Below are 57,671 nucleotides of genomic sequence, written 5' to 3' on the forward strand. Positions count from 1 at the left end.
CAACAGCAACAGCAACAGCAACAGCAACAGCAACAGCAACAGCAACAGCAACAGCAACAGCAACAGCAACAGCAACAGCAACAAAAGTCTCAAAACGAAGGGAAAGAAGCGCAAGGACAACAGTCACAAAATCAGCAAGATTCTGAAAATAAAGAAGAAAAACAAGAAACGGAACAACATCAACCGCAACGAGATGACAAGCAAGTGAAGGATCAAGGTGAACCAATACAGGCTAAAGCGCATCCCGAAAAAATGCATCAGGATGATCCTGAGTTCCGTCGACTAGAAGCAGTAGAAAGTGCTCGCGACCCAAGCTTTTTGATCCGTGCGCAAATGCAACTTCAAGCGCAACAAAAACAACCTCCACAACAATCTCAAAAGGAGTGGTAAGCCTGTGATGAACAAAGGCGTAAAACTGGTCTTTATTTTTGTGGCCAGCCTAATATCCAGTTTCTCGGTGATGGCACAGACACTTCAAGCTAGTGTGAATAAAACACAAGTAGCCAAGAATGAAGTGATTAACCTCAGAATCATTTCAGATACTGAGCTCAGCTCAGACTCAATCGACTTCAATGTTCTAGAGAAAGACTTCTTCTTGGGTCAACCTCGTTATGGCCGCTCTAGCAATAACATTAACGGAAGAAAATCAGTGCGTACCGAGTGGAGTATCTCAATTGCACCAATGAAAGAAGGTGTTCTGACTATTCCAAGTTTTTCCGCTGATGGCATGAAAACGGAGCCGATCAAACTACGTGTCAACGCGAGCCAAACAGACCCCAATCTTGATGATCTATTTAGCTTCAATATTACGGTCGACAACAGTACGCTCTACCCTCAGCAATCTGCAACATTACGTATACAACTTCTAATTAAAGCGGACACTCGACGCCTAGATAACCCACAAATAGTACCTCCGCAAATTGAAGGCATGAAGCTTGAGGCACTGGGTGGCTTACAGCAAAGACAGAAGATCTTAAATGGGTTAGAAGTAGCGGTCATAGAGCAGTCGTTTCGCCTAACGGCCAATCAACCAGGCACTTATACCTTGATAGGTCCTAAACTGACCGGTTCTTATATTTATGGCGACAGCTTGACGGGCTCAACCAAAATAATGCCTATCAACACCAAAGCGGAACGCATGCCAATCACGGTCAAACCGATTCCGAGCGAATTTAAAGGTGAATGGCTTCCTGCTTCAGCGTTAGAAATGACACAGAGCTGGCAAGACGATCAAGGTAATCTACTGTCGATTAACGCGATCAACACAGTAAAGCAAGGTTCTTCACTCACTCGAACCATTCAAGTTAAGGCTCGCGGTACACAAGCCGAATATCTGCCACGAGTCAATATTAGTTACCCGAGTTCACTGCGCGTGTATCCCGAACAACCTAAGTTCGATAGCGGAAGAGATGGCACCGTTACCATGACGGTGAAGCAAGTCATTATTCCTACAGAGGCCGGGAAATATACCTTACCAGGATACGACGTGAACTGGTGGGACAGTCAAAATGATGAAGCGAAGAAAACAACGTTACCAGAGCTAACATTAGACGTAGAGAAAAATGACACTGGGCTAATCACGTTGCCGGAATCGCCTCTTTCAGCGCCTTTAGTGCCAGCCCCTAGTCCTGAATCAAGCGGCGGTGTAAACAGTCTCTGGCGAACGTTAACCTTTGTTTTCTTAGGGCTTTGGATAATGACATTGGGAATCGCAATTTGGGCATGGAAAAAGCGGTCAATAACAGCGAGTGGAACGGTTTCAAATACTGAACAACCACTTTGCATCGACGCGCTAAAAAAAGTCATCGAAGAGGGCGATGCTGCGAAAATTGAACGCTCTGTAAATGAGTATTTAACCACTCATCAAGACAGGTTAAACCCTGGTGACGTACAAGTAATTAAGCAAGAGCTTAATGCCATGAATCAAGCGCGTTTTAGTGCTAACCAACAACCTTGGAGCCCTGATTCGCTGTTAGCGAAAATTCAAAACCTTGGCAAAGCAAACGTAACGAAAACCGACCACCAACTCGAAAAGCTATAAATAACTAGATAACAATGGCAGCTCTCATGAGCTGCCAATTCTCTTATCCGGCCAAATTTTGCTTTAGCGGTTTTATCTAGAGCACCAACCGCCGCTTCTTCCCTATCAAGTTGCTCTTATGAACATCACTTACTCAACAAAACTTGGGGCTCGTATTCGTATCGCCTTACACAATTTCGCCCATGATTCTTCGCTTGATAGAGTGCCTTATCCGACAACTGATATAAATGGTCGAAATTAAAGTCTTTGCCTTTCGCTTTATAACAGGAGTAACCGACTGAAACGGTAAGTAACTCCCCTTCTGGGTTATGTCGATGCTTTATCCCCTCGCCCTCGATGCACTGACGAATGCACTCTGCTCTCAGTCGAACCTCCTCTTGCTCAGAACCAATCATGAGCAATGCAAACTCCTCACCTCCGATACGGCAAAAAACTTCATCTTCACCTTTGGTATGATGATCCAAGATATAGCCAATTCGCATCAATGCGATATCGCCTTCGAGATGACCATAGTGATTATTGAATAAGCCAAAATGGTCAATATCAATCAGGATCAGGCCAAACGACATGTCGTCTTCACACTCTAGGGCACAATATTTTTGCATCACATGTTCTAACATGCGGCGATTACCAAGACGCGTCAAAGGATCGAGCTTAGAAAGTACCTCAAGCTGTCGATTGGCTTCCTCCAACTCTTTTGTTCGGTTCTGAACCTCCAGCTCTAAGTTTTCGTTTAATTCGCGAATCGCCTCTTGAGCTTGAGTACGTTGCAATACTTCAGCTAAGCTGGACGCGAACATACGAATCACTTCACGTAACTGAGAAGTTAACGGCGCACGTGTCAGCAAATTATCAACAGCGATAAAGGCGATAGGACCACTGCTATTTGAAGTCAATACCGTCATCGCAGCCCAACCAAAGCCAACAATATTACAGTCATGATAAATAGGCATTGATTCTTCAAATGCGACTTCGTTTGGCATTGAGCGAGCCAGATTTATAAGAGAGAAATCTTGGGTTTCGCCAAAGAAGTAAGATTCATCCACCACGTTACCTTGAATATCGGTACCCCACGTTCCTTGCATGTAAGAGCAATTTTCATCAGTTAAAAACACCGCCATTCGATCAATACCAAGATTTTTAATGGCGAAAGTGACGGCCGATTTGCATACTCCACTGACAGTAGTGCAACGTGATAACTCAACCATGCTTGAATGCAACATGCGTACGTTTTGTTCTTGGCGCTTACGAATGTAAATTTGAGAGAAGAGTGAACCAAACGAGTCCAACATCTGTTTTTGATATGCCGTTATCGGCTTACGATGAATAAAGTTATCTAGCGCGAACCACCCAAACGGTTCATTGCCATCGCGTAAAATCAACATCGCATTCCAGCCCTGCCCGATGACCTTGCCTGCTGTGTATATTGGCGCGTCTTCTACAATCACTAAGTTGCTCTCAAGGCTAGATAACGCGGTGATATACTCCTCGCTAAGTTGATGTAAATCGTATTGTGTGTGAAATTCATCAATCGTAATTCCTGACTCATCCGTGCCGTATGTACCACTGAAGCTGCGCTTTTTCATATCGAGAAGCATCAGTGTAGAGCGATCAAACCCAAGTCGTTCACGTAACGCTTCGACGGCTTTGTAGTACAAGTCCTTTAAAGAATCAGGATTAGAGATTTCGAGTGCAACTTGCTGAACTAACTTCATATTTTCGATAAAGCGCTCGCGTTGGCTAATCTCATCAACATATTGCGCTTCACGAATATCTCTGTGCCTGATCTCTTTCGAGGCATTTTTTTCGGCACGAATACATTGCCAACGCGCCGCTGCAAGCTGCATTGCGTCGTAACTTTCTTCATAGATATTATGTGCCGTGCGAGCATGAACAGATTGAATCAGTAGGTAGGTACGTTTGATAGGCGTGTTGTCGAGCATCATGATGTAACTATCACCACCTAAATCTCGGGTGTGATTCCAGTTACAAGTGTTGATCGCCAGAGGTATGATGCTTTCAGAGGTGTCAAACTGACTTGCCCACTCCCAGAATGTCTCAGGATAGTTTTGGGTTGGGTAAAGCTCTCCGCGAGAGAAGCTCATCGAATGACGAGGGTTAATTGAAGGATCTTCAAAAATAGCGAGGGCTTGAGGGGAGAACAGACTCTCTAAATGATCAAAGATTGCCTCCGCTAGCAACCGATGGTCCCTCGTTGAAGACACTTTTCTTGTAAAACTTCTTAAACTCACCCTACCAACCTAATCTACTTTTTTATCCTCGATAAAAAACTACTTAGGCCATGATATGCAATCAATACGTTCAAATTTGAGCTGTTAAGTCATTCGCAAAATTATCAGACTTAGTGTTACATTCGAGAGCTCTTCAGCACTTTTAAAGCCATGTTTCACATAAGTTACATACTTTATAAACTGGGGAGGAAAGTTGTACTTATTTACAAGATTTTTTGTGTTGGTAGGCGTTATAAGCCCACGACTTAAAAAGAAAAAGGCCCCTCATTAAGAGGGGCAAAGTTACCATCGCTTATAGTTATTTAGTTATGCTTGTAAATACGGTGGATTAACCGAAATCACCATTTACGTAGCCTTGAGTACGGTCGTCTTGAGGGTTGCTAAAGATCACTTGCGTATCGTTGTGCTCGACCAGTTCTCCCATTAGGAAAAACGCAGTGCGGTCAGAGATACGACGCGCCTGTTGCATTGAGTGAGTCACGATAACGATGGTGTAGTTCTTCTTTAGCTCTTCCATCAACTCTTCGATTTTGTGTGTCGCAATTGGGTCAAGTGCCGACGTTGGTTCATCCATCAGAATCACATCAGGCTCCATCGCGATTGTACGTGCAATACATAAACGTTGCTGCTGACCACCAGAAAGACCGAATGCGTGTGATTTAAGGCGATCTTTCACCTCATCCCAAAGTGCAGCACCGCGCAGCGAACGCTCTACCACTTCATCAATTGTCTTTTTGTCTTTGATACCTTGAGCACGTAAGCCGTAAGCCACGTTCTCGTAAATGCTCATCGGGAATGGGTTTGGCTTTTGGAATACCATGCCGACTTTGATGCGAAGGTCAGCAACATCAATGTTGCCGTAAATATCTTCGCCGTCCATCGCCAATTTACCTGTAATTTTCACGCCTTCGATTAGATCATTCATTCGGTTCAAACAGCGTAGAAGCGTTGATTTTCCGCAACCTGACGGGCCGATAAGTGCAGTTACTTGGCGAACTGGAATTGGTAAGTTGATCGATTTCAGTGCTTGGTTGTCACCGTAGAATAGGTCTAGGTTTTCAATATCAAATTTGTTCATTGTCTTAATCTCTTAATTCTCGAATTCGTGTCTTTTAACGTGCGTTCTTAATTAGTGTTGTTAGTAAGTTGCGGTGTTAAAACGTCTAGCAATCAGTTTCGTTACCATGTTGATCAAGAGAACAACTACGATAAGCACTGTTGCCGTACCGTAAGCCTGATTCCATTCTTCAACGGTAAACAGTTCGGTAGTCAGTTTGTATAGGTGAACGGTTAGCGTACGACCTGAATCCAATAAAGAATCCGGAATACGTGCAACCATACCTGCTGTCAGGAATACTGGAGCAGACTCACCAATGACACGACCAATACTTAGAATGACCGAGGTTAAGATACCTGGCATTGCGCTCGGAAGAATCAAACGCCAGATAGTGTAAATCTTAGAAGCACCGAGGCCATAAGAGCCTTCACGGTACGTTTGTGGTACTGCCATCAGCGCTTCTTCCGTCGTACGGATGATAACTGGCAGGATTAGGATACTTAGCGTCAATGCACCCGATAGAATCGAGAAGCCAAGGCCAAGAATCGCCACGAAGAAAGTCATACCAAACAGGCCGAAAATGATCGACGGGATACCCGCCAATGACTCGGTACAGAATCGGATGATTTTCACCAAACGACTGCCCACTTTCGCGTATTCGGTCAAGTAGATTGCCGTCATGATACCGAGTGGCGCTGCCACTGCGATAGAAGCGATAACCATGTAAATGGTCGCCACAATCATTGGGAAGATACCGTGCTCTTCACCTGTGCGCGTATAGTTATCAGTAATGAAGTTCCAATCTACGTGTTGTAGACCGTTTGATAGGATGTACCAGATAATCCAGAACAAAAAACCTACCGTTAGTGCTGCCGAGATCCAGACAAATGCGTTAAAGACATTATCTTTGAACTGGCGTGCTTTTTTCAGTTTTGCGCGATCCATAATAGTCACCTTTAACGAGCGATTACTTCGCTTTTTCTCGGTTTAGGTACAGTAGTACAGCGTTCAACGACATGATGAAGACCAGAAGTACTACACCTGTAGCGTAAAGTGCGTTCGCGTGAACACCACTTGCGTAAGACATTTCAATAGCGATGTTTGCAGTTAGTGTACGAGCCGAATCAAGGATGCCTTCTGGCATTGCCGGCGCGTTACCCATAACCATGATAATCGCCATGGTCTCACCCAACGCACGACCGATACCCAGTATCACACCTGTCATGATGCCTGAGCGAGCCGCTGGAACGAGCAACTTAAAGATGGTGTAGATTTTCGATGCGCCCAGTGCCAAAGAACCTTCTTTATAAGTACGAGGGACAGCGCGGATAGACGTTTCAGATACCGTAATTACCGTTGGTAGAATCATCACACCAAGAACAATGATACCGGCAAGGATAGTATTACCTGCAGGTACATCAAATACCTTCTGAATCAATGGAACGATAATAACCAGACCGAAGAAACCGTAGACCACTGAAGGAATACCGGCTAGCAGCTCAACCGCTGGACGGATGATGTCTGCTAATCGCTTTGGTGCGATTTCAGCGATAAAAATGGCGGTCAGAACACCAATTGGAACCCCAACAATGACAGCACCAGCCGTCGATACGATAGATGCCACAATCATGGTGGCGACACCGTAAAGCGCAGGTGGTAACCAGTTTTGTCCTAATACAATGCCCGATACGCCTGCTTCTTGGAATGCCGGAATACTCTCTCGAACGATGAAGTATGCAATAACGGCCAATGAAACAATGCCGATTACGGCACTCGTTAGGAACAAGCCGTGGAAGATGCGCTCTTTCCAGTCTACACGACGCTTCTCGCGTAGGCCTGACTTGCTGATAGCTCTAGCGTCAGTATTCATAAGCTTTTCACTATTTGTTGCGATGGTCATTTAAAAATCTCACGGTTCTGGGCAATGCCGTTGAACACAATGGATAGAAAAGGCTCAGCCCTAAACGTTGGGCTGAGCAAACTTTAGAGTCCCGATGGGATTAGTTAACTGAGATGTAACCTTTTTGGTCAACTAGCGCTTGCGCTTCGTCAGTTAGCATCCAGTCTAGGAATTTTTGCGTTTCTGTTGATGGCTTGCCTTCTTTGTAAAGAACAAGGAATGGACGCGCTACTTTGTAAGAACCGTTTTTAACGTTAGCTACCGTTGCATCAACGCCGTCGATTGCTAGCGCATTAACAGTGTTGTCTACAGTACCAAGAGAAATGTAGCCGATTGCGTATGGGTTAGATGCAACCATTGTTTTCAGTGCGCCGTTACCGTTTGCAACTTGAGCACGTTGAGAGATAGCTGATACCTTCTTACCAGAAATCTTCATTTTTAGAGACATGATGTCTTCAAATGCGCCACGAGTACCAGAAGCTGTGTCACGAGTAATGGCTACGATTGGCTTGTCTGCACCACCGACTTCTTTCCAGTTTGATACTTCACCTTTGTAGATTGCAGTCACTTGCTCGGCTGTTAGACCTGGCAGTTTGTTTTGTGGGTTAACAACCACTGCAATACCATCACGAGCAACCACTTCTTCGATTAGTGTTGATTCTTTTTCAGAATCTTTTAGATTACGAGAAGACATACCAAGGTCTGCTGAACCATTTTTCGCTGCTTTTACACCAGCTGAAGAACCAGGACCTTGAACTTCGATAAATACGTTAGGGTTCTTCTTCATGTACGTTTCAGAGAAAACTTCCATCAGTGGAGTTACGCTGCTAGAACCCACTGCAGAGATAGTTTCTTTAGCAGAAACAGGAGTCACTGCCATTGCGCCTAGAAGTGCGATTGCACCGATTACTGTCTTTTTCATCACAATTTCCTTAAGTGGCTTTATTGCCGTTGTGTTTCACTTGAACGGTGCTCACTTTAGAATTTGAATATGACAGTTGTGTTTCACTTAGTTGAACCCTCTATGACACGTTGTCATTTCTAACTATTAATTCCGCGACTTATCCCTCTCTCAATTTGAACGTAACGTTTTTATAACGTTGCCTCATGTTCAAGATGATAACCCCATCGATTTTGGTACATTTCATAACAATTAGATATGAGTAACTCATTGATTTGGCGAATGTAACAATTAAAATCGAAATGCTTATTTATAAAAAAGATAATAATCAAACCGATAGAGGGTCAATCTCATGCGTCAATTTCTTAGTACGCTTTCTATTAAACTTCAGGTTTTTCTGCCTGTTCTATTCACAGTTATATTACTCATCATTGGACTAAGTGTCGGAATCGGTAAACTCGATCAAGCATTCAATAAGGTTTCGGCTTCCACCCATAAGCTAATCATTCACAAAGAGGAACTTAGCGGCATCGTAGACAACACTTACGCCATGCGCATCAAAGCCATTTATAGTCTATTTAGAGCCGAAGATGTTCAGTCTCTCAACCAAGAGCTTTCTGAGCGACAAAACAAAAACCGCGATTTTCTTAACTCCATCGACAATCTCCCTGGCGTTCAAATGAAGTCAATGCTATGCGTAAGGCCATGAATCACTATGTTGATTTCACTCGCGTTACCATGACACCTCTGCTCACCACTAAACACTCTTCTGATTACACCACCTCTGATTTCAATCAAAAGTACGAATCTGCAATGGCTGAGTATCGATTAGCTGGCGAAGCGATGATCAACGCCATCGACAAACTATCTAAACAATTGAATCAAATCGTCACCGATGAAGTCGAAACGAATGGCGAACAACATTCAACCACGCTCACTTACAGCACCGTCTCGCTTGCGGTGATCTTGAGTGCTGCTTCACTTATTAGTTGGGTACTCGCCAGCTACATCGTTGCGCCGATTCGTAACCTTCAAGTAACGATGCAGGAAGTCGCGAAGGGAAACCTACTAGTTAAGGCCGAAGCCATCGGGAAAAACGAAGTGTCTCAGCTGGCTCGAGATGTAAACCAGACCATAGAAAAACTGCGTGAAACTGTAAGCGCATTGGTTCGCATTAGTGAAGATGTGGCATCAGCATCAACCGAGTTAGCAACTGTTATGACTCAAAGCAGCGTCAACTCGGATCAAGAAAAGCAAGAAGTTGAGCAAGTAGCCTCGGCGATCAATCAGCTAGAGTCGACCGCAGCTGAAGTATCGACCAATGCACAAGAAGCCGATAGTGCATCAAATCAAGCACGTACGTTAACCTCACAAAGTATAAGCATGTTTGGGGAAAGCACTCGCGCAAGTGAAAAGATGGCGGAACAACTTAACGAAGCCGCTGCCGTCGTGACTTCACTAAAAGATCAATCAGAACACATTGGTCGCGTGATCGAAGTGATTGAAGGTATTTCTGAGCAAACGAATCTACTTGCACTGAATGCAGCGATTGAAGCTGCACGGGCGGGCGAAAGTGGCAGAGGCTTTGCGGTAGTGGCCGATGAAGTACGTATGCTGGCAGCGCGAACTCAGGAGTCCACCAAAGAGATCCAAACCATTATAGAAGAGCTACAGCAACAATCTGGTCACGCAAATGAAAGTATGCATTCCAGCTTAGCCATGTTGTCAGACAACCAAGCTCTTACACAAGAAGTTAGCCAATCACTTGCTAATATCAGTAATGCTATCGCCGATCTGAACTCAATCAACACTCAAGTTGCGACCGCATCAGAAGAGCAGAAACAGGTTACGGCTGATATCAACAACAACTTAACGAACATCTATGAACTAGTGAGCCAGAACGTCACTGGTATCACTCAATCCGCCGCGGCAGCGCAAGAGTTGTCTGGTTTAGCAGAAAATCAAAAACATCAACTTAAGCAGTTCCAAGTTTAAATACTCTGCTCAACACGATAAGTTCCAAAGGTTAGAAAAGAAAAAGCTCCGCACTGGCGGAGCCTATCATAAAGGCAAAGCTATCAACCCTTATTAACGTAATAATTATTATTCATCTGTCACTAACAAGAGAGAGCTTTTGAAACTTGAGTTTAACGGATCTCTATTGAAAACCTCACCATTAGTCGTATCAAAAGTTGCAACATGCTTACCGTCGCCATTAGGTGTGTTGCTCCAGACATAACGCCCTAGAACATCATCTCCATCTTTCAGACTATAGCCGCTAGCAAACCCTGTACTATTTATGGCTGGGCTGTGGCAAGCTCGCTCAGTTAGAGATACTAGCTCTTTGATATTTGCTAGTCGCCAATTTTTTTTGTCAGCAAAATTGTGAAGAGGATGGTTGCCGTCCTTATTACGAATTTGTTTGGCTGTGGAGAGAGCGAGTTGCCATGACATTGTAGATCGCGTCCCCTGGCATTCTTGGTTTCCTACATTCCATGTCATACCAACTGGACAGCGCATCCATGTTAGACCTGTTTTCAGGTCAGTTACGGTACCGCTCTCAGAATATGTATAACGCGTGTTAGGTGCCGTTTTAGCAAAGTCAGTAGAACACTCTTGTGCAGCTATTGCAGTTTGAGAAGCCAAAGTAAGAGATAGTACAGTTATTAATTTCTTCATCTTATTGCCCCTTAACTGCGACTAGACGGATTGGGAATTGGTAAGAATCATCGGCACCCGCACTTGTGTTGCTTGATCGAATCTCGACGTATGAAATAGTGCCTCTATCTTTGCCCCGGGAGACAATCGCAGGGAAATAAATCTCGCCATCAATAAGTTGTGATGATGCATTCGTAAACTTAAAATCGCTATGCCAAAATGCACCATATCCTAAATAAGGGCTACCTATGGTTTGCTGTGGAAAGTATTTAACATTAAAACCATAGACGTTGTATTTTGCATATTCATCGTTCGGAGCAAACAGTGTTTGTTCACCAAAGTCTAGTAAGTCATAAGTCTCACGGTAAGTAGGCAAGCGCCAACCAGTGATTCCACATAACGATTGTTTGTTTATGTACTGAACATATTGGCTAGTGGTACAAACTTCATCACCAGCGTCTTTACAACCTGCAAGCTCTACATCTTTGCTAAATGGCTTAAATGTTTCAGACTCAAACGCAAATAGGCGATCTTTAAATTGAACTGAGCTCGCATCCGCACTTTTGTTTTCCCAAACAAGACCAGTACGCTCGTCCATAGTACAAGCCCACTCAGTCGCATCTGCAGCTAAAGCTGCACCTTGTGAATCTAGCTTAACGAACTTAAAGCCAGCGCCTGTCGACGTTTGCTTGTCCTCTTTGTCGAAGCCGTATTCTGCATCTTGACCAGGGTAAGACGCTTGAACCTCAGCAACGTCTGCTGCTCCTTCAGCAAAATAAAGAACGGCGCCCGTATCGTTACTACCAACCGTTTGTTCAGCAACCGCTACAATTTCTTCAGCAAATGCACTTACTTCCGCTTCAGACAGAAGATCAGAGGCCAACGATTTACCTTGAAAGCTAAGATTTTGAGCAAGCAGCGCTACGCCTTTGATCATTTGCTTTGGTTGCATCGCAGCTAATAGCACAACCGTGTTTTGCTCTAGCTTGTCTAGCTCGCTAGCTTCTGCGTTAGACATCACCGTACCAGAAAGAGAAACGCCGGCATCGGCGAGTTGCGCTTTCACAATCTCTTCAGCTTGAGCAACGGTTTTACCGTCAATTACAAGACCCGCGAGCAACGTTGTTACACCATTGACCGTGTTACCCGTTGCTAAATTTTGACCCGGAGCCGCAAGACGCAACGTTTGGTTTGAACCTTGATCAACTTGAGCAAGAATGGTGCTGGTTAGTACGTTTTTGTCGCTTGAAGTCAGGCTAAATTTACCGGCATTATCCGTTTTAGCACTCGGTTCAGTGGAATCACAAACGTAGTTTTGGTTTAAATCGATACATACTGGCGTATCAAGAAGTGTACCTGCAGAAACGATGGTGCCAGCTACATCATAGGTCGGTGCCGACGTGTCACCACCAGAACCTCCGCCACAGCCAGCAAGGGCTAGTGACATAGCAACGAAAGAATATTGAAACTTCATAGATTTTATCTTCTTTTGATTTTAATTAACGAGAGCGAATCACTCTCACCATTGAAAGCAGGACAAGTCCTAACAAGGTCCAAGGCGAACCACTGCCACCTGAATCACCGCCACTGCTTTCTTTAGTGGTATCAGCACTACACTGATACTGAGCAAAGTGACTCACACCCCACTCTTTCAACACCCCAGAATTCCCTGACACGCGGTCAGACACTTCGAGACGCCAAGTACCCCAACTCGGTTGACCGACAAGTGCTCGTAACTCCTCGTCATACTGAGCGGTGAAGTAACCTTTAAATCCTTTGGTATTGCTTGATTGATGACTAAGTAGCACGACCGATTTGCCTTGTGGAGACACAAGCGTCACTTGCAGATCCTGCAGTGAGTCATGTTCGATGTTCAGGTAAACCGCAAACGAATCATCAATCGTGAGTGACTTGTCCGATAGCGTCTGAGAGAACAGCCTGTCGCCCTGCTCTGGCAAAGCGGAATTCACTGATTGAGGCTGGATATCAAGCTCTGGCGTACCATTAACCAGCATCACCTGTTCACTCCACTGGTGAGTCTTTAAACCTTCTGCAAATTGGTAATCCAATGAAATAGAGGAATCGAATTGCGTGCCACACGTCAGACCGCTTGGTAACCCCACCTTCATAGAGGTCGAATCAGAAAGCGTTTCATCAAAGTCGAAAACGGATGCGTTGTTTAGCTGCCATTGCCCTTTGATGCTCGCTTCGCGGCCAGTTTGGCTCAGACTCACACCAACGTCTTCACCTTGTCCGATGTATCGAGCGTCATAGCGAACACGAAGAGGGGCTTTAAGTAAGTTGTGTTTGTTGAAGCTGTCCGTCAGGAATTGGGCGTAATCTTTATTTGGGAACAAGGTGTTTGCGGCAAACACGGTCGATTCCGCCAGATCATGCATTTTCACGCCACGACCAATGCCGTACATGCCTTCAAGTACAATGGCGTCAAACTCACGGAACACGTTATCGGTATCATCACCGTATCGTTCAACCGATGCTTTAAGCGCTTGAAACAGTGGCGTTGACCATAGCTCGTCGCCTAGTTCACCACCTACGCTAACGTGCGCTGGATACTCTGAGCCCTCGAAGTAACGCGCTCTTTGGTTCCATAAGCTACGAGTTGTTTTGCGTGTTCCGAACACACCGTCCCAGTTGAACACCGTATCTAACTCGAATTCTTGACCACGACGCGAAGCATCCAAATATTGAGTGCGGTAGCTCGCGCTGCCTGCCCAGTAATCAGCAAAACCTTCTGCGATAGCACCAGTGTGACCGTACGCCCAATCCGGTACGATTTGGTAATGAATGCCATGCCCAAGTTCGTGTATCACTACATCAGCATCGACTGCATCCGGAGAAACACCACCGACACCCAGCATGAGTGCTTTCGGACCGTAATAGTAAGTAGAGTTATCTTTTGATAAACCGCGAGCATCAAAACGAAGCGGTTCGTCAAACAAGTCGTAAATCAGGCTTGTCAGATATTGGATCGAGCTATCAAGATGATAAAAAGCCATCAACTGTGGGAACGCATTGTCACCAAACTCGGTGCTTTGCATCTCATCAACACTGTCAAATGCTTGAACCCCTTCTGCGCTGAGGAAGTCCAACGTATCGAGTACAGGCGCTTCACCAGGTGCAGGGGCTGCAAATAAACCCGTCGCATCCACTTGCTTTAATCTTGGGTTAGAGAGGTAGAACTTACCGCCGGACTTTAAAACCTCGATCGACTTGGTGACGTACTCGATCGGCTGAGGGTAATCGGACAGTGCTGACCACGTCGATTCTGGTGCCGCTTGCTGTTGCATGGTGCGAAGATCTGGGTTGAATAAAGAAACCTCAACATTAACCAGACTTCCAGAGCTCAAAGCAGGTGGCTCTTGTGCTTGCAGTTGGCGAGGTGATTCCAATTCCATTGCAACCGTTGGTTTACCGTTGCGAATGATCGTATCTTCAAGGCTCTTAAACACTCGCACAACGTGATGATTTTTATCGGTTGTTACTACGAGGGTGCGCTGTGCTTGATATTCACCGTTTACCCAAACATCAAAATTGTAATGCTCACCAAGCTGAGACTGGGTTTTGTAACGGAACTTAAACTCGCCAGCTTCTGAGTAGTGGCTGTCTAGATAAGTTTTCGCTTGCGCTTCATTCGTTACCACAGAGTCCGTTGCGGGATAATCCCACTCTGCAGCCTGCGCCGCAGGGGTACAAGCAATAAGCAGCGAAAACGCCAATGGTTTTAGCTTCATGATTTCGTCCTAGAATTCGTATTTTGCAGTCAGCGTGAAGTAGCGCCCAGGCTCAGTTGAGTAACGCTTACTTTCCTCAGCGATACCCGCTACGTCTTGGTATCGGATGTACTCTTTGTCGAACAGGTTGACGATATTTGCGCTAACACGAAGGTCTTTGGAAACGTAGTAAGTTGCGCCAAGATCAAACGTATTCCACGCGCTTGTCTGCGCACACTCTGTCGCTAGACCAAGTGTGGTCTGGCATTTAGGAACGCGATCCATGGCAGCGGCCCAGTTCCAAGCCACGTAAGCGTTGAAGTCTTGGTTGGCGTATTTCAGTTGAGCATTACCTTCGAATGGCGTAATGCTTCGAACGTATTCGCCTTCCGCGTCTTTGCCATCTACGTAGCCAAACTTAGTGCTGATGTCCCATTGTTTGGTGAGCGCGTACCCCGCAGAAAGCTCTGCGCCATAAGTCTCTACGCCATCAAGGTTTTGGTACTGTTTGATGTAATTACCAGTGCTTGAGTCAAAGCCTGTGGTCACAACATCGATGAAGTTTTCAAACTTGTTGTAGAACACAGACGCATAGACATGCGCACGACCGTTATCGAACTTGTTACCAATTTCAAATGAGTCGGAAGTTTCAGCTTCTAGATCCATGTTTGGTGCAATTACAAACGGCGTGAGCGGCACAAAGTCGTGGCTTACGAAGCCATACGCTTTATCGTATTCCGGAGCACGGTAACCATGGTTATAAGATACATAAGCAATGTTGTTGGCAAACATTTCACGAGAAACCGACAGGCTTGGAGATACCTCTGAGCTATCCATGTCTTTTAATGGGAAGCCGCCCACTTCACCCGCACCGTCTGGCGTGAGACGGTGCGCATCAAAGCGTAGGCCACCTGTGATGGTCCATTTATCCAGTTCCACCATGTCTCGAACGTACAAACCAATGTTATAAGCACGAGCAGGAGCGAAAGGTTGTTTGGTCGAAGGTGTTACTCCGTTCCAATCAATCTTGGAGTCGCTATCTGTGCGTTCGTAATAGTCAGTAGAAAGCTCGACACCGTAAGCCAATTGGTGCTCAGCATTTGCTGCATAAATCGTATTAGTGAAATCGCCACGGAAGCCAATTGTTTCGTCAATGAAGGTTTTGTGTTCCAGCTCGCGACGCTTGGTGATCAAACCATTGTGATCCACTTGGCGCATTAAACGGTTGGTGTCTTCCACCACTTCGGTGTGACGCCAGTAAACTTTGGTATCCAACTCTTCGAACCAAGTTGGATTAATCGGAGTCACCTCTGCACCAATATAAGCGCTGTACTCTTCTGTGGTTTCATCCTCAGCAAAGTCTTCAATATGCCAGATGCCATCAGGTTGAATGGACGGTGAACCCTCCAAACGCTCTTGATTCTGGGTGTAGAGTTCCGCTTTGGCTTTCAACATCACCTCTTCATTGAAAAAGTGGTTGATCGTATAAGCACCGCTGTAACCATCTAGGTCGCGGTTATACAAATCTTCATCAAAGTTACGTGTCTCTTGCCCCTGCCAGTATGAAACGTTAAACAAACTCTCTGTATCACCGGAACGAAAAGCTAGATTACTCGTGCCTTTGTACTTGTTGCTGATATCGGTGTAAGTACCGGAAACATCGGTGTAGAAGTCTTTGTCTTTTAAGAAATCACCCGGCTGACTGGATTCTAAAATCACCACACCGCCGATCGCGCCAGAGCCATGCACCGAAGAACTTGCCCCTTTAATGATTTGCAGCGATTCAAAATTGGATAAATCAAAAGTATCTCTCCCAACTGCATCATTAATGTCATTCGCACCGAAGCCATCCGCAGAACGAATGCCATCACGAACGATCATAATGCGGTTACCCGTCATACCACGGATGGTAATGTTTTGCGGACGTCCTGCACCGCCCGTCACACTTACACCAGGTTCGTTACGCAGCACGTCATATAGCTCGGTCTCGCCTCTTTCTTCGATTTGCTCGTTTGTGATAACCGCGACACTACCTGCCACTTTTGACAATGGCTGATCGATTTTATTGGCGGTTACCACCACCTCTTCCATTGAGAAAACCTTAGATTCGGCGTGCACTTGACTGGCAGCAAGTACCGAAAGTACTGCCGCTGACACTGGGGTAAGCTTCATTTACTGCTCCGCTTTAGATGTTTTAATGAGTGATAGTAGAAATGCGTATTCTTTTGCTTGTTGTTCTTGCGCTTGTCGTGGGTCCATTTGGTGGCCCGAATTAAAATCAGTTTGCAACAAGTACGGCCCGTTGTGCTCACTTAACGCTGAAACTTTAGCCAGATACTTTGCGCCTTCCCAATATGGCACGCGCTGATCAATTAAACCGACTTGAACCAACATGGGTGGGTAAGCGTTTTTATGGATATTGAGAATCGGATCGTACGCCTTCATTAACGCCAATTGTTCAGGTTTGGTTGGGTTACCCCATTCGCCATACTGCTGTGTGGTAAGCGGAAGTGAGGTATCCGACATACTTGCAACCACATCAACAAAAGGCACTTTAAGTACGACACCTGAAAACAATTTAGGATCTTGATTAACCGCTCCGGCCACCAACGTACCACCAGCACTAGAACCGATGGCGAAAACCTCTCTATTGCCACGTTCGAATGTTTGCAGCGCCTTCGCGGCCGCGACAAAATCACCAATAGAATTGGCTTTTCGCACACCACGGCCTTGCTCGTGCCATTCATCGCCAAAGTACCCACCGCCACGGACATGGGCGATAGCGTAAATCACACCTTGGTCGAGTAAACTGATAACCTGAGGCATAAAGTACGGTTTCATCGTAAAACCATACGCGCCGTAACCGTAAATCATCACAGGAGATTGTGGGTGCAATTTGTCTTTGCGATACGCCAAAGAGACCGGGACAGAAACGCCGTCGTGCTTAATAAAAATACGTTGGGATACATAACGCTGACTATCAAAGTCTTGGTAAGCATCTTGAGAGTACAAGGATTTATTCAGCGTTTTTACATCGAACTCTTCCCACTGAGGAGGCGTAGTCATCGACATGCTTCGGATACGAATTTTGTTTGATTCAAAATCGCCCAATGTGCTTAGCCAAGCGACATTACCATCGTGTTCCAATGGCAGTATCACTTTTTCCTGCCCTTGGTAAGAATACACCGTCAATGTCGACAAGTTGTTTGGCTTACTAAGTGCCACAACTCCTGCATCATAAAGGTAGAACTGTTCAAGCGGCTCACGAGGATTGGTAAAGCGTTGCCATGTTGCGCCAAGCGGTGCGAGTTCGGCTTGGTAAAGGGCGAACTTTCCTTCCAGGTTGCTTTTAAGATAAATATAACCTTTCGCCACATCCGCGTAATATTCCACACCCACTTCAGGCTTTCGCAATGAATCTGAGACAGTGCCCGTTTCTAGGTCGACAAGCTTCTGCTCTGTTGTTGACTCGTTGTTGCTTTGCAGCACAGCATAACGGCTATCTGCCGCACGATAGAAAGAAAGTAACCAATCTGACTTGGGTTCATTCCATAGGACTGTTTTTGCCAAAGATTCAGTGGAGATACGTAAGATCTGATGAGGTCGCTGGGTGCGCTTTTCTTTTGCAACGAGGAATGCCACTTTCCCGTTAGGTGACAACAATACGCCACTATCGACGTGCGTCGCCAGTTCCGTAGATTGACCGGAGAGTAAATCAACAACCACAGCACGATATTGTTCGCTGCCGTCGATATCTTCCGTGAAAAGGAGCGTGTCACCATTCACTTGCCATTGACCAAGTTGGTAGTACTGATGCGCAGATTGTCGTTCATCGAAATCGAACACCACGTTTTCTGGTGCATGTTGACTCGCACGGGATAATAGTAAGTAACGACCATCGCGACGCATTAGCGTCCACTCTCTTCCACTCACGATCGACCATGGCTTATCACCTTTGTCTGCCACCATGGTATCCCACTGCGTTAGTAGGTTTTTTGTCAACGTCTGATAACTTTTTTGGTGCTGTTCAGTTTTGTGGTTTTGTTCTGTTAGGTAGGTAAGAACTCGCTCATCTTTACGAGCATCATCTCGAAGCCAGTTGAAATCATCAGCAGCAAAGCCAGAACTAGAGGTAATTATGAGCCCTAAAAAAACATGAGTAAATTTCATATAGAGAGCGAATTCATTTATAGGATTAATACAATGGCGCGTATTCTGCCCTTAAATAAAAATGAGATCAATTATCATTTTCATGATCATGTGAGATTTTTATCTAGTGTGTGAGGAAAAACGTTTGCTTTGACCGAGGTTATAAAACTTAATAACTTCCTAAATTAGCGTTCTATGCTGTTTATATACAACCAGACGGATATAAAAGCTGACTAACGAGTGAGTATGGAAAGACGCTATTTCACCTAGCGACAGACATAAAAAATCCGAGTGCGAACACTCGGATTTTTAAGAACTAAAATCAATGGGAAACTACAGCAGCTTTTACTCTTCAGAGCTCGGTGCCGCTGGTTTTTTCTTAGGGATGAAGACATCATCACCCACAGATACGTTTTTGTAGAAGCTCTTGTCACGCTTAGCTGGTTTTTTCGCCGATTTTTTCGCTTGAGGGCGAGCTTTCTTTGCGGTCGCTTTCTTATTGCGGAAATCTGGTTTAGGTGGCTTAAGGCCTTTAAACTTACCTTTCAAATCTTCGAACAATGAAAACTCAAGATCTTGTTGTAGGTATGCTTCTACACGTTTAAAGCTATCCCAGTCTTTTGGACCAACAAGAGAGATTGCATCCCCTTTGTTTCCTGCACGACCAGTACGACCAACTCGGTGTACGTATTCTTCGGTATGCTTTGGCATATCGAAGTTGATGACGTGTGTCACAGTTGCAATATCCAAACCGCGGGAAGCAACATCAGTCGTTACAAGGATCTTAAATACTGCGCGCTCAAACTGACTCATAATGGTGTTACGTTGAGTCTGGTTCAAGTTACCACTTAGTGCTACAGCCTTCAGTTTCTTTTCGTTCAGCTTTTCTGTTAGTCGCTCAGTATCATCACGCGTTGCCGTAAAGATAATAACTTGACGGTATTCAGCCTCAGAAAGAACACGATCTAAAATTGCCTCTTTATGATCTAGGTGATCACACAAGTAAAATTTTTGCGTGATATCTTTATGCTCTTCGTTAGAAACGCCGATAGCAATTCGCTTTGGCGCATTGAGCATTTCAGCCGCGATTTCATTGACGTCTGCATGATCTAATGTCGCAGAGAACATCAACGTTTGACGACGACGATGCTTGGCTGCTTTATGAATGCGACGAAGCTCTGGTGCAAAACCCAAATCCAACATGCGGTCTGCTTCGTCAAGAATCAGCGTTTCCAAACCATCCAGATAAAGCGAACGATGATCTAAGTGATCAGCCAAACGTCCTGGTGTCGCCACGATAAATTTCGGGTAACGACGCAGAGCTTTTACTTGATCGTTAAAGTTCTCACCACCCAAAATCAGTGCTGCTTCATAAGATAGGCCAGCTAGCATAGAACGAAGCTCACCATATACTTGTTTCGCTAGCTCACGAGTAGGAGCAAGGATTACCGCGCGAGGGTCTTTCGCAGAAAACGATTTTGTCTTTAAAGACTTATGAAGCATTGGCAATACAAACGCCAAAGTCTTGCCCGAACCTGTTTTCGAAGATGCCAATAGATCCTTGCCTGCAATCGCAACAGGAATCGCCTGCTGCTGAATGTCAGTCGCTTTTTTAAAATCGTAGTGTTTTAGGTTCTTCAACAATCGGTTGTCTAGGCCTAGATCTTTAAATTGCAAAGTATTCTCCAATAAATCAGTCAGCGTCTGAGCGCTCTGTAGTGTCGTTTCCGCTCTAACGCAGCAAAAAAATAAAGCTCGGTATAATACCGCAAATCATAGGAGTATAGATAGAGATCACACAAACTAATTCCCTGTGGTAACGGTAAAACATCATTTGTGGCTCAGTTCAGAGTAAAGACTAGCCTTTTTGATGAGCAGCTGGACAGGAAGTTTAGAGAAAAGCCGTTCAAATATGCCTTCTATCCATCAACAAAACGACTTAAATAGCAGTTATTTGGGCCAATAAACTTTCATTTGTGTCAATATCGTCTAAATTATTGATATCAGGAACGTGGCAAATACACCTGCTATGAAAACTGTTGTGAGAACGAAATAAAGGATAGGTAGTTAAACTTTGTTAAGTTCAGGTAAAAGTTGACGTCAGGTACTCCATGAAATTCTTGGGTTTTTTTGACTTTTGCTACATCATGTACTGATAAAATGTAACCACATTTAACCTCGCTACTGTATAAAATAATAGTTAGTAGCGAGACTTTCACTATAAGCAAGGAGTTCTTATATGAACAAAACGTTGATCGCAGCTGCAGCAACTTCAGTACTTCTACTAGCCGGTTGTGCTTCTTCTGATGACGCAGCTACAGCAAATGCAGCAAAATTAGACGAACTAAGCAACCAAGTTAGCCAACTAAGCCAAGACGTACAAGCTCTTCAATCTGACGTTCAAAAATCAGGCGCAGCAGCAATGGCTGCTCAAGAAGAAGCTGAGCGTGCTAACGAGCGTATCGATAACATCGCTCAGTCTTACACTAAGTAAGATTTAATACCGCGTCTTAACGCCCGTTAAGGCGCGGTTATTTCGATAGGAACCCCATTCTGTGCAGCGATTGCTGCTTTAGCCTTCACGTTTTTCATACCGAATTCATCCAACCACCACTTTAACTCTTTCGGCACTTTCAGTTCATCTTTCTCGCCATTACTACGAGTCAAAGGCTCATGTGCTTCTAAGAACACACTTCTGTCAGGCTCAAGTGTCATTTTGATAGGCTGGTTAATGATATTAACGTCTTCGCCGTTACGAACCTTGTCAAATAACCACTCAATGTCACTTGGGTCCATACGAATACAACCCGCGCTGACTCGCATACCAATCCCAAAGTCCTTGTTGGTACCATGAATTAGGTATTCGCCATTCCCGTAAGCTAAACGCAATGCAAACATACCAAGTGGATTATCAGGCCCCGCAGGAACAACGGCTGGTAGGTCAATGCCCTTTGCTTTGTACTCGGCACGAATAGAGGCTGGAGGAGTCCATGTAGGGTTCGGTCGTTTTTGGCTGATACGCGTTGTCATTACTGGGGTATCGCGCCCTATTCGGCCAATTCCGACAGGAAATACATGGACAATATCCTCTCCTTTCGGAAAGTAATATAAGCGCAGCTCGGCTAGATTAATAACGATACCTTTATAAGGTACGTCTGGGAGGATTAGCTGTGTCGGAATAGTAAGAACATGCCCCTCTTCTGGTAAGAAGGGATCCACTCCTTTGTTTGCGGCCATTAAACCTAGCATACCCACATCGTAGAGCTTAGCGATATTTGCCATGGTTTCGCCTTCTTGAACGACGTGGTTTTCAAGGCGACCAATTAAACGGCTTCCATCCTCTGGTAATTCGTACATCTTAGCGAATGATAGACCACTCACTAAAGATAACGACACAGATAGCAGGGTACGTTTTGCGAAACTCATTGATCGCTTTTTGCTAAGCATTTCACTCTATTCCTTGGCACTTTTAAAGAGCTGTAAGGTTATCTCTCTTTCTGTCTTGTGATCAACCATCGGCTTGTGATATTCCAGTAAAGAAAAGCCCTCCCAAGTCCAAGGTTTATGGATGTATTTGTTCGGTACACTTTTGATTTCTGGTACCCAGTGGCGCACAAATTCACCATTAACATCGAACTTTTCGCCTTGGCTTATCGGGTTGAAAATACGAAAGTATGGCTGCCCGTCACAACCCGTAGAAGCAGACCATTGCCAGCCACCATTGTTCGCTGCAAAATCGCCGTCCACCAGCTTACTCATGAAGTACGCTTCTCCCCATCGCCAATCAATATGTAAGTCCTTGGTAAGAAAGCTCGCGACAATCATACGTAATCGGTTGTGCATCCAGCCTGTTTGATTGAGCTGACGCATTGCTGCATCAACGATTGGGTATCCTGTTGTTCCTGTCTTCCATCGCTCAAAGGCTTTCTCATCATAGGACCACTGGATTTTATCCTCCCAATCGATAAATCCTTTGCCTTTGACGAGTTTTGGTTCGAAAACCAATAGGTGCTGATAAAACTCACGCCAAATGATCTCACTTAACCAAGTTGCTTTCCCTTCTGTAAGGTCATTTTGTTGATTTTCAGCATACAAACGAGCAATACACTGCCTTGGTGATAGCGCGCCAATCGCAAGGTATGGAGACAGTTGGCTAGTGCCATCAATAGCTGGAAAGTCTCGCTCGCTTTGATACGCGTCACTGCGCTCCCGTGCAAATTCCCTAAGCTGCTTCAAAATATCATTAGTCGAAGCCAGCCAGTCTTCACTGGATTCTCGAGGATAGCTAAATGTGAAGCTTGAATTAAATCGAGCCGACTCTAATTGTTCGAGTACCTTTTTATTGAGTGGCGCTTGCTCGTGAGGTTTTACTACCGTCGGCATATGGAACTGCGTTAACCAAGCACGCTTGAATGGCGTAAACACCTTAAAATATTCGCCTTGCTTATTAAGAACCGTCGTTGGCGCGTGCACACATTTGTCATGAAACAGTTCAAATTCGATATCGTGAGAAGCTAACGCTTCACTTACTTGTGTATCGAGCTCTCGTTCGTTCACCTCATAGTGAATGTTTGCCATGACAGAAGTGGCTTCAAGTGTTTCCGCCCACCCACTAATCACATCTGTACAATCGGAAAACGACGGCACCTCTTTGTACAAAAAGGGAATATTAAGGCTTTCAAGCTCCTCGTTAAGACAAGCTAAGCGACGAGCAATGAGGTCTGCCTGCATCGGCGCCATGTGATGCTCCCGCCACTGCTCTGGCGTCGCGATAAAGCAAGCGACGACAGGCTGACCTGAATCCAATGCCGCTTTGAGTGCCGTGTGGTCTAACGTACGTAAGTCACGTCGAAACCATACTAAAATCATGGTAGCTCCTATCTTTTGTCTACTAAGTTAGGTGTAATTTCTCTATCACTTCAGAGCACCCCATCCGATCACCTAGTTGTGCGTGAAGCATTTTGATGGACGCTACTTGTTTAGCAGCTAGCGCTTTGTTGGAGAAAAGGTAGATAAACGAACCATTTTCAACGACCTCGTGATCTAGTAGACCAGAAACATCATCAACCTTATCGATCAAAGTCGTGTGATACCCTTGTTCGCAAAGCTTCGCTGCTTGAATCCAACTCTCAGACTCTCTGTTTTGTTCAAAGCTAATGAGCAGACACTTTCCTTTGGAAGCGGCTTTGTTTTCAGAATCGATTACAAGGACAAGTCGAGTGATCAAACAAGTCTGAAATAACCCTACTTGTAAAGATCGCAGCGATCCTTTCACCATGTCTAGCGCATCAAATACTGGGCTAATAAACTGATCAATAACGAGTTTTAGTGGATACTCTTTAAGAACAGAGGCAAGTAAACTCTCTGCTTTTCCTCGATTCAGGGTAGACAGCGCAAGCAGCATGTTTTCAACTTCTTCGAGTGTGCGAACCTCGTTTTTGACTTCGACATCGGCGCTTTTTCCTAGCAGCCCCTTCACTTTACCAATCGAAATCCCCTTCGCGAGCCAGCTCTGGACTTCGCGAATCGTATCGAGATCTTGCTGGCGATAAAGTCTGTGTCCTTTTTCAGTTCGCTGAGGTTGGATCAAGTTGTATCTTCGTTGCCAAGCTCTCAGCGTAACTGGTTTTACACCCGTGATTTCTGCGACATCTCGGATCGCGTATAGTTTTTCTTCTGAACTACAAACCATAGCGTAATCTCATCTCCTGCGGATACGGTTCTAAAAACTTCTGTTTTGCTAAATATTCGTCTGGGTAAGTATTTAAGTAATGCTTAATCAATGTAAGTGGTGCTAGCAGAGGCAGCATTCCGATACGGTAGTCGTGAATCACTGTCGCTAACTCTTCTTTTTCTTCTTTAGTTAGTGAGCGTTTGAAGTACCCTTGTAAATGCATCAACACATTTGTGTTATTTTTGCGGCTAGCCCGATTCGTTAACGCCTTCATCAGTCCTAAACGATACTCTTGGTAAAAGTCTTCAATTTCATAATTAGCGACATCAGCGACTAAGCGGCCAAGGGAGCGGTATGACTCTGGGTGGTGTGCCATTAACGTCAGTTTGTAGCGCGAATGAAAGTCGATGATTTTGCCACGAGTAGGCTCACCATCCATCGAGTCGTAAAAGTCATTTAGACAAAATACTCGAGTGATAAAATTTTCTTTCAATACAGGGTCGTTAAGTCTGCCATCCTCTTCAACAGGCAACCAAGGCATTTTTTGCATCAATGTTTGTGTATACAAGCCAACACCTTCTTTCGCAGCACTGTTCTTGCTGTAAACCTTGACTCGCTCCATGCCACAAGTTGGTGACTTAGCACAAACGATGTAACCACAAAGCTGCTCGCTTTGAAGTTCATCTACTTTATTGGCCGAGTAAGTGAGCATATTGTCGGTATGATCATTTTCTGGATTTTTGGTTTCAACCAATGCAACACGCTCTTCATTAGAAACAAGACGAATGGTTGGACGGGGTACTGGCATACCTACGCCGACTTCAGGGCATACCGAAATAAAGTCAAAATACGGGCTAAGCTCTTTAGTCACAAAGTTGCTCACCTTATGACCAGAGTCAAAACGCACTCGTTCACCCAAAACACACGAACTGATACCTACTTTGATCGAAGATTCCATGATGACGCATCCCTATACAAAAAGTTTTGTTGTATAACTTATAGCAAGCCTTTCCAGATTGTACAAGAAAATAAGTTGTACAATTTAATCGTTTTACTTCACTCGAAAGTATTTCGATCAACCAGCTGTCAGAAAAAAGTTTGGCCCAAAAACAAAGAATTTGTGCGCGCAATCGACAAACTGCTCAAAAGCAAATCGATTGCTCTTTTGATTTCAACAGATTTGGTTATCAATAGGAGTTGCAGTTTCTAAATGCGTGGTTTTTGTGACTAAGCTCTCAAGGGGCCACTGTACGTCCCGTTATTATTGCCTCAACGAAAACGAACAAGTTCAACAGAATTGGTAATAGCGTTCTATAATAGAGGCGTTTTATCAAAACAAAACTTTGGAGAGCACTTATGGCAACCCCACACATTAACGCACAACCAGGTGATTTCGCTGAAACAGTTCTAATGCCAGGCGACCCGTTGCGCGCTAAATACATCGCTGAAACGTTCCTAGAAGATGTGAAACAAGTTTGTGACGTTCGCAACATGTTCGGCTTTACTGGCACTTACAAAGGCAAAAAAGTTTCTGTAATGGGCCACGGCATGGGTATCCCGTCTTGCTGTATCTACGTACACGAGCTAATCGCTGAATACGGCGTGAAAAACGTTATCCGTGTGGGTAGCTGTGGTGCAGTACGTGACGACGTGAAACTAATGGACGTTGTTATCGGTATGGGTGCTTCTACAGACTCTAAAGTTAACCGTATCCGTTTCAACAACCACGATTTCGCAGCAATCGCTGATTACGGTCTTCTAGAAGAAGCAGTTAACCAAGCGCGCGCTCAGGAAGTGCCTGTAAAAGTAGGTAACGTATTCTCTGCAGACCTGTTCTACACACCAGAAGCAGACATCTTCGAGAAGATGGAAAAACTAGGCATCCTAGGTGTAGACATGGAAGCGGCTGGTATCTACGGCGTAGCAGCTGACCTAGGCGCGAAAGCACTGACTATCCTGACAGTTTCTGACCACATCATCCGTGGTGAAAAACTAAGCTCAGAAGAGCGTCAGAAGTCGTTCAACGACATGATGAAAGTTGCACTAGAAACTGCAATCAACATCTAAGAACAAATAGTAAGTAATAATTTGCAGCCAGAGTTATGCTGGCTGCCCGAATTATCCCGAGGGGGCGATTGTGTCTAACGGCGAACTGCCAAAAGACGCAGATGGGTTACAACTCAACTTTTGTAAAACATTGGCGTGTGACAACTTTGGATTGAGTGATGCAAAGCGTTACGTTCTGCAACATGCGAACCCTAAGCGTCCGGCGATGGTATGCCGTGAATGTGGAGCTTTCCCCCCCTTACTTAATAATCGCGATGTCGTGAACGAACTTCATCGCCTGCGGCACGTCCACAGTGACGGGTTGCCTGCTTGCCGTAATGATGATTGCGACAACTTTGGACTTTCTGTCCACACTCACAAACACCTCTATCACGCTTTCGGTTACAGTGGCGATCGCCAACGTTACCGCTGTAAAGTGTGTCAAAGTACCTTTGTCGACAAGTGGTCTGGTGCCAACAAGAAGCTTCAATTTCAAGAGAACTTGATGGGTTTATTGTTTACGGGATATTCCGTACGAGAAATCTGCCGCAAGCTTAGTATTAACCCAAAAACCTTTTACGATCATGTTGACCATATAGCTAGCCGCTGCCGCCGCAAGCTGGCAACCATTGATGCGCGCTGGGTAAACCACGCAACGCATTATGAATTGGCCTCAAACTATATTGCATTGCAACCGAACAGCAATAATGGTGTGTATTGGATTGTTTCTGGCGAAGCGCATTCTGGCTATATTCTTTGCCAGCACGTCAATTATTCCGCTGATGAAGAGCCAATCGCAACTCTCGATCATAATCCTTACGATGAGGTGTCTCGTTTTGTTTCCCAGGAGTACGTAGCGGAAGCAAGTGAGCCGCTTGCGGAACCTTCTCATCACCTCAGAGAGCGAATTGACCAAAAATACCAAACAATTTTGGCTCGCGGTAACGTAGAAGACCCTCTTGGTAATCTATCTGTATTTCATTACCCTTCAAAAGGGGCATTAGTCCGTCCGCCATACACCTCGTATGCACACTATTTGCACGTACTTGATATGTGCTGCCCAAACAAACGTGTATCTCTATACATGCCTCAAGATCCCCTACTACGTTCAGCTGCATTGAGCGTTTGTTTACCTCGTATTAAAGAGAAAAGTGTCGACTTGATGTATGTAGAAGAGGACGCTAGTTGGGACATGAGCACTCCCTTTGGCAAAGTCGATATCGCCTATATGAGTTGGTGGCGCGATCGTTGGGCAATCTCTAGTCAAAACGAAAACCACAAAGGCATTTGCTACCTCGCTGGCGATCAAAATGAGCCTGAAAAATGGTTTAACGTTGCGACAACTCGTCATGTGAAGTTTTATCAAAACCGCTTTCAGATTCTTTTCGAAAGCTTCATTAACGAGCCACGTCGCAAATTACGACCTGCTGGTATTTTACCTCTTTTAGATATATTCAGAGCTTGGCATAATTTGTGCTATCAGGATAAACAAGGTCTTACCGCTGCACAAAGGTTGGAAGTCTCTGATGCACCTTTGACAATCAAACAGCTCCTATCGTAGCTATTCTATTGGTAATTTAGATGTAGTAATTAGGGGTTGTAACGGTATACATTACGGCCCCTGATCGTTTACCAAAACGTTATCCGCATCGCTTTGGTAAAGAAACATGCATCTAACCACTTAATATTAGGTGTGATTTCCAGTTCGATAGTCATGGATGTGAACGTTGGATAAAAACCAAATTCAGCTAGAAGATGATCTCACTAAGCTTAAAGGCCAAATAAAATCGGCCCCTAAACATACCTTTAATATTGCGCAGCAATATCGTATCCGCGCGGAACAAATTTTATTTGTGGACGGAGAGATCAAAGCCTTACTCATCATGGCGCAATGCTGTTGGTGCCTAATGGATTACCGACAAGGCTTAAAACTCGTCAAAAACGCTTACAGCAAACAAACACAGCTTGAAACCGACGATCATCTCCCGGAAATTCTCCATCTTTTTGCACTCCAATATTGGGGCCAAGCAAAGTATTATTCCGCGCAACAATATTGGATTAATGCGCTCGAACAATCTGCTCTTGTTGATGATGTTGAAATTCAAATCGAATCTCTAATTGGGCTTGGTAATGTATGGCGCATCACTAATGAACACCAACTTGCCGCTTCAACTCATGAGTTAGCCGTTAAAGTGGCAAACAATGTTCGTATTGCTTGGTTAGAAGGCAAAGCGCGCATCCTATTAGCTTGGGACTATTACTTACTAAATAAGTTTGTCGAGATGCTTACGGTACTGGATGGAGCAACCGAAGTATTAAAAGATCATGATGACAGTACGTGGCAAGCCGAGATCTGGGACTTTAAAGGGTTAGCACTGCTTGGACTAGAACGCCTTGATGCGGCCGAAGAAGCCACCCAAAAAGCCCACCAGCTCGCCATTGAGCATGACCTCGTTTGGATGAAAGCACACTCTTTTATTAGCCGAGCAAGACTTGAGCTTTTGCGCCAAAATACAGACAGCGCTGCCAAGTTGCTACTTGCAGCAGAAGAGTCTGCACTCAGTTTCGACCACGGTGAGCTACTCAGCCAAATTTGCTTCCAACAATCACGAGTCGCTGAAGAACAAGGTGACTTTGAATCTGCGTTTAACGCGTTCAAGAAATACCGTAAGCACGCACTCAAAATGCTCAAAGAACAAACTCATCGAATCAGCATGGATAAAGCAAGAGGCTCTAAACGCCAACTAGAGCAGCGAGCACGTAAGCTGATCAATCATATTCGCTCTCAACACGAATACGACCCTGAAAAACAGTTCTCTAATGTCGTTTCTGAGACCTACTGGTGGGAACAGTTAGTTTTGTTTAAAACGGAGCTCAAACGCTCTAACCACGCCATCATTATGATTCAGCATTCAAACCCCGAAGTTCTCGATGTTTGTACCGAGCTCGTTCATGCATTGACAACCTCCAGCGACCTCATCTCGAGAATTTCCAGTAACAGGCTAGCAATGTTAATTGCAGAAAAAGGTCAAGCAGCAGAAGAGGTCTACCGCACTGTCCAAGCGATGTTAGACATCTATCCATGGAAGCGACGCGGAATCAAAGGCCCGAAACCGATACTGTATTTGCAAGATATCCTGACCTTCCCATTCACGTTAGAACAGCTCGAAGAAAGTTATATTGAGGTAATGAAGAATGGAACAACTGCTTAGCAAGGTGACTGACGCAGGTATCGATCCTTCTTCCGTTTCAGGTGAAGAAGCGATTACGCTATGGGAACACATAGGGTTACATATTGCGTCAACAAACCGAGAGAAAGCGCATTGCTATATCATTAGCGCCGAGTATCGAAGAGAGATCAAACAGCTCAACGACAGCATTAGTGAATTGAAACAAGCGCTTGAGTTGCTTGTTTTACCAGAAGATGTAGAAGATATTCTTTCTGTGAAAGCAAGCTTGAGTGAGCGTTTAGTTGAAGTAGGTGACTACAATGCGGCATTAACCGAGTATGTTGCTTCAACCAATATCGCCGTCGAGTACGGCTATATTGATGAGTACGTATTGGCCATTATTGGAATGGGTAATTTATGCGATGCCTATGGGGATCACCAACGTGCATTACGTTATTATCAAAAAATAGATGCTATCGATCACGCTATTGGCAGTCGATCCCTACGCCTTCGTTACAAGCTGTACATGCTTGCCTGTTATATCAGCTTGAACCGTACCGCAGACGCCAAAGAGCTGTTGAGTGAATGTGAAGAACTGAGCATTCTCGTCAGTGATAAAAACCTCGCCGCACAAATTCACCTCTACCGAGCCAAATTACATCGTCTGCAAGAAGACTACCCCAATGCGTTGCTGGCTATTTCGAATGTTCAGTATACAACGGGTAGTGCCACGACATACTGGTTATCCACGATGGTCAAAATTGAGACTGCGTATTGTCTAAACGGTGTAGGGCACACTTCTTTAGCTAATTTAACGTTGGACTCCATCAGTAAAAGGATTCAAAAGCAGCTATCTCCTATCGTTACTCAGCATTTTTATAACGCGATGAGTCAAGTTTACGCCTCTCAAGGGTTGTATCAAGAAGCATTAAATTGTGAAAAAAAAGCGCATAGAATCGAATCTGATCTTGTAAAACATATTCCGATCGGTGAGTTAGGGTCTGCTCAACTACGCCGACTTTCACGCTTTGAGTTACAACTCAAACTCATTTTGTCAGAGCTAGAAAACAAAGAACTAAAAGAAACCACCAAGCAGCATAAAAATACTGTTGCTCAGCTGCAGCAGGACGTCTTTACCGATCCACTTACGTCTTTACACAACCGACGCTGGTTAGAAGTTAAACTAAAAGATCTACTTCTGCACGATACTGCATTTGCATTGATGGTCATCGATATCGATCACTTCAAATCCATCAATGACGAACTAAGCCACTTGGTGGGCGACAAAGCGATCAAAAGTGTGTCACAGGAACTGGCGTCCTACTTCAGATTTAAAGGCGCATCGTGCGTACGATTTGGTGGTGAAGAGTTCCTCGTGATCCTTGAGAATACCCAACTGGAACGCGCAGAAATGCATGCCGAGAATTATCGTGAACGGATTTATCAATATGGTTGGGAGGATATTCTTGGTGAACGGGGGCTGACCGTATCCATAGGGATTACCTTGCATCGAGAAGGCGAGAATACTCAGCGAACTTTTTATCGTGCAGACAAAGCTCTTTATCGCGCCAAAGCCAACGGCAGAAACCAAGTCTGTACCGAACTTTAAACCATGCCCCGGTTGACATCTGGGGCTTTGTTATACTTTTTACTTATCCTTCCTCTATCACTTCACTGTTTGTTTAAATAAGTACTCAGCAACACCTTAACTGCCAATAAACATCAGTGGATACTTACATCGCATAAACATAATTCCTACATAAAAACCGCTTGATTCATCTGTAGTTAAGACAAATACTTAAATTGTTAATTTACGTAGATTTTCCATTTCGCAATAAGCACAGGTAGGTAAGATGTTTCTAGACTATTTTGCACTTGGGTTACTCATCTTCGTTGCTTTAGTGATCTTTTACGGAATCATTGTCATTCATGATATTCCATATGAAATCGCCAAAGAGAGAGAGCACCCGCACCAAGACGCAATTCACTACGCTGGCTGGGTCAGCCTTTTCACTTTGCATGCGCTGTGGCCATTTTTATGGATCTGGGCAACATTATGGCGCAAGGAACGCGGCTGGGGTTTTAAACAACTAGAACAAGAAACACACGACATTCATCACCGCCTTGAAGAACTCATCGATGAAGTCAACGAACTCAAAAACGAAGTATCGATGTTGAAACAACAAAAGATTCAGCAAAAGCCTTTGCCTGAACAAAGTAAAGAGGACGAATAATGGACTTATTGCTGATTCTGACTTACGCCGCTCTTTGTATTGCCATTTTTAAAATTTTCAATATTCCTCTAAACAAATGGACCGTTCCAACCGCCGTACTTGGCGGCGTAGTGTTAGTGGGCACACTCGTGCTGCTTATGAACTACAACCACCCATTTACTCAATTAGGTAACCAAGTGTTCCCGACTACGCCTATCGTCTCTGGCGTGCGTGGCCGCGTGGTGGAAGTGCCAGTCCAGGCCAACCAACCGCTCAAAACGGGCGATATTCTTTTCAAAATCGATCCTGTGCCTTTTGAAGCAGAAGTTGCTCGCCTTAAAGCGAAAGTCAAAGAAGCAAGCCAAGGTGCCCTGGGTTTAGAGTCTGATCTAAGAGAAGCAGAAGCTGCTGTATTGAAAGCGCAAGCGGACAGAGATAAAGCACAAAGGGAATTTAGCCGATATCAAAAGGGCTTTGATCGTGGCGCGTTTACTGAACAAGATTTGGATACTCGACGCCAAGCGTATAAAGCGGCAGAAGCCATGTTAGACGTTGCGATTTTGCAACAAGAACAAGCGCAAATCGCTCTGGACTCTGAAATCGGAGGCGAAAATACCCAAGTCGCGCAACTTCTTGCCGAGCTGCGTAAAGCAGAGTTTAACTTAGAGCAAACCGTCGTTCGTGCGCCAACCGATGGTTACGTTACGCAATTGGCTTTGCGTCCTGGTGTTATGGCTGTGCCGTTGCCACTTGCCCCGGCAATGACCTTCGTACATACCGAAGACATTACGTACACCGCGGCATTCAGACAGAACTCATTACAACGCTTGAAGCCAGGCTTTGAAGCAGAATTTATGTTCCGCGCAATTCCGGGCAAAGTGTTCCGTGGCGAAGTCATTGACGTGATTCCAGCCATTGGTGAAAGCCAAATTCAAGCGCGAGGCGCTCTTCTTGGGACTGATGCCTTGCGCACGAGCGGACGTGTTTTTGCGAAGCTGAAAATTACCGACGACTTGAGTGGATACCACCTACCAATGGGTACTGCGGTTGAAGTTGCAGTTTATTCAGACAGCTTTACTCACGTATCAGTGATGCGCAAAGTGCTTATTCGTATGAAGAGCTGGCAGAACTATTTATACCTCGACCATTAATGAACATATAGCGCATTCATTTATTGGTAAAAATAACATCAAACCGTGTAATCAGGGGCTGACGATCAGCCCCTGATTCATTCTAGCCATCCAGATAGATAGCATTCCCACTTTTATTAATATTCTGTATAATGCGCGCCTTATTTTTAATGCTTGCTAAAACCAAAGCCAGTCAAAGGGATGCGTGAATCAAATCACACATTTCCTGAAGAAAAATAGAGCAAACAATAAGCAGCTTGGTTGTTTTGAATATATGTTACACAATCAAATAACTAACGCTTTCCAACAATATAAATGAACGTTCTTTAAAATCGACTATTGAACTGAGGTTATCTATGAATCTTTCCGCTAAAACTGTTGTGGTTATTGCAATCGGTGCTGCTCTTTACGGTATCGGCGGCTTACCTATGTTTGGCATCCCTGTGTTTGCAAACACAACGCTAAAACCAGCAATGGCAGTATTAGCATTGTTCTCAGTACTATTTGGACCACTTGTTGGCTTCTTGGTTGGTTTTATTGGTCACTGGGTTACTGACCTATTTGCAGGTTGGGGCGTATGGCTCACTTGGGTACTTGGTTCAGGTATTGTTGGTTTGATTATCGGTCTATTCCCTTCTCTAACGCGCTACCGTTTGGAGAAAGGTGATTTCAATATGAAAGACTTCGCGTTATTCGTAGTACTTGCGCTATTAGGCAACGTATTTGGTTACGGTTGCTCTGCATTCCTCGACACGATTTTATACGCAGAACCGTTCACTAAAGTGTTTACCCAGCTTTCTATTATCGCGATCGGTAACACCATTCTTATTGCTATTGTTGGCTTCTTCATTCTTAAGTCTGTCGCTAAACGTAACAAGCAAAGCCGTAACTTAACAGAGGCTTAATGTCGAATGACAATCGAATTTTCTAACTTCTCTTTTAGATATGAGTCGCTGGACAAACCGACGCTAAAAAATATCAATCTAAGGATAGAGAAAGGAGAGAAAATCGTCATTATCGGTCCAAGTGGTAGTGGTAAATCTACCCTTGGGCAATGTCTTAACGGACTGATCCCACACGCAATCAAAGGGGAAACCAGTGGAACATTGACCATCAATGGTCAAGACACCGCCCCTTTCGACATGCACCAATACACTGAGCAAGTTGGCACCGTACTGCAAGATACGGACAGCCAATTTGTCGGTTTGAGCATTGGCGAAGACATTGCATTTGCGCTGGAGAACCAGCTAACTTCAAATATCGACATGTACCCATTGGTCAAAGCCACGGCCAAAATGGTCGACTTGGAACAGATGCTAGAACGCTCACCCCACGATTTATCTGGCGGGCAGAAACAGCGTGTTTCTTTGGCGGGCATTCTCGTCGATGATGTCGATATCCTTTTGTTTGATGAACCACTAGCTGCGCTTGACCCTAAAACGGGTAAAAAAACCATCGAGATCATCGATGATCTACACCGCGAAACGGGCAAAACCATCGTAATCATTGAACATCGTCTTGAAGACGTTCTGCATTGCTCAGTTGACCGTATTATCTTGATGGAAAGCGGCAAAATCATTGCCGATACAACGCCAGATGAAATTTTAGCGTCGCCTTTGCTAGAAGATTACGGCATCCGCGAACCGCTTTATATTTCAGCACTGAAAGAAGCAGGCTGCGCGATTGAGGGCGATGCAAAACCTTCTAGCTTAACTACCTTACCGTTGGAGCAATATAAACCGGCAGTACAAGCATGGTTTGATGGTTCAACAGCACAACCGCCCAAAACGCCAGCCGAGACTTTGCTTGAAGTCCGTGGCCTCACCTATTCTTACGACGGTGAGAAAAACGCGTTAGAAGACGTGAGTTTTGACATCAAGCGTGGCGAGTTTGTCTCTGTACTTGGCAAAAATGGCTCGGGTAAATCGACCATCACCAAACTGATTATGGGCGTTATTGAAGCGGATAGCGGCTCAATGAGTATGAATGGTCAAGATCTTAACGAACTGACCATCTTCGAGCGCAGCCAGAAAGTGGGCGTGGTGATGCAAAACCCGAATCACATGATTTCCCATCACATGATTTTCGACGAAGTGGCCTTCGGCCTCCGTAATCGTGGCGTTGAAGAGAAACAAATCGAAGCTAAAGTACTTGAAGTCCTTGAGCTGTGCGGTTTGAGCAAATACCGCCACTGGCCAATCGAAGCATTGAGCTACGGCCAGAAAAAGCGCGTAACCATTGCGTCAATTTTGGTATTGGAACCAGAGCTTCTGATCCTTGATGAACCGACGGCAGGTCAGGACTATCGAAACTACACGTCTATGCTGAGTTTCATCGAAAAGCTCAATCGCGAGTTGGGCGTAACCGTGATGATCATCTCTCATGACATGCATTTAGTGCTGGAATACACCACGCGCTCTATCGTGATTGCAGACAGTAAATTAGTCGCGGATGCACCAATGACGCAGGTATTCAGCAGTCCAGAGCTACTAGACCAAGCAAACCTCACCACAACAAGTCTGTTTGAGTTGGCTACGAAAGTTGGCATCGAAGACACCAATGGCTTTATGCAGCACTTTATCAATGTAGAAAAAGCGCACCGCCAACAAAAAAGCGACGACGTAAACCAACTAGAGAAAGCGGTGGCATGAAAGACAATAAGATGAAGTTTGGTATCAACTACATCGATACCCAATCACCACTTCATAAGTTGAATGGCATTACTAAGTTCTTGCTTTTCATTGCTTGGGTAACGGTGGTGTTGACCACATTTGACTTGCGAATCATCGCGCTGTTGATCGTGCTTGGTTTAGGCTTACTGAAAATGACCAAAGTGCCCTTTCATGTCTACAAACCGCTGTTATTCGGTACAGGCACGGTATTACTGATCAATGCCCTGTTTATGTTCGCGTTAGCACCGCAACAAGGTACTGAATTCATGGGCTCATCAACGGTTTTACTCTCGTTACCCGGTAATTACTCGCTCACTCAAGAGACGTTGTTTTACCTAGTAACAGTGACGTTGAAATACTTCAGCATGTTTCCAATCGCGTTGGTGTTTGTATTTACCACTCACCCGACGGAGTTTTCAGCCAGCTTGAACCGCTTGGGTGTACCTTACAAAATCGCCTATGCCGTAAGCTTAACGCTGCGCTACTTGCCGGAAGTGAAAAAGGACTTTGTTAACATCATGCACGCGCAACAAGCACGCGGAGTAGAACTGAGCAAGAAGGCTCCGTTGTTCAATCGTATGAAGAACGTCGCGAAGATTCTTGGACCTCTGATTTTCTCTAGTTTAGACAGAGCCGATCAAATCTCAAACGCGATGACGCTACGTGGTTTTGGCCGCCACTCCTCTCGCACTTGGTACAGCTTAAAACCACTGACCAAAGCCGATATGATCTGCATGGCTGGGATTGCGGTGATAGTGATTGCTGCGATCAGCAAGCGTGTGATGGACACACAACTGTTCTGGTATCCGTTTTAAATTCTGAAGCTTCAAACTGAACATAACGTGGTTAGTGTTGTGACCACGTTATCTTCCGTCTTTCCCCTCGATAACTCGCCTGTTGGCTTCTTGCTTGCAAGTATTCAAAAGAAGCGGTAATTTCAGCGGCTCGCTGATGTGCCAGAAAGTTGCTTATTCAAACGACCAACATGAACTAAACTCATCAGTTTTATCAGGGGCTTAATGATCAACTGCGCACTGCCTACAATGAAAAGCCAAGTACCACTTTCAATCAACGAATCATTCAAAAAGAAAAAGCTACCAATTAAAAACCAAATAGCAATGAGTAGGTCGTTTGCAGCACCTAACGCCTCATAGCGGCGCTGAATAACGATGTGACGGCTTCCTAGATCTAAATCCAACTCTCTGCCATGTATCTGCACTGTATAGCTCCCCTCTTATTGTTTCGCGTCAGTTACGCCCAAGTTATTTCGAAATACTTAGTTCTAAACCCTAACGGACGTGGCATGCATTGACAACCATTGGAGGGATTATCTATTTGCAATAAAAAGAAAAGGGCGCATAAGCACCCTTTTTAGCGAGTCTAATTACAGGTATTCGCTTTAATGATTAGATAGTGAGTACCAACTTAACTCCACTTCAACAAGCGAGTTTCGTTGCCTTCTTCCGGCTTCGCTGGAATATTGAGTGACAACAGCAAGCTCACTGCTGCCATACCAGCGCCGATGTAAAATACGCTAGCAGGTGAAACCAGCCAAATCACACCAAACGTAACAGGTATTACAACCGCCGCAATATGGTTAATCGTAAACGCAACGCCCGCGGTCGACGCCATATCTGCTGGGTCGGCAATTTTCTGGAAGTAGGTTTTAATCGCAAGCGCTAACGCGAAAAATAGATGATCGACAACATACAATGCTGCCGCCCACTCAGCCGTTTGCACCAAACCGTACCCGACAAACACGAAGATCAAACCGACGTATTCAAACATCAACGCTTTGCGCTCACCTACAACGCCGATAAAACGGCCTATTCGCTTCGCAAACAAGAAGTTAAAGACATAGTTAATCAGGAACAGCAACGTAATATCTGCGGCGGAGTAACCAAACTTTTCTACCATCAAGAAACCAGCGAACACCGTAAAAATTTGACGGCGTGCTCCACTCATAAACGTAAGCGCATAGTATAACCAGTAACGTTTACGCAGGATGAGCTTCTTGTTCTGAGGCACTTTTGTCTTAAATTGTGGGAAGGCAAATGCCATCACCAAAATGAGCACAAAACCTAAACCACCAGCCATTAAATAGACCGTTTTAAAATCAAGTTTGAGCTGTTCGAGCGAAACCCAAATGGCGCCGTAGGTAAACAGAGAAGCCAAAGCTCCAACAGAAATAAACTTACCCAGCATTTCTGGCGCTTCTTCTTTAGATAGCCATTGTAAAGACAAAGACTGCTTGAGTGTTTCAAAGTAATGGAAGCCGGTGGACATTAACAAGGTTGTAAAAAGTAGACCGTACAAAGTGGGAAAATAACCTGTTAATGCCGTACCAAGCGTAAGCATCGCCAAAGATACGAGCATAAAGCGTTGCTCTCGGATAAACAGCAATACAAACACGGCGGTAAAGGCCAAAAAACCCGGAATTTCGCGCACACTTTGCAATAGGCCTATGTCGGCACCATCAAAGTTTGCTTTCTCTATAACAAAGTTGTTCAACAACGCCATCCAGGTAGAAAAAGCAATGGGCACGATAATGGAAATTAACAGGAGGAAATTTTGCGGCGTTCTCCAGCCGTGCGATGAGGTAGTCATGATGTTTCCTTTAAATATGAAGGCATCATCATAGCTTTAAATGTAACAAATTCGCAATATCATTATTATTTTCAACCCAGAGCAAGCTGATATGGCTGAGGAATATTGTTATGAAGATAAACATCGCACTCAATTCCTTGGCTAAGCGCGATGTTCAAGTATCAAGAGAACTAAAGCATGAGTAAATGTGCTCAGTGGCTTAATCAATGACTTTTACTGATAGGCGATTTTTAAATTCAAACACATGTTCTGGACACACATCCAAACAACGGCCACAGCTAATGCAGTTTTGATCCATAACTCGACGATCTCCCTCTTTCAAAGGCTGCCGAAGCACTTCTGGTTCTGGGCAAATGTAAAAGCAATCCATGCATTTGGTGCAATCTTCGCGCCGAACAGCAGTAACGCGCAACAGGCTTTTTCGGCCTATCACGCCATAGGTAGCCCCCAGTGGACATAAGTGCCCACACCACCCATGCTCAACCAAGAGTAAATCCAACACAAACACTAGGGCGATTAGCACCCAACCTGCGCCCATACCAAACACCAACCCGCGATGCAGTGCCGCAACTGGATCTAACCATGTCCAAAGAATCGCGCCAGATAGCGCACTGCCCAACATCAAAACAGGGATCAGCCAATAACGAATCATGGGAGACCAACGATAGCTCGCTTTAATGTTGAACTTTCGACGCAACCACGCCGCCAAGTCTGTCACGATGTTCAACGGGCACACCCAAGCACAAAATGCGCGCGGCGCCAAAATCGCGTAAAACGCAACGACAATCACTACGCCTAACAACGCATTAAACTCCGGAACATGCCCTGTCGCCAAAGCTTGAAGCACAATTAACGGGTCACTTAACGGCACGGTATCGAGCAACATACTTGATGACAGATTACCAGTTAGAATTCCCAGCGTCGGCCCAGCCATAAACAGCGCAATGATGGTGAACTGACATAGCCGACGTAAAATCAAAAACCGATGCGCGCGCCACCAACCAAGCTTTTCAAGCGCTTCTTTGCCAGCATTTTGAGCTAAATTCTTTGCCATTACTTACCTCCTTTTAGCGATTCAAGCGCACCTTCCGGTACAGGCGTCTCACTAGGGAGGATATTTTCGAGTGGTTTGTCGATCTCTTTCCAACCAAAATTGTAGTGGCTGCCCACTTTGCCTTTCGCCAAATCCGTCGGGACGACTTTAATAGCAGCGACATCCAACACGCACGCTTGTTCACACTTACCGCATCCGGTACACACTTCGGAATTCACTGTTGGGATAAGTTTGGCGTGATAACCGGTTCGGTCGTTGTGAACCATCTCTAATGTGATGGCTTCATCAATCAGCGGACAAACGCGATAACAAACGTCGCATCGTAACCCTTGCCAGTTAAGGCAAGTTTCATGGTCAATAAGAACCGCTGTACCCATTCGAGCATCATCAATATCGGTTAGTTTCGGATCCAGCGCCCCACTCGGACAAGCGACAACACAAGGAATGTCTTCGCACATTTCGCAGGGAATATCGCGTGCAGTAAAGTAAGGTGAGCCAGTCGCGACGGGTGAAAGTAATGTCGCAAGTTTCAAGGTATCGTAAGGACATGCCTGAACACACAAGCCACATCGAATACAAGCTGATTCGAAATCGCCTTCCGGCAGTGCACCAGGCGGACGAATAGGCACACCTTTGGTTTCTCGAGCTTGGCTTTGTAGCGATTGTAAGCCCAATACACACGCAGCTGCGCCAACACCAGCCGCAGTTCGAGCTGTATCACGCAAAAATCGGCGCCGACTTTGCGATATTTTAGACTGAGAGGATTTCATGCTATTTCCTCAACAAAACTCCCTTATCAAGTTAAGCATAAATAGCCCTAAACGTGTCGTTTCCCTATACCTCATAGGAGGTAACCCCATCCTCTATTGATTCAAGTCAACTGACGCACAGTGCCGTCGTCACAGTTTGACTAAATGCGTTTATTTACTGCGACATGAAATTCACCACGATACTCTGCAGTACGCGCCATTCTCAGTACAATAATTCAACACCTTTGCAATCTACTCGCTCAATTCGATGATAAATCACTACTAAAAATTCAAAAAATGACATCATAACAAGCTAATTTAAAAGGCATTTATCCATTAAACATAAAAAAACACTATCCAAATAAGAAAACTGTGGTTAGATTAAAAATTAAAACTAAAAAGCGAAGGAGAGAGGCATGGAAATTATCGTACGTCCAACGACCGTCGAAGACGCAGCGGCACTCGTAGAAATCTATTCACAACCAAAAGCACAACGTGAAACCCTGCAACTCCCAAAGCCTTCGCTCGCGATGTGGGTGGAAAGATTGTCAAACATACCTGATGGTGTTTATAGCTATGTCGCTGAAATTGATGGTAAAGTCGTCGGAAATATTGGCTTTCACCACTCTCTACGTCCAAGAACGATGCACACGGCATCGTTTGGCATCGGAGTACATGATAGTTTCCACGGACTCGGTATTGGTAGCAAATTGATAGAAACAGTCACTGAACTAGCAGATAACTGGTTAAATGTGAGAAGAATTCAGATAGAGGTCAATGCCGATAACGACGCCGCCATTGGGCTTTATAAAAAGCATGGATTTCAAATTGAGGGTGAAGCGATTGACGGTTCCTTCCGTGATGGTGAATTCATCAATACCTATTACATGGCGCGCATCAGACCAGGCCAAAGATAAAACAAAGCCTCCTACTAATTGGAGGCTTTTCTTTTTAAACTTCGACTCACTTTCGTAAGTAAGCCAACGCTCTGCGAGTCAATGCTTCTGTGTAGGGATTGATCTTCCAGTGGTCGGGACTCCAACCTTTCACAAATCGCTGAAAGTCTGCCCAAGCCACAGCAAACAAAGGACGCCACTCACGCTCGACTTCATTAGGGTCAAGATTCGGTTGATAGACAATTAGCGCGTGTTGCAACTGAGCAAAATACGTATCCAAAACCCAAACTTCCATCTCTGCACAACGTTCTGGCTTAACGGCGCTACTCATAAACAGTGCCACATCTTTCATTGCACACCCACATCCAACGTATTGAAAGTCAACCGCAACAACGCTTGATTCTTCTTCATCAAAACAGAAGTTCGCCAATTTGGCATCACCGTGTACTAGTGTTTTAAACTTAGCTTGCGAAAGCGTTTGATCAATCAATTGAGCCGCATTTTGTAGCTCAGTGTCTTGCAATGCTTCAAGCTCGTCGGGTCTGGTTGCTAAGTGCCAGTATGTTCCGGTATGCCACAACTTATCCGAACGAACATCGATGTATCGCGCATGAAAGTTCGCCAACCAAGTGAGGCAGGCTTGTAGATGCTCTAGCTGTGCATCTGTGATGACTTTTGGAAAGCCCACCTCGGCGAGATCTTCCATCACAATGAGCCATTCATTCTCCGATTGGAACGTTTTTAGACCTTGTGGTACTCGGCAGCGAGTATCCACCCCTCCGGAAAAATACTCATACCAATTCACTTCCACCTGATAAGAGTGCAACTTTCTTTGATGAGAACGGTCCGTATTCCAGCCTCTAGGATGCTCTGAAGGCTTAGGGAGTTTTACATGCTTAATGATCACTGAACCAGTAGAATAAGTAACTCGGACTAACTCCCCATAGCCTCCCCATAGCGATTGTATGACTTCTACAGAGCGGTAATTACCGAGATTGAGTTCCTGGCCAATATTTTGGTAGCGTTGGTGGTTGTTACTCATCATGTGAGCAGATGTGACCACGTTTGGTTCTTCTCCATGTAGTGAATAACATATGGGCAAACTGGTTTGATTTGATAACCGAGTGACTCAATTTCTGGCAACACCGCTTCCATCATCACTTTTCCGTACCCCTTACCTCGCAGTGCTTCAGGAACAACCGTTGATGTAATGTGCATGACATTACCCTTAAGCTGATAAATCACCTTGGCTTTATAACCCTGCTCTAAATCAACCCAGAATGTACTATTCGTGGTCTCATGAGTTACTTTATGCATATCTTGCTCTCTAATTTTTGTTACAGATTGATTGAATCAAACTATATCACTGAATAAAATCGATACCATGCGAGAGTGCTGCTTCGCCTCACGCGATTACCTTCTTACATCAGGTACGACAATTATAATGAGAAATATGAGCCCAATTGCCAGAGACGGCAAGCTACCTCTGCAAAGCAAGAAGGCACCAGAACGTCAGGCAAGTACATTAAATAGCACCGATGCAATGGCAATGGTCGAACATGGCAGTGAAGTGAGCTTAAACGTCACCACCCCCGTTGGTACAAAGTTTATTACAACCAGCACATTTGTTGGCTGTCACTCAAATAATACTGCATTGATAGAGGTTCCGAACATCTCCGATGAAGACTTGAAGTTCTATTTTCAAGAAGGCTTTTGGATCAATGTAAAAGCCTACTCTCATCGAGGTGAAGGGGCCGTTATCCCATTTCGGGCCCAATTACAGCATCGACTAGGCGATCCGTACCCAATTTTGGTGCTAGACCTACCTAACACTATGCAGGTCTTTCAGCTTCGCAAAGAAGTGCGTTACGAAGTAAATTTGAGAGCGCGTGTTTGTTTAGAAGCCTATCGAACTGAATGTGAAATAAGAGATTTATCTCGTAGTGGCTGTCGTTTTGTAACATCACCACTGAGCCGACCACTTCAGGTTGGTGACCACGTTTCATTGGATCTAACGATGCCCGGAGAAAGTCGTATGCTAGCGCCGTTGCGAGGTCGTATTTGTAATTTACAAAAATCAACGCACTATGCTCGCTACGGAATGGAGTTTGATGAGGTTGGTAAAAACAACGCTAAAAACCTCCTCAGTCACCTCAAATTTGATGGTACTAAGCTCACACTAAAAAGATAGATTTGATCACCCCTATCGCTTATCAAGAAGCTTTGAAGTGCTAGAAAACAAGAAACCCCTTACTTTTCAGTAAGGGGTTTTTATTTACTAAGAATAAGGCAGTATCTTAGATAAGAGTCATGACTTAGAAGTCGTAACGTAGACCTAGCGCTAGCTCATCTTTTTCAGCCGCGCCTTCGTTATCCATTAGATCGAAGTTGTATGATGCGTAGCCACGGAAGTTAGGCTTGAAGTAGTAAGTTACATCAACAGCTAGGTTTTCTACAGTATCTGCGTCTTCTAGTTCACCTTTGTTGAACGTAGAAGTGAATACAGTTTGACCCATAGTGTAAGCAGCGGCTAGTTCGTAGCCTTTGTAATCAAAAGTCTTACCTGCAACATCCATATCCGCGCCAGTGTAGTTACCAGCGAAGTAGAAGTCACCTACAGAGTATGCAGCTACCAGCATGAACTCATCGCTGTCGTTTTGATCTGCGTAACCAGCACCTAGTTCAAAACCAGTGTTAGCAAACGCGTAAACACCAGATAGAGAGAAGCCATCTTCCTCGTTGTCTGTAAAGCCTTGTGCATCTGTTGTGCGATCAGCAAAACGGTAGCTAGCGCGTACAGCTAGTTGCTCGAATTGGCCTTTGTAAGACAGCATGTTATCTGTACGGTCAGAAACAGGCAGTTTAAGTGCTGCTGTGTTACCGTGGTAAGCCATAATGTCAGTAAAGTCAGTAAGAACCACTAGTGCGCCGTCGTTTTTACCGTAAGTTACTTCACCGTATTTGCCACCCAGACCTGCATAAGCGTAACGAGTTTCAAGATCACTATTGTTATCTACGGCACCTTCTTCTTTTGTTTTGAACTCACCTTCCCAAAAACCAACGCCGTATAGGTTTTCATTGATTTCCTGTTTGCCTAGGAAGTTAAGACGGATGCGAGTACGGTCTTCTGCCTTACCATCCATCATAGAAAGACGCGCTTCAGCGCGGCCGCCCATCTCAAGAGAAGTGCCATCTTGGTTGTATAGTTCTGAAGCGACAACTTGAGATCCTGATGCCATTAGCGCCACTGCTACAGCTAAAGTTTTTAATTTCATTGTTATTTTCCATATCATTGTTTTATATGTGTTTTCTCACCAGAAAAACAGGACTTTTCTGTACCAACGAGAAAACTGGCGGCATAGTAGCAGCTGTTATTTTTCACGCAACGTGTTGAATAAACAGCACTTATAGAAGAAAACACCACTTAAAATGACGATATGAATACCTCTCAACCATCAAGTTATCGGTTGAGTTAAAAAAAATGTTCGCGTCAAAAAAAAATTGACGAAAAAAATGTAAAAACAATATCACAAAACGTGATATTGCCCGCAAAAAAATCTTGTTAACTGACTGTTTTAGATAGACTTATTGATAATAAATCCGATTATTACAAACAAAAAAATCCCTGAGCATTCACTCAGGGATTTAGAGATTTGATAAGTAGATGATGAATTAAAGCTTAAAGAAACTTAATTGCTCTTTCTGCTTCTCTGCAAGTAATGAAAGCTCAGTACTCGCACTTGCACTTTGGCTGATGCCCGCTACGTTTTGGTTTACAAGCTCCGACATGTTAACCACGTTGCGATTGATATCTTGAGTAACTTGAGACTGCTCTTCGGCTGCGGTTGCTACTTGCGTGTTTGAATCGTTGATGTTGGCGACCGACTCGGTAATTCCAACCAACGCTTCATTCGCTTGTTGCGTCAGCTCGTTGTTGCGGCTAAGCATATCAAGGCTGACTTGCATACTGTCATTCGCCAGCCCAGACTGCGCTTGAAGCTCTTCAATGATCGTTTGGATCTCTTGTGTCGAGTCTTGAGTACGCGCCGCTAGCATGCGTACTTCATCAGCTACTACCGCAAAACCACGACCAGATTCACCAGCTCGCGCCGCTTCAATCGCAGCATTCAATGCTAGCAAGTTGGTCTGCTCAGATACGCCGCGAATCACTTCAATAACATCGTTGATCTGTACAGATTGCTCTTTTAGACGCAAAACAACTTGCGCTGCATCGTTCAATGCTTGAGACATTTGCGCACTTGCTTCCGCACTTTCTTGGAAGATAGCCAAACCTGATTGAGCAAGTCCATCAGCTTCACGCGCAGTTGCGTCAGCAGAGGTCGCGTTATCACTCACATTATTCGCAGTGCTTGCAAGCTCGTTAACCGCAGATGCAACTTGCTCGATCTCCGCCAACTCTTGTTGAGCGTTCGCTTCCGCTTGCGTCATTACCGCAGCCAATTCGGTCGATGCAGATGCAACTTCCTCACTAATACGGGTTAACTGGTCCACAGTGTTGTATAACTGCTCTGCGGTTTGGTTTACATCTTTGCTCAGCTTAGAGATCTCATTGTCCCCATCGACATCTGCACGTACTGATAGATTACCCATTGCTAACTGACGCATCACTTCTTGCAGCTTTTGGATTGGTGTAACAATCATGCCAGATAGGAACCAAGCGCCTATCAATGAGAAAGCAAATACCGCTAAAACCGTCAACATAGCGTTATTTTGCACACGTTCATTTTGCTGATGACTTCTGATAGTAGATTGTTCAGCTTGCTCGTTTACATGCTTTGATAGCGTGTTAATTTGTTGGACCATTTCTCGGCCAACATTGCGATACTCTTTGACAAATGCACGGTACTCGCTATCCGATTTCAAACCTTGATCGTATTGGTTGAAGAAATCAACTGAGCGCTCTGAATATCGCACATAGGATTCAATTGCTTGGCGAACTTTAACGGCATCGTCACGGAATAGGTTTCGGGCTTCAATTGCGCTTAAATCGGCATCAACTTGCTTTAAGCCTTCTTTCAATTCGGTTAGAAAATTCTCACGACGAGAAGCATCGTAAATAGCGTAAACCGCGCTTATGCGCAGAGGGTAAATTTGGTCGTCAATACTCGCCAATGTGTCTTTGTGAAAAACCAAAGATTCTTGGTTGGAAGCAATAACATCTTGCTCTGCTTGAAGATTGTTTTTAGTAATCCAAAGAGCAATAAACAAAACAATCGCGGTAAATAATACCGGAACCAAAATTTGCGTTCGTACTGACAAATTTTTCAGTGATAACTGCATGACAGGGCCTCAGTTGTATGCGTGATGTCTATATCCAAACAAACTCGAGCAGTGCCTATAACAACGTTACTTTTCGGCAGTTTGAATATCTATGCTTCCTTGCGACGGGATAAATCCCAGACGAATAAACAAGTGGCGAATATTAGAGGTCGATCACACTTTTGTCTAGTACAAAAACTCTCCATTTTCAATCTGTTATTGACAATATCCCGACAGTGGCGTCGGGATATTGTCGTTATGATAAATTATGATCACTTATGATGAGATACATTCACATTTAGGACGGTTTCAGCCTATTTTCTCAACGAATTGAGCTTAGCTTGAGCAAGGCCAAAAATGGTATCGATTGGATAAGAACCTTCATCAGTTGGCTCACCAGCAACTTTCCCCGTAAACAATTCGATAGCTTCAGTAACATGGTCAATCGCCCAAATATTAAACTCGCCTTTTTCGACTGCTTTCACGATGTCGGAACGAAGCATTAGATTGTGAACATTAGAGCGCGGAATAATGACCCCCTGCCCGTCATGACGACCTTTAATTACACACACATCATAAAATCCTTCGATCTTTTCGTTTACGCCACCAATAGGCTGAGCTTGACCAAATTGATTCATCGACCCTGTTATCGCAATGTCTTGTCGGTTTGGTTGCTTTGAAAAAGCAGACACAACCGCACATAACTCAGCCATGCTGGCACTATCACCATCAACACCACCATAAGATTGCTCAAAGGTAATGGTTGTCGTTAATGGCACTCGTGCCGTTTTACCAAATACGGAAGATAAGTAGGCAGACAAAATCATCACGCCCTTAGAGTGAATACTGCCACCCAAATCCACGCTGCGCTCGATATCGATAACATCCCCATCACCGTAACACGTCGTCGCTGTGATGCGATTCGGTGCACCAAACATGTAGTCACTAGTGCTCAATACCGAAAGTGCGTTCACTTGGCCTACGGCTTCTCCTTCGGTGCGAATCAGCGTTGTGCCGTTAATAAAGGTTTCCATTACGTTATCGCGTAATCGGCTTACTCGCATTTCTTGGTTATTGAGCGCCTCTTCAACATGCCCAATACGAATCATGTTGGAGTTGGCTTGACGAGCTACGTAGTTCGACTCTCGAAGCAAGTTGGCGATATTAGCCGAATGTAGAGATAGCTTGGATTGGTCGCCAGACAAACGTGAGCTGTATTCGATGATTCGAGCAATGGCTTTGCGATCGCAATGCAGCATATTGTTGTCATGCACCACGCTAGAGATAAAGCGCGCGTAATGCAGCTCAGACTCCGGCGTACGTTTCATTTCGTCTTCGAAATCTGCCGTCACGCGGAACAACTCGCTGAACTCTGGATCGTAATGTTGGAGTAATTGGTAAGTTCGGTAATCACCAAATAAGATGATTTTGATATCAAGCGGAATCGGTTCAGGATCGAGTGATACCGCCCCCGTCAATGTGACTTCTTTTTCTAGAGACGTAAAACTCAATTGACGAGCACGCAATGCGCGCTTCAAACCATCCCAAACGTAAGGCTGTTCAAGTACTTTCTGAGCATCCATTAATAGAACGCCGCCATTCGCCTTATGCAAGCTCCCTGCGCGAATCAGCGAGAAGTCGGTAAACACCGTTCCCTTGAAAGTGGCAGTCTCAATCGACCCGAAGAGTGAATGATAGTTGGGGTTTTCTTCAACAACGATAGGAAATTCGCTGCTTTTACGGCTTACCAAGACGTTCACTTTATAACGACGTGGCAATTTTTTATCCAAGGATGCCGTCGCAATTTCGCCTTGCTCGCCACTTTGGTCAAGGAAGATATCTGCGTTTTCAACAATATCTTTTTGCAGCTCAGTTAAGTAGGTTTTGATTTCGGAATATTGCGCGTAATCCACTTTGAGTTTTTTGATGAAGTGAGTAATCACATCAAGCGTCACTTCATCATTGAGCTTTTTGATTTTATCGCTGTATGTCTCTTCCCACTCCGTAAGCTCACGAACCATCGAGCGCAATCGCACTTCGAGTTCATCAATAGCATCGCTGAATTGCTCTTGTTCTTTTTTGCTTAGTACATCAAAAGACTCTTCCGTATGAAGCTCATCACCGTTCATGGCGACAAACTGATAATCCCCCTGCGTAGTCAGTGTTAGGCTGATGCCCTTTTCTTTTGCCTCTCGACTAATACGATCCAGCTCGTTTTGTTGCTTAGCTGCCAATTGATTTTTTAATCGCTCAGCGCGGCTAAAGTACATTTCATTGTCGAATGCTAGGGGTAAAGCATTCAATAATTTGCCCATTAAAGCTTCAATATCAACACGTAGTTTATTTCCGATACCACAAGGCAGCTTTAATACCTTTGGTGTACGGGTATCCTCAAAGTTCGCAACGTAACACCAATCAAACAGGGCTGCTGCATCGTGCTGGTGACGATTCAGATAGCGCAAGATCATGGTGCGTTTACCTAGCCCATTCTGACCAATGGCGTAGATGTTATACCCTTTCTCTTTGATGGACATCGCAAACTCGACCGCTTTTTGCGCGCGCTCTTGGCCCACGATTTCATCAATTGGAGGTAACTCCTTGGTCGACTTACATGGCATATTCTCTAGATCTGCTACAGAATATAGCTGCTTAGCTTCCAATCTTAGTATTGCCATATCCACTTCCTTTTTTCTTATTTTCGTTATTTGAGTGTAGAGATTATTTGCTTAATTTTAAGTGATTTACCTTCCACCCTAGATTGATTGGACATTTTATGAACACATAAGTGATATTAACACGCACTTGCAATTGATAATCAATTTCATTTAATATCTAAACAAATCAAATGTTGTGGAGATGGATATGAATATTGAGCAATGCTGGATGCGCTACTTAAAAGCGGAGCAACTGATGGAACAAGGCCATTGGCCAGAAGCTCATCGTTTATATGACGACGTGCTCAACAATCTACCCAACCACATTCATTTAGCGCTAGAAAATGCACAAACTAAACCTTGCCAATTTGTATGTCTCATTACGGGACTTAGAGATGCTAGCGTGACGCAATCAGAGATTCTCAACAAACTCGGCTTACAGCATGATGCGTTCTCAATACTCAATCAAACTTACGCGCTATTTCAATTTTTGCAGCTAGAGAGCCATGAACTGATTGAGCGCGTAGGTCACCTACTTGGTCAACAGAGCGAAGACTTATTAGCTCACATGGCGGCATTTTGCTCTGCCCAACGTAATGCTCAATGGATGATAGAACTCGAGCACGTAACGCGCGCGCATGAGCAGTTCTTACATTTGCAAGCAATGAGTTCGGCAAAAGCTTCGCCTTCTCACCTGTATAATTAATCTAAAGCTCAAGCATTGAGGCCAGCTAGGTTTGTACTGTCCATTGCTTGAGTATCATTTGCTTTATCAACCACAAGGATCTGTGATGTCTTCTAAAACCATTCTTTCGGTGAACAACCTATCAGTCAGCTTTACGACAAACGATGGGATCGTCGATGCAGTAAAGAATGTTAGCTTCGATTTAAAAGCAGGCGAGACGCTGTCCATCGTTGGCGAATCTGGCTCTGGCAAGTCAGTATCAACCAATGCACTGATGAAACTACTGCCAGACAACGCTATTTTGCATGAAAACTCATCCATCATGTTCGAGGGTAGCTCCATCTTGGATAAAGCAGAGCGTGAAATGCAAAGTATTCGCGGTGATCGCATTGGCATGATTTTTCAAGAGCCGATGACCTCACTAAACCCGTACATGCGGGTGGGTATCCAAGTCGCTGAGGCCATCATGTGTCACCGCCCGGTCGACAGACGAACAGCAAAAGCAAAGGTGTTAGAGCTGTTTGAATTGGTTCATATGCCAAACCCAGAAAAAGCGTACAACAAGTACCCACACGAATTTTCTGGTGGTCAATTGCAACGTATCATGATTGCGATGGCACTGATTAACGAGCCCGATATTTTGATCGCCGACGAACCAACAACGGCGTTGGATGTCACGGTTCAAGCAGAAGTGTTGCACCTGATTAAAGAAATTCAGGCTCAGATGGGCATGGCAATCCTATTTATTACTCATGACTTAGGCGTCGTAAAACACTTTGCAGACCGTGTCATTGTGATGTGTAAAGGAGAAGTCGTCGAAGAAGGCGAAACACAAACACTCTTCAAGGACCCAAAGCACGAATACACACGTATGCTAATCAATTCGATTCCTAAAGGCAGTAAGGAGCCTATTAGCGAAAGTGCTACGCAGCTGTTAAAGGCTGACGATATACGAGTCAAATTCTTGGTAAAGTCGCATTTTATTGCGAGCAAGAATGAGTACTTCGAAGCGGTAAAAGGCATTTCTCTTGAGCTTAAACAAGGAGAGACCCTCGGGATCGTTGGGGAGTCCGGTTCAGGTAAGTCTACACTCGGCCGAGCTTTGATAGGTCTACTGCCCTCAACTGGCAAAATAGAATATAAAGGCCAAGATATGGCCTTGCTGACAAACAAAGAACGTTTTGAGCTGAAAAAAGACGTTCAGATGGTATTCCAAGACCCTTATGGTTCGCTTTCTCCTCGTATGACTATCGGCGAGATCATCACTGAAGGATTAACTGTCCACCAGCCAATGTTGAGTAAAAAAGAACGTATGCAGAAAGCACGCGACGTGCTTCGAGAGGTTCGCTTAGATCCCGCGTCCATCAACCGTTATCCACACGAGTTTTCGGGAGGCCAGCGTCAGCGTATTGCTATCGCGCGAGCACTAATTCTTGAGCCTTCGTTTATTTTGCTTGATGAGCCAACCTCTGCATTGGACCGCTCGGTTCAACTGACTGTGATTGATCTCCTGAAAGATTTGCAGAAAAAACACAATATTGGCTACTTGTTTATTAGCCACGATCTATCAGTAGTTAAAGCACTCTCTGATCGTGTTCTAGTCATGCAAAAGGGCGAGGTCATGGAACAAGGTACGGCCGAAAAGATTTTCCAAAACCCTAAAAATGACTACACGAAAAAACTGATAGATGCCTCATTTGATCTTGAAAACAGTGAAAATCAGCACAATGCGGCTTAGGTTCATCACAGTTTCATATTCATAAACTAGGATTAAGAAAAGGTGATAAATTCATCTTGTCTTAAGAATGGCGTAGCTGCCTTTCGGTTTGGCCGCCGAGACTGGTTGGTTCAAGAGTCAGACTTAGTCAACCTGGCTCAAATACTGGCAAACAGTATGAATTGAGTTCCCCCAACCATGAAAAATGCCGCGACACTGTCGCGGCATTTTTTTATTCTCAGAAGCTTCGAACAACTAGGGCATTAAATCGACTCAATACCCATATTATGTAACGTAAATGCATACACGTCTGTGGTGAGGTCAATTTGCTTACTCAGCGGCATTCCTGCACCATGACCGGCATTAACATCAATGCGTATCAATACTGGATTAGCGCCTTGCTGCTTGTCTTGCAGCTCCGCAATAAACTTGTACGAATGTGCTGGAACCACACGATCGTCGTGATCGGCGGTTGTCACCAATGTCGCAGGATATTGCACGTTTTCTTTTACATTGTGAACAGGAGAGTAGCCAAGCAAGTATTGGAACATCGCTTCGCTTTGCGAAGACGTGCCATAGTCATACTTCCAGCCTTCTCCAGACGTAAACGTGTGGTAACGCAGCATATCAAGCACGCCAACCGCAGGCAGCGCGACTTTGAATAGTTCAGGGCGTTGCGTCATACACGCTCCAACTAACAAACCACCATTAGAACCACCGCGAATCGCTAGGCGATCCGAGCTCGTGTAGTCGTTTTCAATCAGGTATTCCGCCGCCGCAATAAAGTCATCAAACACGTTTTGCTTTTGCTGCTGAGTGCCTGCGTTGTGCCAAGCTTTACCGTATTCACCGCCGCCTCGCATGTTGGCGACAGCGTAAATACCACCCAGTTCTAGCCAGTTGGACACATTGCCAGAAAACATTGGAGTGAGGCTGATGTTAAAACCGCCGTAACCATACAACATGGTTGGTGCTCTACCATCAAGTGCAATTCCCTTCTTGTATGAAATGATCATCGGAACTTGCGTGCCGTCTTTTGAGGTATAAAACACCTGTTTTGATTCATACTCATTACGATCGAACGGTGCCTTTGATTCCTGAAACAGTGTCGATTCACCAGATTCGACATCAAATGAGAAGATCGTCGGAGGCGTCACGTAGTTAGTGAATGTGTAATAAAGTGTGGTTTCTTCTTTTTTACCCGCCAGACCATAAGCCGTGCCTTCTCCCGGCAATTGTACATCTCGAATCCACTCACCTTGGTAGTTAAACTGCTGCACTTTAGAAAGCACATCTACCATATAAGTCGCAAACAGATAACCGCCACCTTTGCTGATTTCTAACGGCTGTTCTTGTTCAGCAATCACGTCAGCCCATTGTTCTGTCTGAGTGTTGTAGCTGACAACTTTGCCATTCGGCGCGTCTAGGTTGGTGTAAAGCAGCAAGGTTGCGTCTTGGCTATCAATTAAGTAGGTGTCTCCTTGCGTTGTCTCGCGCAGCGTCACAATTGCCTGTAACTCAGACTGTAAATCAATATAAAACAGACGATTACCCGATGTAGATTCTGCGCCAGAGATAATGAGGAAGCGATCATCTGTCGTCGTCGTACCAGACACATAACGATGAACTTGCGTATCCAACTCACCGAAAATCACTTTATCTTCAGATTGAGGTGTACCAAGTTCATGATAATAAAGCTTGTGATGCTCAGTTCGAGCAGACAACTCGCTGCCTTGCGGCTTATCGTAGCTTGAGTAATAGAAGCCTTTGCTGCCCAGCCAAGAAATCGACGTAAACTTCGCATCAACAATCTCAGGCTCTAGCTGTTCTTTGGTTTCCGTATCAATGACAAAGATCTTACGCCAATCACTGCCCCCTTCCGAGATGGAATACGCGACCAAACGGTAGTCTTTAGAGAAGCTGACTTCGCCAAGAGAGGTCGTGCCCTCTTCGGAGAAAGTATTTGGATCAAGGAAAACCTCGGCTTCTCCCTCGCCTTTACGTCGATACAATACACTTTGGTTTTGCAAACCGTCGTTTTTGTAGAAGTAGGTGTAGTCACCACGTACAAATGGCTGGGAATATTTTTCGTAGTTTTGACTGTTCGCCACTAAGTCACGGATTTGTTGGCGGTACGGTATCTGACCAAGGAAATCGAAGGTGACCGAATTTTGACCCGAAACCCATTGTGCGGTTTCTTCACTGCGATCATCTTCTAACCAGCGATAAGGGTCGGCAATGTCGTGACCAAAATAAGTGTCCACGACAGAATCTTTACGTGTTTTTGGGTAATGCATAACGTCCGTGTTACTCCGTTGTTTTTATTAAGTTGTTTATCTTCAATCGTTTTATTGCGGTGATTACCTTAGAGCACCCAATTTTGATTTCAACGACATTGTTTTAAATCTATGAAGAACCTAGAAATAATGAGATATCGTTAAGTACCGGTCACGAATGTGCTCAATAAGCAGCTTCACTTTGTTCGGTGGTTGACGAGTAAACGGATACACCGCGTAGATACCCAACTTTTTACCTACTAGTTCAGGAAAAATATCCACCAGTTGGCCATTGCGAATATCATGATACACCAAGCATCGCGGGACGTAAGCTATACCATGGCCGCCCAGAGCGGCTTTACGTAATGCGGTCGCGTTATCAGTAGAAAAGCAGCCCGATACTTTGACGATGTAATTGCCATCTTCTCCTTTAAACTCCCAATCCGTTGCACCTGTGGTTTGGTAAGCGTATTGCAGACAATTGTGCGTGGTGAGATCAATCGGCTCGATCGGTTTCCCATTTTTAGCGATATATGAAGGGGACGCGCATACCACCCATTGGGAATCGAGAATATGTCGTGCGATCAAACTGGAGTCGGCTAGGTAGCCAGTTCGAATGACTAAATCGTAACCATCAGCCACTAAATCGACAAAGCGGTTATCCAATGACATGTCCACAGTCAGACCCGGATGAAGGTTACAAAACTCGGCAACAGCATCAGCAAGTATCAAATCTCCAGAGATACACGGCACGGACATTTTTATATGACCGCTCACATTCTCTCCAAAGCCTGCAACAGCATCCATAGCCTCCTGAGTGGCCTGCTTCACATTTTTAGCACTGTGGAGTAACACCTTACCTGCCTCAGTCAAGGTTAATTTGCGCGTTGTTCGATATAATAGCTGAGCCCCTATTTCTTCCTCCAACCTCGCCATTCTTTTGCTAACTACCGAATTTGTAAGGTTATTTGCCTCTGCAACCTTGCTAAAGCTGCCAAGTTCGATTACTTGAGAAAATAGAATTAAGTCGTCTGCTCTCATACCATTATGTCACTTTTGGAATTAATTATTTTCATTATTTCCCTATATCAACAAAAAATAAAGGAGTAAATTCACGCCAAATTAACAAAACCATTACAACAAAAAGTCACCTCTACAGCGGATTGACACCGTTCGAGAAGTCAGCGTACGAAGGATGTACAAATGAGTGAAACCCTACTTGCCCTAGTGGCATTTTCGCCAATTGTTGTTGCCGCCATCTTATTGGTTGGTCTCAACTGGCCTGCTAAAAAAGCCATGCCTGTTGCGTTCGGTCTAACCGTCGCTATCGCACTTATGTTTTGGGATATGTCAGCCAATCGCGTACTGGCCTCCGTATTCCAAGGACTCGGCATTACTGTCTCTGTTCTATGGATCGTGTTTGGTGCCATCTTCTTGCTCAACACTTTAAAACACACTGGAGCGATCACCACAATCCGTAATGGATTTACCGATATTTCGGCTGACCGCCGTGTACAAGCCATCATCATTGCTTGGTGCTTTGGCTCGTTCATTGAAGGCGCATCTGGGTTCGGTACCCCGGCAGCAATCGCTGCACCACTACTGGTTGCAATCGGCTTTCCTGCGCTAGCCGCTGTCCTTATGGGCATGATGATTCAGTCAACGCCTGTTTCATTCGGCGCGGTAGGCACGCCTATCATCGTAGGTGTAAACAAAGGTTTAGACACCCATAACATCAGTGAGTCGTTGGCCGCACAAGGTGCAACGTGGGAAATGTACCTGCAAGATATCACAGCGCACGTTGCTGTCATTCACGCAGTCGTAGGTACGATGATCCCAGTATTAATGGCGATGATGTTAACACGTTTCTTCGGCAAGAACAGAAGCTGGAGTGAAGGTCTGGATATTCTACCATTTGCACTATTCGCTGGTGTCTCTTTCACCGTTCCATACGCGTTAACCGGTGTTTTCTTAGGTGCAGAGTTCCCTTCACTTATCGGTGGTTTGGTTGGTCTGTCTATCGTTGTTACCGCAGCGAAAAAAGGCTTCTTAGTACCAAAGACTAAGTGGGATTTCGAAAGCGAAGACAAGTGGCCTGCAGAGTGGTTAGGCTCGCTAAAAGTCGATCTAAACGACAATCCGGGCAAGCCAATGAGCATCGTAAAAGCTTGGGTTCCATATGTAATGCTGGCAGTTATTCTCGTCGCAAGCCGCGTAAGCCCTGAGCTGAAAGGCTTTGTACAAAGCGTAAGTTTGTCGTTCAGCAACATTCTTGGTGAGACTGGCGTTAGCGCTGCGATTCAGCCGTTATACCTTCCTGGAGGCATTCTGGTGTTTGTCGCACTACTTGCTGCAATGTTACAAAGCGGTAGTGTAAAGCCATTGCGTGAAGCGTTTGGCGAGTCAAGCAAAACACTGATTGGGGCGGGTTTTGTCTTGGTATTTACCATTCCGATGGTTCGTATCTTTATCAACTCAGGCATCAACGGTGCTGACCTAGCAAGTATGCCCGTCACAACCGCAAACTTCGCCTCTGACCTTGTTGGTTCTGCGTTCCCAGCGCTGAGTGCCACCGTTGGTGCACTGGGTGCGTTCATCGCTGGCTCAAACACGGTATCAAATATGATGTTCAGCCAGTTCCAATTCGAAGTGGCACAAACGTTGTCTATTTCGAGTGTGATTGTTGTATCACTCCAGGCCGTCGGTGCTGCCGCAGGTAACATGATTGCGATTCACAACGTTGTTGCCGCATCAGCCACGGTAGGTTTGCTTGGTCGAGAAGGCGCAACATTGCGTAAAACGATTATCCCTACGTTCTACTACATTGTAATGACAGGCATTATTGGATTGGTGCTGATTTATGGCTTCCAAATGACAGATGTCTTGATGAAGTAACGCGAAATGCAGGGTTTACAGCCCTGCCTAATTTGACACAGCTGTCTGCACTACTACCCCGACATGTTGATTTAGCTTGCTACATCAATTCCCCCGACAGCTGTGTCACCCTTTCCAGTTTGCATAACTGATTGAGTGATTTAACAAAATTTTTCAACCAATTATGTAAATGGGTTACCAACATCACCGATTCAAACGTAAGTGAACCATAGGTAACTATACTCATTTTGATGTCTTCACTGCTTTGCGATGAAGGCTCAACGAAAGAGCAAATTGCTCCACAACTTTGCTTAGAATAACCGCTAGGACACCATTATGATTATCTCAGCTTCTACTGACTACCGCGCTGCCGCGAAAGCCAAGCTTCCCCCGTTTCTATTCCATTATATTGATGGCGGCTCTTACGACGAACGCACGCTGAAGCGTAATACTGACGATTTAGGTGATGTCGCTCTTCGCCAACGCGTCCTACGCGATATGACAGATTTGAGCCTCGAAACCGAGCTCTTCGGTGAGAAACTGGCAATGCCAATCGCGCTAGCTCCTGTTGGTCTAACTGGTATGTACGCGCGCCGAGGCGAGGTGCAAGCAGCAAAAGCAGCCGAGAAAAAAGGCATCCCATTTACTATGTCGACTGTTTCGGTTTGTCCGATTGAAGAAGTCGCACCTGCAATTGAACGTCCAATGTGGTTCCAGCTTTACGTGCTTAAAGATCGTGGCTTTATGAAAAACGTACTTGAGCGTGCAAAAGCAGCAGGCGTAACAACGCTGGTGTTTACCGTTGATATGCCAGTTCCTGGCGCACGTTACCGTGACATGCACTCAGGTATGAGTGGTCCTAACGCAGCCATGCGTCGTGTATTCCAGGCGATGCGCCACCCAAGCTGGGCGCTGGATGTGGGTCTACTTGGTAAACCGCACGACTTAGGTAACATCTCAACTTATCGTGGCGAACCAACAAAGCTAGAAGATTACATCGGCTGGTTAGGCGCAAACTTCGACCCTTCTATCTCCTGGAAAGATCTTGAGTGGATTCGTGATTTTTGGGATGGCCCAATGGTTATCAAAGGCATTCTAGATGAAGAAGACGCGAAAGATGCGGTACGTTTCGGCGCAGATGGCATTGTGGTATCTAACCATGGTGGCCGTCAGTTAGATGGCGTACTTTCAAGTGCTAAAGCACTACCAAGCATTGCGGATGCGGTAAAAGGTGATCTTAAGATCTTCGTAGACTCTGGTATTCGTACTGGTCTTGATGTCGTTC

The 57,671-nt window shown here is 44.9% G+C and carries 43 protein-coding genes and 2 pseudogenes (1 of these 45 running past the window's edge); 19 read left to right on the top strand and 26 right to left on the bottom strand.

What is annotated here, in order from left to right; all coding sequences use genetic code 11:
• Nucleotides 1–390: pseudogene (locus tag R7040_RS06115) on the top strand (hypothetical protein); the annotation flags it as partial.
• A gap of 4 nt (nucleotides 391–394) precedes the next feature.
• Nucleotides 395–2,041 (top strand): BatD family protein, encoded by a 1,647-nt coding sequence (locus tag R7040_RS06120; protein ID WP_213872621.1) that lies wholly within the window; start codon nucleotides 395–397, stop codon nucleotides 2,039–2,041.
• A gap of 125 nt (nucleotides 2,042–2,166) precedes the next feature.
• Here the strand turns inward: R7040_RS06120 and R7040_RS06125 are convergent, their stop codons facing one another.
• From R7040_RS06125 to R7040_RS06145, 5 genes are all read right to left on the bottom strand, one after another.
• Nucleotides 2,167–4,293, bottom strand: a complete 2,127-nt coding sequence (locus R7040_RS06125) for a GGDEF domain-containing protein (RefSeq protein ID WP_065275462.1) — start codon at nucleotides 4,291–4,293, stop codon at nucleotides 2,167–2,169.
• 328 nt (nucleotides 4,294–4,621) lie between these two features.
• Nucleotides 4,622–5,371 (bottom strand): phosphate ABC transporter ATP-binding protein PstB, encoded by a 750-nt coding sequence (gene pstB / locus R7040_RS06130; protein ID WP_005375156.1) that lies wholly within the window; start codon nucleotides 5,369–5,371, stop codon nucleotides 4,622–4,624.
• A gap of 60 nt (nucleotides 5,372–5,431) precedes the next feature.
• The gene (pstA, locus tag R7040_RS06135) at nucleotides 5,432–6,295 is read right to left on the bottom strand and encodes a phosphate ABC transporter permease PstA (protein ID WP_005383923.1); all 864 of its coding nucleotides are present in this window, start codon (nucleotides 6,293–6,295) and stop codon (nucleotides 5,432–5,434) included.
• A gap of 22 nt (nucleotides 6,296–6,317) precedes the next feature.
• The gene (gene pstC / locus R7040_RS06140; RefSeq protein ID WP_005375154.1) at nucleotides 6,318–7,250 is read right to left on the bottom strand and encodes a phosphate ABC transporter permease subunit PstC; all 933 of its coding nucleotides are present in this window, start codon (nucleotides 7,248–7,250) and stop codon (nucleotides 6,318–6,320) included.
• A 100-nt stretch (nucleotides 7,251–7,350) separates the two neighbouring features.
• On the bottom strand, nucleotides 7,351–8,172 hold the full coding sequence (locus R7040_RS06145; protein ID WP_005375153.1) for a phosphate ABC transporter substrate-binding protein: 822 nt from the start codon (nucleotides 8,170–8,172) through the stop codon (nucleotides 7,351–7,353).
• Nucleotides 8,173–8,503: 331 nt separating this feature from the next.
• Between R7040_RS06145 and R7040_RS06150 the strand changes: the two are divergent.
• Nucleotides 8,504–10,146 (top strand): annotated as a pseudogene (locus R7040_RS06150) (methyl-accepting chemotaxis protein).
• Between the two features lie 108 nt (nucleotides 10,147–10,254).
• On the opposite strand, the gene R7040_RS06155 reads toward R7040_RS06150, so the two are convergent.
• From R7040_RS06155 to R7040_RS06180, 6 genes are all read right to left on the bottom strand, one after another.
• Nucleotides 10,255–10,830: a DUF1566 domain-containing protein gene (locus tag R7040_RS06155; protein WP_005375151.1), complete on the bottom strand. Its 576-nt coding sequence runs from the start codon at nucleotides 10,828–10,830 to the stop codon at nucleotides 10,255–10,257.
• Between the two features lies 1 nt (nucleotide 10,831).
• The gene (locus R7040_RS06160; protein WP_171344174.1) at nucleotides 10,832–12,283 is read right to left on the bottom strand and encodes a DUF1566 domain-containing protein; all 1,452 of its coding nucleotides are present in this window, start codon (nucleotides 12,281–12,283) and stop codon (nucleotides 10,832–10,834) included.
• Between the two features lie 25 nt (nucleotides 12,284–12,308).
• On the bottom strand, nucleotides 12,309–14,561 hold the full coding sequence (locus R7040_RS06165) for a proprotein convertase P-domain-containing protein (protein WP_186585114.1): 2,253 nt from the start codon (nucleotides 14,559–14,561) through the stop codon (nucleotides 12,309–12,311).
• 9 nt (nucleotides 14,562–14,570) lie between these two features.
• On the bottom strand, nucleotides 14,571–16,712 hold the full coding sequence (locus R7040_RS06170; protein ID WP_186585112.1) for a TonB-dependent hemoglobin/transferrin/lactoferrin family receptor: 2,142 nt from the start codon (nucleotides 16,710–16,712) through the stop codon (nucleotides 14,571–14,573).
• On the bottom strand, nucleotides 16,713–18,710 hold the full coding sequence (locus R7040_RS06175) for a prolyl oligopeptidase family serine peptidase (RefSeq protein WP_186585110.1): 1,998 nt from the start codon (nucleotides 18,708–18,710) through the stop codon (nucleotides 16,713–16,715).
• 324 nt (nucleotides 18,711–19,034) lie between these two features.
• A complete protein-coding gene (locus R7040_RS06180; RefSeq protein WP_031812859.1) occupies nucleotides 19,035–20,378 on the bottom strand; it encodes a DEAD/DEAH box helicase in 1,344 nt (447 codons plus the stop codon).
• A gap of 550 nt (nucleotides 20,379–20,928) precedes the next feature.
• On the opposite strand from R7040_RS06180, the gene R7040_RS06185 reads away from it, so the two are divergent.
• On the top strand, nucleotides 20,929–21,183 hold the full coding sequence (locus tag R7040_RS06185) for an Lpp/OprI family alanine-zipper lipoprotein (protein WP_005375145.1): 255 nt from the start codon (nucleotides 20,929–20,931) through the stop codon (nucleotides 21,181–21,183).
• 26 nt (nucleotides 21,184–21,209) lie between these two features.
• On the opposite strand, the gene R7040_RS06190 is transcribed toward R7040_RS06185, so the two are convergent.
• Genes R7040_RS06190 through R7040_RS06205 form a run of 4 tightly spaced genes read right to left on the bottom strand, consistent with a single transcriptional unit; the run spans nucleotide 21,210 to nucleotide 25,321 of the window.
• The gene (locus tag R7040_RS06190; RefSeq protein ID WP_025768560.1) at nucleotides 21,210–22,136 is read right to left on the bottom strand and encodes a L,D-transpeptidase family protein; all 927 of its coding nucleotides are present in this window, start codon (nucleotides 22,134–22,136) and stop codon (nucleotides 21,210–21,212) included.
• Nucleotides 22,137–22,142: 6 nt separating this feature from the next.
• Nucleotides 22,143–23,558 (bottom strand): deoxyribodipyrimidine photo-lyase, encoded by a 1,416-nt coding sequence (gene phrB / locus R7040_RS06195; RefSeq protein WP_033906725.1) that lies wholly within the window; start codon nucleotides 23,556–23,558, stop codon nucleotides 22,143–22,145.
• Nucleotides 23,559–23,580: 22 nt separating this feature from the next.
• Nucleotides 23,581–24,381 (bottom strand): MerR family transcriptional regulator, encoded by an 801-nt coding sequence (locus R7040_RS06200; protein ID WP_065275469.1) that lies wholly within the window; start codon nucleotides 24,379–24,381, stop codon nucleotides 23,581–23,583.
• Complete coding sequence (locus R7040_RS06205; RefSeq protein WP_017635475.1) at nucleotides 24,371–25,321, bottom strand: YbgA family protein; 951 nt, start codon at nucleotides 25,319–25,321, stop codon at nucleotides 24,371–24,373. Before R7040_RS06205 ends, R7040_RS06200 begins: the two co-directional genes overlap by 11 nt.
• A 398-nt stretch (nucleotides 25,322–25,719) precedes the next feature.
• Between R7040_RS06205 and deoD the strand changes: the two genes are divergently transcribed.
• The 9 genes from deoD to R7040_RS06250 all read left to right on the top strand — a co-directional run bounded on the left by deoD (nucleotide 25,720) and on the right by R7040_RS06250 (nucleotide 36,409).
• Nucleotides 25,720–26,430 (top strand): purine-nucleoside phosphorylase, encoded by a 711-nt coding sequence (gene deoD, locus R7040_RS06210; RefSeq protein WP_005375140.1) that lies wholly within the window; start codon nucleotides 25,720–25,722, stop codon nucleotides 26,428–26,430.
• Between the two features lie 70 nt (nucleotides 26,431–26,500).
• Nucleotides 26,501–27,970, top strand: a complete 1,470-nt coding sequence (locus tag R7040_RS06215) for a hypothetical protein (RefSeq protein WP_005383936.1) — start codon at nucleotides 26,501–26,503, stop codon at nucleotides 27,968–27,970.
• Between the two features lie 166 nt (nucleotides 27,971–28,136).
• The gene (locus tag R7040_RS06220) at nucleotides 28,137–29,621 is read left to right on the top strand and encodes a hypothetical protein (RefSeq protein ID WP_205391371.1); all 1,485 of its coding nucleotides are present in this window, start codon (nucleotides 28,137–28,139) and stop codon (nucleotides 29,619–29,621) included.
• Nucleotides 29,605–31,188, top strand: coding sequence for a GGDEF domain-containing protein (locus R7040_RS06225; RefSeq protein WP_054574921.1), 1,584 nt, complete (start codon nucleotides 29,605–29,607; stop codon nucleotides 31,186–31,188). Before R7040_RS06220 ends, R7040_RS06225 begins: the two co-directional genes overlap by 17 nt.
• Nucleotides 31,189–31,432: 244 nt before the next feature.
• On the top strand, nucleotides 31,433–31,813 hold the full coding sequence (locus R7040_RS06230) for a DUF3302 domain-containing protein (RefSeq protein ID WP_005375135.1): 381 nt from the start codon (nucleotides 31,433–31,435) through the stop codon (nucleotides 31,811–31,813).
• Entirely contained in the window at nucleotides 31,813–32,943 is a 1,131-nt protein-coding gene (locus R7040_RS06235) for an HlyD family secretion protein (protein WP_205391370.1), read from the top strand. The genes R7040_RS06230 and R7040_RS06235 overlap by 1 nt, the downstream gene beginning before the upstream one ends.
• A 335-nt stretch (nucleotides 32,944–33,278) precedes the next feature.
• Nucleotides 33,279–33,827: an ECF-type riboflavin transporter substrate-binding protein gene (locus R7040_RS06240; RefSeq protein ID WP_005375133.1), complete on the top strand. Its 549-nt coding sequence runs from the start codon at nucleotides 33,279–33,281 to the stop codon at nucleotides 33,825–33,827.
• A 6-nt stretch (nucleotides 33,828–33,833) separates the two neighbouring features.
• Nucleotides 33,834–35,573, top strand: a complete 1,740-nt coding sequence (locus R7040_RS06245; RefSeq protein WP_047104520.1) for an ABC transporter ATP-binding protein — start codon at nucleotides 33,834–33,836, stop codon at nucleotides 35,571–35,573.
• Nucleotides 35,570–36,409, top strand: a complete 840-nt coding sequence (locus R7040_RS06250) for an energy-coupling factor transporter transmembrane component T family protein (RefSeq protein WP_005383942.1) — start codon at nucleotides 35,570–35,572, stop codon at nucleotides 36,407–36,409. The genes R7040_RS06245 and R7040_RS06250 overlap by 4 nt, the downstream gene beginning before the upstream one ends.
• A gap of 122 nt (nucleotides 36,410–36,531) precedes the next feature.
• Here R7040_RS06250 and R7040_RS06255 read toward each other — a convergent pair whose 3' ends face one another.
• From R7040_RS06255 to napG, 4 genes are all read right to left on the bottom strand, one after another.
• A complete protein-coding gene (locus tag R7040_RS06255; RefSeq protein ID WP_025768568.1) occupies nucleotides 36,532–36,813 on the bottom strand; it encodes a YrhK family protein in 282 nt (93 codons plus the stop codon).
• A gap of 206 nt (nucleotides 36,814–37,019) precedes the next feature.
• Nucleotides 37,020–38,201 (bottom strand): MFS transporter, encoded by a 1,182-nt coding sequence (locus R7040_RS06260; protein WP_005375129.1) that lies wholly within the window; start codon nucleotides 38,199–38,201, stop codon nucleotides 37,020–37,022.
• 199 nt (nucleotides 38,202–38,400) lie between these two features.
• The gene (napH, locus tag R7040_RS06265; protein WP_053350046.1) at nucleotides 38,401–39,255 is read right to left on the bottom strand and encodes a quinol dehydrogenase ferredoxin subunit NapH; all 855 of its coding nucleotides are present in this window, start codon (nucleotides 39,253–39,255) and stop codon (nucleotides 38,401–38,403) included.
• On the bottom strand, nucleotides 39,255–40,025 hold the full coding sequence (napG, locus tag R7040_RS06270; protein ID WP_005383947.1) for a ferredoxin-type protein NapG: 771 nt from the start codon (nucleotides 40,023–40,025) through the stop codon (nucleotides 39,255–39,257). The genes napH and napG overlap by 1 nt, the downstream gene beginning before the upstream one ends.
• A gap of 395 nt (nucleotides 40,026–40,420) precedes the next feature.
• Between napG and R7040_RS06275 the strand changes: the two genes are divergently transcribed.
• Nucleotides 40,421–40,921 (top strand): GNAT family N-acetyltransferase, encoded by a 501-nt coding sequence (locus R7040_RS06275; RefSeq protein WP_017820512.1) that lies wholly within the window; start codon nucleotides 40,421–40,423, stop codon nucleotides 40,919–40,921.
• Between the two features lie 46 nt (nucleotides 40,922–40,967).
• On the opposite strand, the gene R7040_RS06280 is transcribed toward R7040_RS06275, so the two are convergent.
• Nucleotides 40,968–41,945 carry a phosphotransferase gene (locus tag R7040_RS06280; protein ID WP_132936476.1) on the bottom strand — a complete coding sequence of 326 codons (978 nt, stop codon included), beginning with the start codon at nucleotides 41,943–41,945 and terminating at the stop codon, nucleotides 40,968–40,970.
• Complete coding sequence (locus R7040_RS06285; RefSeq protein ID WP_005375124.1) at nucleotides 41,942–42,217, bottom strand: GNAT family N-acetyltransferase; 276 nt, start codon at nucleotides 42,215–42,217, stop codon at nucleotides 41,942–41,944. Before R7040_RS06285 ends, R7040_RS06280 begins: the two co-directional genes overlap by 4 nt.
• Before the next feature lie 127 nt (nucleotides 42,218–42,344).
• Here R7040_RS06285 and R7040_RS06290 point away from each other — a divergent pair, with 127 nt between their 5' ends.
• Nucleotides 42,345–43,091 carry a flagellar brake protein gene (locus R7040_RS06290; protein ID WP_395240958.1) on the top strand — a complete coding sequence of 249 codons (747 nt, stop codon included), beginning with the start codon at nucleotides 42,345–42,347 and terminating at the stop codon, nucleotides 43,089–43,091.
• A 124-nt stretch (nucleotides 43,092–43,215) separates the two neighbouring features.
• Here R7040_RS06290 and R7040_RS06295 read toward each other — a convergent pair whose 3' ends face one another.
• From R7040_RS06295 to R7040_RS06305, 3 genes are all read right to left on the bottom strand, one after another.
• Complete coding sequence (locus R7040_RS06295; protein WP_064354918.1) at nucleotides 43,216–44,175, bottom strand: porin; 960 nt, start codon at nucleotides 44,173–44,175, stop codon at nucleotides 43,216–43,218.
• 397 nt (nucleotides 44,176–44,572) lie between these two features.
• On the bottom strand, nucleotides 44,573–46,201 hold the full coding sequence (locus R7040_RS06300) for a methyl-accepting chemotaxis protein (protein WP_042521649.1): 1,629 nt from the start codon (nucleotides 46,199–46,201) through the stop codon (nucleotides 44,573–44,575).
• A 293-nt stretch (nucleotides 46,202–46,494) separates the two neighbouring features.
• Nucleotides 46,495–48,855 carry a Lon protease family protein gene (locus R7040_RS06305; protein WP_005375118.1) on the bottom strand — a complete coding sequence of 787 codons (2,361 nt, stop codon included), beginning with the start codon at nucleotides 48,853–48,855 and terminating at the stop codon, nucleotides 46,495–46,497.
• 187 nt (nucleotides 48,856–49,042) lie between these two features.
• On the opposite strand from R7040_RS06305, the gene R7040_RS06310 reads away from it, so the two are divergent.
• Both R7040_RS06310 and R7040_RS06315 read left to right on the top strand, forming a co-directional pair.
• Complete coding sequence (locus R7040_RS06310) at nucleotides 49,043–49,540, top strand: hypothetical protein (RefSeq protein WP_017635485.1); 498 nt, start codon at nucleotides 49,043–49,045, stop codon at nucleotides 49,538–49,540.
• Nucleotides 49,541–49,625: 85 nt separating this feature from the next.
• A complete protein-coding gene (locus tag R7040_RS06315) occupies nucleotides 49,626–51,257 on the top strand; it encodes an ABC transporter ATP-binding protein (protein ID WP_258669816.1) in 1,632 nt (543 codons plus the stop codon).
• A gap of 242 nt (nucleotides 51,258–51,499) precedes the next feature.
• Here R7040_RS06315 and R7040_RS06320 read toward each other — a convergent pair whose 3' ends face one another.
• Complete coding sequence (locus R7040_RS06320) at nucleotides 51,500–53,533, bottom strand: prolyl oligopeptidase family serine peptidase (RefSeq protein WP_005375113.1); 2,034 nt, start codon at nucleotides 53,531–53,533, stop codon at nucleotides 51,500–51,502.
• Between the two features lie 120 nt (nucleotides 53,534–53,653).
• Nucleotides 53,654–54,553, bottom strand: a complete 900-nt coding sequence (locus tag R7040_RS06325; RefSeq protein WP_005375112.1) for a LysR family transcriptional regulator — start codon at nucleotides 54,551–54,553, stop codon at nucleotides 53,654–53,656.
• Nucleotides 54,554–54,715: 162 nt separating this feature from the next.
• On the opposite strand from R7040_RS06325, the gene R7040_RS06330 reads away from it, so the two are divergent.
• Entirely contained in the window at nucleotides 54,716–56,407 is a 1,692-nt protein-coding gene (locus R7040_RS06330) for an L-lactate permease (protein ID WP_005375111.1), read from the top strand.
• Nucleotides 56,408–56,722: 315 nt separating this feature from the next.
• Nucleotides 56,723–57,671: the 5' portion of an FMN-dependent L-lactate dehydrogenase LldD gene (gene lldD / locus R7040_RS06335; RefSeq protein ID WP_033906713.1), read on the top strand. It continues 191 nt past the right edge of the window; 949 of the gene's 1,140 nt are visible here — the first part of the coding sequence; it begins with the start codon at nucleotides 56,723–56,725; the stop codon falls past the right edge of the window.

The sequence above is a fragment of the Vibrio sp. 1069 genome (assembly GCF_033340555.1).

Excerpts from the sequence above, each read along its gene's own strand:
- pstB (WP_005375156.1), bottom strand. The coding sequence starts at position 5,371 with ATGAACAAATTTGATATTGAAAACCTAGACCTATTCTACGGTGACAAC.
- pstA (WP_005383923.1), bottom strand. The coding sequence starts at position 6,295 with ATGGATCGCGCAAAACTGAAAAAAGCACGCCAGTTCAAAGATAATGTC.
- pstC (WP_005375154.1), bottom strand. The coding sequence starts at position 7,250 with ATGACCATCGCAACAAATAGTGAAAAGCTTATGAATACTGACGCTAGA.
- R7040_RS06145 (WP_005375153.1), bottom strand. The coding sequence starts at position 8,172 with ATGAAAAAGACAGTAATCGGTGCAATCGCACTTCTAGGCGCAATGGCA.
- R7040_RS06155 (WP_005375151.1), bottom strand. The coding sequence starts at position 10,830 with ATGAAGAAATTAATAACTGTACTATCTCTTACTTTGGCTTCTCAAACT.
- R7040_RS06160 (WP_171344174.1), bottom strand. The coding sequence starts at position 12,283 with ATGAAGTTTCAATATTCTTTCGTTGCTATGTCACTAGCCCTTGCTGGC.
- R7040_RS06165 (WP_186585114.1), bottom strand. The coding sequence starts at position 14,561 with ATGAAGCTAAAACCATTGGCGTTTTCGCTGCTTATTGCTTGTACCCCT.
- R7040_RS06170 (WP_186585112.1), bottom strand. The coding sequence starts at position 16,712 with ATGAAGCTTACCCCAGTGTCAGCGGCAGTACTTTCGGTACTTGCTGCC.
- R7040_RS06175 (WP_186585110.1), bottom strand. The coding sequence starts at position 18,710 with ATGAAATTTACTCATGTTTTTTTAGGGCTCATAATTACCTCTAGTTCT.
- R7040_RS06185 (WP_005375145.1), top strand. The coding sequence starts at position 20,929 with ATGAACAAAACGTTGATCGCAGCTGCAGCAACTTCAGTACTTCTACTA.
- R7040_RS06190 (WP_025768560.1), bottom strand. The coding sequence starts at position 22,136 with ATGCTTAGCAAAAAGCGATCAATGAGTTTCGCAAAACGTACCCTGCTA.
- phrB (WP_033906725.1), bottom strand. The coding sequence starts at position 23,558 with ATGATTTTAGTATGGTTTCGACGTGACTTACGTACGTTAGACCACACG.
- R7040_RS06200 (WP_065275469.1), bottom strand. The coding sequence starts at position 24,381 with ATGGTTTGTAGTTCAGAAGAAAAACTATACGCGATCCGAGATGTCGCA.
- R7040_RS06205 (WP_017635475.1), bottom strand. The coding sequence starts at position 25,321 with ATGGAATCTTCGATCAAAGTAGGTATCAGTTCGTGTGTTTTGGGTGAA.
- deoD (WP_005375140.1), top strand. The coding sequence starts at position 25,720 with ATGGCAACCCCACACATTAACGCACAACCAGGTGATTTCGCTGAAACA.
- R7040_RS06225 (WP_054574921.1), top strand. The coding sequence starts at position 29,605 with ATGGAACAACTGCTTAGCAAGGTGACTGACGCAGGTATCGATCCTTCT.
- R7040_RS06230 (WP_005375135.1), top strand. The coding sequence starts at position 31,433 with ATGTTTCTAGACTATTTTGCACTTGGGTTACTCATCTTCGTTGCTTTA.
- R7040_RS06235 (WP_205391370.1), top strand. The coding sequence starts at position 31,813 with ATGGACTTATTGCTGATTCTGACTTACGCCGCTCTTTGTATTGCCATT.
- R7040_RS06240 (WP_005375133.1), top strand. The coding sequence starts at position 33,279 with ATGAATCTTTCCGCTAAAACTGTTGTGGTTATTGCAATCGGTGCTGCT.
- R7040_RS06245 (WP_047104520.1), top strand. The coding sequence starts at position 33,834 with ATGACAATCGAATTTTCTAACTTCTCTTTTAGATATGAGTCGCTGGAC.
- R7040_RS06250 (WP_005383942.1), top strand. The coding sequence starts at position 35,570 with ATGAAAGACAATAAGATGAAGTTTGGTATCAACTACATCGATACCCAA.
- R7040_RS06260 (WP_005375129.1), bottom strand. The coding sequence starts at position 38,201 with ATGACTACCTCATCGCACGGCTGGAGAACGCCGCAAAATTTCCTCCTG.
- napH (WP_053350046.1), bottom strand. The coding sequence starts at position 39,255 with ATGGCAAAGAATTTAGCTCAAAATGCTGGCAAAGAAGCGCTTGAAAAG.
- napG (WP_005383947.1), bottom strand. The coding sequence starts at position 40,025 with ATGAAATCCTCTCAGTCTAAAATATCGCAAAGTCGGCGCCGATTTTTG.
- R7040_RS06275 (WP_017820512.1), top strand. The coding sequence starts at position 40,421 with ATGGAAATTATCGTACGTCCAACGACCGTCGAAGACGCAGCGGCACTC.
- R7040_RS06280 (WP_132936476.1), bottom strand. The coding sequence starts at position 41,945 with ATGATGAGTAACAACCACCAACGCTACCAAAATATTGGCCAGGAACTC.
- R7040_RS06285 (WP_005375124.1), bottom strand. The coding sequence starts at position 42,217 with ATGCATAAAGTAACTCATGAGACCACGAATAGTACATTCTGGGTTGAT.
- R7040_RS06290 (WP_395240958.1), top strand. The coding sequence starts at position 42,345 with ATGAGAAATATGAGCCCAATTGCCAGAGACGGCAAGCTACCTCTGCAA.
- R7040_RS06295 (WP_064354918.1), bottom strand. The coding sequence starts at position 44,175 with ATGAAATTAAAAACTTTAGCTGTAGCAGTGGCGCTAATGGCATCAGGA.
- R7040_RS06300 (WP_042521649.1), bottom strand. The coding sequence starts at position 46,201 with ATGCAGTTATCACTGAAAAATTTGTCAGTACGAACGCAAATTTTGGTT.
- R7040_RS06305 (WP_005375118.1), bottom strand. The coding sequence starts at position 48,855 with ATGGCAATACTAAGATTGGAAGCTAAGCAGCTATATTCTGTAGCAGAT.
- R7040_RS06310 (WP_017635485.1), top strand. The coding sequence starts at position 49,043 with ATGAATATTGAGCAATGCTGGATGCGCTACTTAAAAGCGGAGCAACTG.
- R7040_RS06315 (WP_258669816.1), top strand. The coding sequence starts at position 49,626 with ATGTCTTCTAAAACCATTCTTTCGGTGAACAACCTATCAGTCAGCTTT.
- R7040_RS06320 (WP_005375113.1), bottom strand. The coding sequence starts at position 53,533 with ATGCATTACCCAAAAACACGTAAAGATTCTGTCGTGGACACTTATTTT.
- R7040_RS06325 (WP_005375112.1), bottom strand. The coding sequence starts at position 54,553 with ATGAGAGCAGACGACTTAATTCTATTTTCTCAAGTAATCGAACTTGGC.
- R7040_RS06330 (WP_005375111.1), top strand. The coding sequence starts at position 54,716 with ATGAGTGAAACCCTACTTGCCCTAGTGGCATTTTCGCCAATTGTTGTT.